Here is a 56,824-nt window from a genome sequence, read left to right as displayed (position 1 = left end):
GAACAGGCAGCCGTCCGGGAACCTGTCCCGGACCCGGTGCGCCCAGTGGACCGCGAGCGCGGACTTGCCGACCCCGGCCATCCCGTCGATCGCGCAGACCACCACCCGGTGCTCGGAGAGCAGCCCGTCGAGGCGGCTCACGATGGCCTCGCGCCCGTAGAAGTCGGGGACCGCCATCGGTAACTGCGCAGGTCGCAACCGTTCCAAGGGGTGGGCGTCGGGGTCCTGCTCGGCCACCAGGCCGCGCAGTGCGCCACCCGCGCCGAGGACGTCGTCGCACCTGCCCGCCAGCTCCGGGGTGGCCGGTCTGGCGCCGGTCTCCACCCTGCTGAGGTAGCCCTTGCTGTAGTGGGCCATTTCGCTCAGCGCCTTCAACGAGACACCCTGTTGTGTGCGAAGTCTTCGCAACTCGTGCCCGAATCTGTCGCTCAAAACTCCCCCCTCCTGCCCGTGTGGTTGCTGTCTCCCCCGATTGGGGCCCATCACAGGCGACTGAGAGCCGCCGCGCCACCGGGCTCCGGGCCGCGTTGCCGTCGTCGTGACTCCCCCCGGAGACGACGGCACCCGAGCGCGGGTGGCGGGGCCGATCCTACGGTAGATCACCGTCCGATGTTCGAATTCGATCAGAGTTATCTCACCGAGTTCCGGATCCCGGTCACGGACTCGCAGCGGTAGGGGAACGGATCAGGTCGCGACGCCGCGTCCCCGTGACATCCGCGCCGGCTTCGGCCTCCTGCACGGGAGTTGACCGACAGTCACCGATCATCTCAAGGGTTGGTAAACTGATGAGCCGTCAGCTTCGAGCGGCTGCCAGCCGCCCCGGCGGTCCAGTTCCAGCACCAGCGCGGCGATGTTCCAGGCGTCGTCCTCGCCGCGGTGGTGGCGCCCCTCCAGCGGCAGCCCGGCCAGCTGGAGCGCCTGGGCCATGCCGGGGCGCTTGCGCAGCCCGTACGCCTCGGTGAAGCGCAGCTTGGCGTTGGTGTGGTGGCGGCCGAACGGGTAGCGGGCGCCGGTGGCCCTGCACTGGCGGGTGAACTGGTTCCGGTCGTAGTCGCCCCAGCTCGCCCACGGCCGCCGGCCGGCCCCGTGCTCGGCGGCCAGCAGCCGGCAGGCCTCGGCGAAGGTGAGGCCGGTGTCCACCTCGGCCTGGGTCAGCCCGGTCAGGGTGGTGCAGAAGGCGCTCACGGTCGAGCGGGCGGGCCGGACCAGGATCCGGTGGCGCCCGATCCGTTCGCCGGCCGCCAGGTCGACCACCGTCAGCCCGATCTCGATGATCTCGCTGACCGCGCCGGGCGGCGGCTGCCCGTCCCAGCAGGTCGCCTCGACGTCGACCACGTTCAGCAGGTCCCCGGGGTGCTCCACGCCGGGCAGCGTAGTGCGGGGCGCCCGGCGGGCGCCCCGCATTTTCACGCGATCACGGTGACCAGCAGGTCGTCCTCGACCAGCCAGCGCCCGGCGAACCCGCGCAGCTCGCCGCCGTCCGCGGTGGTGCCGTCCACCAGCAGCCGGGCCGTCCAGGTGCCGTCCGGGGCGAGCGTGACGTCCGCCTCCTCGAACTCCAGGAACCGCCGGGTCAGCGGGAACCACGCCTTGTAGACGCTCTCCTTGGCGCTGAACAGCAGCCGGTCCCAGTGCACGTCCGGCCGCTCGGCGACCAGCTCGGCCGTGCGGGCCTGCTCCTGCGGCAGCGCGATCACCTCCAGGACGTCGTCGGGCAGCGGCGCGTGCGGCTCGGCATCGATCCCGACGGTCCGCAGGTCGGCCGTGCGGGCCACCACCGCGGCCCGGTAGCCGGCGCAGTGCGTCATGCTGCCGACCACCCCGGCCGGCCAGAGCGGTGCACCGCGCTCGCCGCGCAGGATCGGCACCGGCGGCAGGCCCAGCCCGCCGAGCGCCCGCCGGGCGCAGGCCCGTACGGTGGCGACCTCGTTGCGGCGGGCCGGCACGGCGTTGGCCACGATCACCTCCTCGCCGGGCAGCAGCGGGGCGTCGGCCAGGTCGTCGAAGGCCTCGGCCCACGCGGCGCCGGGGGGCAGCAGCCGTTCGATCACCGCTCCTCCGCCCGCAGCACCCGGCGCGGGCCGTGCGGGCCGCCGCGCGGCGTCCACTCCCGCGGGTAGCCGAGCGACACCTCCTCGAAGCGGACGCCGTCGGCCCAGGTCACCCGCGGGATGTGCAAGTGGCCGTAGATCATGGCGGCGGCGTTGTAGCGCAGGTGCCAGTCGGCGGTGCGCTCGGTGCCGCACCAGAGCGCGAACTCGGGGTAGCGCAGGATCCTGGTGGGCTCGCGCACCAGCGGGTAGTGGTTGACCAGCACGGTGGGCAGCGCCGGGTCCCGGCGGGCCAGCAGCCGTTCGGTCTCCGCGATCCGGACCTCGCACCAGGCCTCGCGGGAGGGGTACGGATCGTGGTGCAGCAGCACCTCGTCGGCGCACACCACCCCGGATTCGTAGGCGACGGCGAGCGCCTCGGTCTTGTCGGCGGTGCCGGCCGGGCGGAAGGTGTAGTCGTAGAGCAGGAAGAGCGGGGCCACGGTCACCGGGCCGCCGGGGCCCCCGTCCCAGACCGCGTACTCGTCCTCGGGGGTGAGCACGTCCAGGCCGCGGCAGAGGTCGACCAGGCCGCGGTAGCGCTCCTCGCCGCGCAGCTGCACCGGATCGTCCTTGGGGGTCCACAGCTCGTGGTTGCCGGGCGCCCAGATCACCTTGGCGTAGCGCTCGCGCAGGGTGGCGAGCACCCACTCGATGTCGGCGAAGCGCTCGCTCACGTCGCCCGCGACGATCAGCCAGTCGTCCGGCGACTCCGGCATCAGCTCCTCGACCACCGTGCGGTTGGCCGGGTAGCCGACGTGCAGGTCGCTGATCGCGAACAGGGTCCCGCTCATACCAGCGCCCCCAGCCGCCCGGCGATCACCGCGGCGATCTCTGCCTGCCGGCCGTTCAGGTAGAAGTGGCCGCCCGGGAAGACCTCCAGGTCGAAGCCGGCCGCGGTGTAGCGCTCCCAGGCGCCGGCGGCCGCCACCTCGGTGACCGGGTCGGCGTCGCCGACCAGCGCGGTGACCGGGCAGCGCAGCGGCTCGGCGGGGCTCGGCAGGTAACCCGACAGCGCGGTGTAGTCGGCGCGCACCGCGGGCAGCGCGAGGGCCCGGATCTCCGGGTCGGCCAGCAGGCCGGTGTCGGTGCCCTCCAGCGAGGTCAGGTGGGCCACCAGACCGTCGTCGTCGAGCAGGTGCGCGGCCTCGTCGCGCCGCAGGTGCGGGGCCCGCCGGCCGGAGACGAACAGCCGGACGCAGTCGCGGCCGACCGCCTCCAGGTGCCGGGCGGCCTCGTACGCCACGGTGGCGCCCATGCTGTGGCCGAGCAGCGCCAGCGGGCGGTCGTCCTGCTCGCCGAGGGCGGTGAGCGCCTCGACGGCCAGCTCGGTGAGGCTGGTCAGCGGGGTCTCGAAGAAGCGGTCCTGGCGGCCGGGGTACTGGACGGCAAGGACCTCGACGCCCGGGGAGAGCGCGGCCGACAGCGGGTGCCAGTAGCTCGCCGCGCCGCCGGCGTGCGGGAAGCACACCAGCCGGACGGGGGCGTCCGCGCCCGGGTGGAACCGCCGTATCCAGCGGTCGCTGCTCATCGCCACTCCCTGTCACGATCACGAACGGTCAACGGTGGACCGCTCCGACAATACTCTGACGGCCGTTCAGTTCTCCGGATCTTCCGATCTCCCGATCTTCGGATCGAAGGCCGGCCGATCCGGAACCCTTCCGTCCCATTGTCCGCCGGTCCGGCCCCCGCCCGGCACCAGGGCCCGGCCGGAGCGGACGACCGCTCCGCAGTCGTCGCCCGCCGGACGCCCCGCGGCCACCTGGCGGTCGGCGGCGGACCGGAGGATCGCACCCGGAGGGCGGCACCGAGGCCGCCCCGGTGCAGCCGCCGGAGGGCACGTGACCATCGTCCAGACGGCCCCCGCCCGACACCGGGCACCCGAGCGCCGCGCGGTGCCGCCGCTGATCCGGATCGCGACCGCGCGCGACGCCCCGGCGCTGTACGTGCTGTCCGCCCCCTTCATGCGCTCCGGCGAGCTGCGTCCCCGCACCCTCGCCGACTACCGCACCGGGGCCACCGAATTCCTGCTGGTCGCCGCCCCCGGCAAGCCGGCCGGCTGCGTGGCGCTGCGCCGGGCGGCGCCCGCCCCCGACCACCCCGCCGCGGGCATCGTCCACAACCTCTGCGTCGACCCCGCCCGGCAGGGCAGCGGCCTCGGCGCCCAACTGGTGGCCGCCGTCCTCGCCCGGGCCGAGGACCTCGGCCTGCGCACGCTGTACACCGCCAGCACCGGCAGCGCGGTGCTCTTCCTGCGGGCCGGCTTCCAGGAGGTCCCGGCCGCGCTCGCGCCACCGGCGTGGGCGGCCGCCCTCGACCCGGCCCGCAGCTCCCGGGTCTACCGCCACGAGCTGCCCGCCCCACCCGGCCCGCCGCTCCCCCGCGCCGGTATGACCATTGGGATTTGACCGCCCGTCACCCCTCGGGCAGCCGTAGGGTGGCGGCCATGGCCGCCCCTCTCTCCCCGCCGCCGGGCCCGACCCGCACCGCCCGGCTCGCCGCGTACGACACGCTCGCGGCCGCGCTCTCCCGGCCGGACGGCCGCGGTCTGGAGAAGCTGCTGGCGGGGGCGGCCGCGGTCGGCACCGGTGGGCGGGCCGCCCGGCTGGAGGTCGCCGGGCTGCCCGTCCTGGCCCGGCGGGTGCCGCTCACCGACCGGGAACTGCTGGCGGGGAACGTGCTCTCCACGGCCGACCTCTTCGGCCTCCCCGCCGCCTGCCACCACGGCGTCGACAGCCCCGGCACCGGCGCCTGGCGCACGCTCGCGGCGCACTCCGCCGCCACCGACCTGGTGCTGATGGGCCAGGCCCAGGGCTTCCCGCTGCTGTACCACTGGCGGGTGCTCCCCGACCCGGACGCGGCCGCCCTGCTGGACCAGGCCGAGGCGGAGCGGATGATCGACCGCTGGGACGGTGCGCCCGGCGTCCGGGCCCGGGTCGAGGAGCTCGGCCGGGCCTCGCACAGCGTGCTGCTGTTCCTGGAGCACGTCCCGTTCAGCCTGGCGCAGTGGCTGTCCGCGCGGACGGCCGAGGGCGGGGCCGGCGCCGAAGCCGCCTGGAGCGCGGCGCGGCAGGGCGTGGAGCACGCCGCGGCCTTCCTGCGCGCCCGCGGGACGGTGCGTTTCGACCTCGACCCGGACCGCCTGCGCACGGACGGCCGCCGGCTCTACCTCGCCGGCCCCGGGCCGGTGCTGGACCAGCGGTTCGAGCTCTCCGCCGAGGAGGCCGGCTTCCTGAGCGAGCAGTTGGACCACGGCCTGGCCCGGGCGGCCGCCGGCCTGGTGCGCTGCGCGGAGCCGATCGCACCCGAGGCCCGGCCGGCCGCGGCCGCCGCCGTGATCGCCCGGTACGCCCCGGTCGCGGCGGTGCTGGACGGCTTCCTCGGCCGGCTGCGGCAGGAGGGCGCCCGGGCGGTGTACCCGGCGCAGGAGATCGGCGACGCGCTGGCCGGGCCGGAAGGCGCCGCAGCGCCCTGACGGCCGGCGGACCGGTCCCGGCAGGGCGCTGCGGCGGGCGGGGGTCAGAAGGTCAGGGTGACCTGGTCGACCGTCCAGAACGCGCTGTTGGTGCCGGTGTAGCGGAACTGGAACTGGGCGGTTGTGGCGCCGGCCGGGACGGTGATCGGCAGCTTCTCGAAGGCGTTCAGGTCCGCGCGGTAGGACTTGACCAGCTGCGGGGTGCCGGAGTCGAAGGAGACGTACACGTCACCGGTCTGCGGGCCGTCGATCTTGTAGTCGGTGGCGAAGTTGAGCGTGGCCCGGGTGGCGCCGTTCAGCGGGTAGCGCGGGCCGATCAGGGTGGAGTCGAACTGGCCGGCGCCGTGCGACTTGTCGTCCCACTCGTCGGAGTCGGCGACCGCGAAGACGTTGCGGGCCCGGACGTTGGTCTCGCGGGACTGGCCGAGCTGCGCCGCGGTCCAGAACTCGTCGGTGGCGAACGCCCACCCGCGCCACTCGGTGACCCCGCCGCTGGGCATCCGGGAGTTGTCGATGCTCCAGCCGGCCGGCGGGGTGCGGGTCCAGCCCTTGGTGGCGGCCGGGATGCCGGTCTCGTCGGTACGGGCCTGCAGCGAGGGGCGCAGCGCGTCGAAGGCGTCGGGGGTGATCTCGTCGATCGGACGGCCGTCGAGCTGCCAGGCCGGGTCGATCGCGACGCCCTCGTGCTTGAGCACGGTCGGCGCGATGTCGACGAGCTTGACGTCCTGGCGGGTGGAGCCGGGGGTGAAGCCGGCACCGTCGGCGATCACGAAGGTCTGCCGCTCGTTGGCGCTGTTCCCGCCGTGGCCGCCGGCGTCGGTGTGGCCGTGGTCGGTGGTGACCACGATCAGCCAGTCCTCCAAGGCGTAGGTCGGCCGGCCGCGGACGGCGGAGACCACCTGGCCGACCAGGCCGTCCACCGAGTGGATCGCGGCCGCGTACTGGCTGCTGGCGCCGCCGTAGCTGTGACCGGCCTCGTCCACCTGGTCGAAGTGCAGGAAGGTGGTGTCGGGGTTGCCGTTGCGCAGGTAGTCGGCGGCGTCGGCGGCGGTCTTGGTGTCGTTGTCGGCCTCGGGGATGCGCAGGTCGGCGCGGCCGTTGAAGACCGTATCGGCCACCGGGCTCCAGGAGGCGACCACCAGGGTGGAGGCGGCGGGGGCGGCGGTCTCCAGGCGGGTGGCGAGGTCCGGGTAAAGGGCGAAGCGCGAGCCCGCGAAGGTGTTGTCCTTCACACCGTGCTTGTCCGGCCACACGCCGGTGGCGATGGTCGACCAGCCCGGACCGGAGAGGGTCGGGGCCAGCGGGTCGGCGTACAGGTTGCTGGTGGCAGTGGTGCCGCCGGCCATCAGCGCCTTGAGGTTGGGCGCGTCGCCCGCGACCAGCTTGTCGTAGCGGGTGCCGTCGACACCGATGACCAGCGTCTTGGCCTGCTTGGTGCCGGCCGGCAGACCCTTGTACGGCCCGGTGGCGGCGGCCGCCTGAACGGCCGTCAGCGTCACGGCGGTGGTGGCGACCGCGGTGACCGCCGCGGCGATCCGGAGGGTTCGGGACATGCGCACGGAGAGCTCCCTGGAGGAGGGGGGACGAGGCGCGGCGCGTCTTGCGCCGGTACGAGCGTGCGGGCGCCCGGCGATGCGCGAGCCTCCCCGAGCGCACCGCCGCATGAACAGCGCGGGAACTTCGGTCCAGACCCGTTACCGTTCCGTGATCCGAGCCCCGGGCTCCCGGCCACCCGCCGGTAGGGTGGCGAGATGAGTCCAGGCACCTCGCACGCGCCCGGCGCGCCCGTCCGATCCGGCGTCCCGGAGCACGGTCGGCTGCCCAAGTACTACGTCGTCAAGACCCGGCTGGGCGAGCTGCTGGACGAGCTGGGCCCGGGCGGCCTGCTGCCCACCGAGGTCGAGCTCGCCACCCGGTACGGAGTGGCGCGGGCGACCCTCCGTCAGGCCCTGCGCGAGCTGCTGCTGGAGGGCCGGCTGCGCCGCCAGGGCCGGGGCACGGTGGTGGCCGGCGCCAAGCTCGAACAGCCGCTCTCGCTGGCCAGTTACACCGAGGGCGTCAGCCGCCAGGGCATGCGGCCCGGCCGCACCCTGATCGGGCTCGACCGCTTCCCCGCCGACCGCGCCACGGCCGAGCAGCTGGAGCTGCCCGAGGGCGAACCGGTCTGGCACCTGGAGCGCGTGCTGCTGGCCGACGAGGAGCGGATCGGACTGGAGAGCACGTACGTGGCGGTGGCCCGGGTGCCCCGGCTGGACCTGGACTTCGACCCGGCCTCCTCCTTCTACGCCTACCTGCGCGCGCAGGGCGCCGAGCTCGGCACCGGCCGCGAGCGGATCGAGACGGTGCTGGCCACCCCGCGCGAGGCGCTGCTGATCGGCACCCCGCCGGCGCTGCCGATGCTGCTGCTGCACCGGCGCAGCCGGGACGCGGCCGGCGCCCCGCTGGAGCGGGTCCGCTCGCTCTACCGGGGCGACCGGTTCAGCTTCACCCTCGACCTCACGGCGCCCGGCGACGCCTGAGCCGGGCCCAGGCCGGGCCGCCCGCGTCGGCCGCCGCGGTCACCCGCCGGTCCCGGCCCGGCCGTGGGCCGCCCGGGTGACTTGGGGCCGGACGTCCCGGCCGCCCGGGCCGCCGCGGGGCGAGACTGGCCGGGACCGACGAGGAGGTGCACGATCATGACCGACCAGACCCCCGCACCGCAGGTGTGGCCCTCGCTGCGGGCGAACGACGCCCGGGCACTGATCCGGTTCCTGGTGGAGGCGTTCGGCTTCGAGGAGACCGTGGTCTACGGCGAGGGCGAGCAGGTGCACCACGCCCAGCTCTCCTGGCCGGAGGGCGGCGGGCTGATGCTCGGCTCGGCCCGCCCCGAGGACGAGGAGGACAGCTGGCCGCTGCGCCCGGGCCACTTCGGCGCGTACGTGGTGACGGCGGACCCGGACGCGGTGCACGCGCGGGCGGTCGCCGCCGGGGCGCAGATCATCACCGGGCTGCACGTGACGGACTACGGCTCGCGGGACTTCGCCGCCCGCGACCCGGAGGGCAACCACTGGTCCTTCGGCACCTACCGCGGGGAACCCCGCACGACGCCGCGCCCGGCGCCCTGACCGGCGGTGCCGACCACCCCGGCGGAGCGGCTGCGCGGGCTGTGCCTGGCGCTGCCCGGCTGCGAGGAGCGCCCCAGCCACGGCGAGGCGGCCTGGTTCGCCGGCGGCCGGCGGATGTTCGCCACCCTCGCCGACCGGCACCACGACGACCGCCTCGCCTGCTGGCTGGCCGCTCCGCCAGGCCTCCAGGAACACCTGGTGACCACCGATCCGGAGCGCTTCTTCCGGCCGCCGTACGTCGGCCACCGCGGCTGGCTGGGAGTCCACCTGGACGTCGAGGTGGACTGGCCGCACCTGGCGGATCTGGTGGCGGCGGCCTACCGCCTGGTCGCGCCGGCCGGGCTGCGGGCGGAGCTGGACCGGCGCTGACGGGCCGGCGCTGACCGGCCGACGCCGACCGGCCGCTCGTCGGCTCCGGCCCTCCGCTCAGCCGGAGAGCGCGAAGGCCAGCAGTGCCGAGGCCGTCATGTCGAGCGCCGGCTCGCTGCTCTGCCAGGAGCGGACGTCGTCCACGTACCGGCTGCCGTGCCCGGTGAACGCGGAGAAGGCGTCGGTGCCGCCGGGCGGGCAGGCCCGCATGCCGTCCAGGTGGTCGCCCAGGCCGCCGCTGAACTGTCCGGTCCCGTTGGGGCCGTTGACGATCGCGCCGAGCTGGACGGCCGACCCGCCGTTCAGGCCACCGGCCAGGTTGGGCAGCTGCCCGGCGGTGCAGTGCGGGTAGGTGGTGCCCGCGCCGACCATCATCGAGGTGCCCCAGGCGTTGGCGCCCAGGATCCAGTCGGTCTGCTGCACGCCGAAGCGGTTCAGCGCGGTGTCGCCGGTGAGGTCGCGGTAGAGCCGGGTGGTGGCGGCCAGGCCGAGCGCGTGCGAGTCGGCGTCGAAGTCGCTGTACACCGCGCCCATGTGGAACGGGTCCCGGTCCGCGCGGGCCTTCGCCCCGGTGATCTGCGCCTTGAGGTCGGCGACCAGGGCGTCGTAGCCGATCGCCAGGCCGCCCGGATTGCCGGCCGCCCGGATCGCCCGGGCCAGTTCGGCCTGGGCCAGCGCGCTCGTGTTGTACATGTTGAGGGTGTCGGTGTTGCCGGTGGCGTCGTACGCCGCGGCCCAGTCCGCCGCCCGGGCGAGCCAGCCGGAGGTCCGCGGATCGGCCAGCGCCTGCCCGGCCAGGGCGAGTTCGGCGCCGCCGAAGGCCAGGTCGTCCTTCCAGCTGTCCTCGGGGTAGTAGGCGTGCGGGACGGTGGTGACCAGGGTGCCGGGGGCGGTGTCGGCGAGCGCGTAGACCTGCCCGGCGGTGTCCAGGTACCGCTTCGCGCGCACCGGGTCGGCCGCCGCCCACAGCTGGGCGCCGAGGGCGAAGTCGGCGGCTATCCGGCCGGCCTGGTTGGGGCTGATCCGCGCACCGGGGGCGCCGGCCCGGAACACCGGGCGGTTCTTCAGGAACGGGTGCGCGGCGTCGGTGTCGTCCCGCTCGGGCAGCCGCCAGACGTCGTGGTCGCCGACCACACCGCCGTTGGCGGTGCCCGAGCCGAGGCCGACCTGGATGTAGAGGGTGGCGGTCTTCCCGTCCCACATCTTGTCCAGCCAGTCCAGGCCGTGCTGGGCCTCGGCCCGCAGCGCGGACCCCGGCGCCGCCCCGCTCTCCCGGGCGGCCAGTTGCAGGGCGGCGTCGGCGTACGAGGCGGTCTCGGTGAACTTGAGGTAGTCGCCGGCGTCGAACCAGCCGCCCTCGACGTCGACCGTGCCGCCGATCCTGGTCGGCGCGGCCTTGATCGTGTCGCCGTCCGAGGAGGTGAAGGCCGGCCAGTTGTAGACGGTGGCGGTGGCGTCGGTCAGGTGGGCCGGCTTGCGGTTCAACCGGCCGGGGACGGTGGCCCGCCCGTCGCGCTGGGACTGGAAGAAGGCGGTGGCGTCGTCGGTGAGGGCACCGAAGAGCGTCCCGGCGGCCCCGATGGTGAAGCTGGGCGAGGAGCCGGTGGCAGCTCCGGCCACCTCGATCCGGTACGTCCCGGCGGCCCGGACCCCGGTGAAGTCGATCAGGTAGACCGCGGGGTAGGCGCTGTTCCAACTGCCAAGACTGGTACCGGTGGTGCCGCTGGCCACGGTGGCACCGGCGGTGTCCAGCAGCTTCCAGCCGGCGCCGGTGACGGCCGCCTTGGAGAGCAGGAACGCCTCCTTGGCGCCGCTGTCGGCGTAGCCGACCTGGTTGACCCGGACCAGTCCGGTGGTGGCCGCCCCGGCCGGCGCTGCCAGCGGGGCCTGCAGGAGGGTGGCGCCGAGCGCGAGGGCGGCCAGCAACGCCGGCCGGCGGGACGTGCGGGGCCCGATCGGGGCGGTGCTGCCGAGCGAGGTCACGCTGCCGACTCCTGGGGGGAAGGGAGGGAGAGTATTGACAGGAAACTTTCCTAATGCTCGGCGAAGGTAGTGCCACCCGCATCCGCGGTCAATAGTCCGCACCAGGCCTTGACTCATCAAGTTAGGAAACTTAACTTATGGACCTCTCGTGCACCCCGCTTCTTCTCACCCCCACGGAGTTCCCATGTCCGGGACGCTCACCAGACGGATCGGCCTGTTCCAGGCCACTGCCATCAACATGAGCCAGATGTGCGGCATCGGCCCGTTCGTCACCATCCCCCTGATGGTCGCGGCCTTCGGCGGCCCGCAGGCCATGATCGGCTGGATCGCCGGGGCGGTGCTCGCCCTGGTCGACGGGCTGGTCTGGGCCGAACTCGGCGCCTCCCTCCCCGGCTCCGGCGGCTCCTACGTCTATCTCCGCGAGGCCTTCCAGTACCGCACCGGCCGGCTGATGCCGTTCCTGTTCGTCTGGACGGCGATGCTCTTCATCCCGCTGATCATGTCCACCGGCGTGGTCGGCTTCGTGCAGTACCTCGGCTACCTCTGGCCGTCGATGGGCCAGGGCCAGGGCGACCTGGTCGGCCTGGCCGTGGTGGGCCTGGTGGTGCTGCTGCTGTGGCGCAAGGTCGAGAACATCGCCCGGCTCACCACGGTGATGTGGGGCATCATGATCGTCGCGGTCGGCGCGGTGATCATCGCCTCGTACAGCGACTTCTCGCCCTCGATGGCCTTCACCTGGCCCGCGCACGCGATCGACCTGACCCACGGCCAGTTCTGGCTGGGCTTCGCCGCCGGTCTGACCATCGGCATCTACGACTACCTCGGCTACAACACCGCTGCCTACCTCGGCGCCGAGGTCAAGGAGCCGGGCCGGGTGATGCCGCGGGCGATCATCTTCTCGATCATCGGGATCATGGCGATCTACCTGCTGCTGCAGATCGGCGTGCTCGGCGTGGTCGACTGGCACGAGATGCTCGACCCGAACTCGGTGGCCTCCAAGTCGGTCGCCTCCGCCGTACTGGAGCGCGTCTGGGGCCACGCGGCGGCCGACGTGGTGACGGTACTGATCCTGATCACCGCCTTCGCCTCGGTCTTCGCCGGCCTGCTCGGCGGCTCCCGGGTGCCCTTCGACGCCGCCCGGGACCGGGTCTTCTTCCGCTCCTTCGGCAAGCTGCACAGCCGCCACCGGTTCCCGGTCCTCGGCCTGATCGCGATGGGTGCGATGACCGCCGTCGGCTTCCTGATCGGCCGGCACACCAACCTGGCCACCCTGATCGGGCTGCTCACCACGGTCATGGTGATCGTCCAGGCGCTGGCCCAGATCCTCGCCGTCACGGTGCTGCGGCGCCGCCAGCCCGACCTGCCGCGCCCGTACCGGATGTGGCTCTACCCCGCGCCGAGCATCCTGGCCGCGATCGGCTGGCTGGTCATCTACGGCTACGCGGACCGCAACGCGCCCGGCCTGCACCCGATCGAGTGGTCGCTGGTGTGGGTGCTCGCCGGTGGACTCGCCTTCCTGATCTGGTCCAAGGTCGAGAAGGTCTGGCCGTTCGCCCCGACCGAGATCCAGGAGGAGTACCTCCCCGCCAAGGCCTGACCCCGTCCGACCCGCCGTCACGGCCCGGCACCCGCACCGCGCGGGTGCCGGGCCGTGGCGCGACCGCGGCCCGGGCGCGGCCGGCCGGCCGGCCGGCCGGGTCAGGCCGTGCCGAGCGGGGCGTCCGCGGGCTCGGGCGCCACCCGGTCCGGCACCGCGTAGGCCGCGCCGACGGTGGTCCGGTCGAAGACCCGCCAGGTCGCGGCCGTCACCAGCACGGCGACCACGAAGCCCACCCAGTACGGCGCGGTCAGCCCGAACGCCCCGGCCAGCACGCCGCCGAGCAGCGCCCCGAGGCAGTTCCCGCCCGCCGCCACGAACAGGTTGCTGCTGCCCACCCGGCCGAGCATCTCCGGCGGGGTCAGCCGCTGGCGCAGCGAGTTCGCCACGATCCCCCACAGCGCGCCGTGCACGCCGAACGCGAACAGCGCGAACCCGATCAGGTACGGGCTGCGCGAGGTCGCCAGCACCAGGTGCATCCCGGCCTCGATCAGCAGGCCGACCCGGATCGTCCACACCGCGGAGACCGCGGCGATCAGCCGGTCGCCGACCACCGCGCCGAGCACCCCGCCGGCCGCCATGCAGGTGAACAGCAGGCCGTAGCCGACCGAGCCGAGGTGCAGCCGCTGGTCGGCGAGCAGCACCAGCACCGCGGTCGCCGCGGTGAGCGTGACGTTCAGCAGCCCGATCAGCACCGCCATGGTGCGCAGCAGCCGTTGGCGCAGCAGCCAGCGCAGCCCCTCGGCCATCTCCGCGAGCACCGAGCCGGCCGGCGTCGGCCCGGCCGCGTCCGCCGGCGCCCCGTCCTGGCCGGTGGCGGCCCCCGGCAGGGCCCGGTAGACCCCGCCGACCAGGCCGATCAGCACGGCGCTGGCCGCGTAGGTGGCGGCGTTGACGAGGAAGGGGAGCCCGGCGGCCAGCACGAACAGGAAGCCGCCGAGCGGGCCGGCGACCATCTGCTGCATCAGGGTGGTGCCGCCGAACAGCAGGCCGTTGGCCCGCTCCAGGCGCTCCCGAGGCACCACCGCGGGCAGCACCGCCTGGCTCGCCGCGCGGAAGACGATCTCACCGCAGTTGACCACGAACAGCACGGCGTACAGCAGCGGGAGGCCGGCGTGCCCGGTGGCGATCGCGCCGGCCAGCACGGCGAGCGCGGCGACCCGCGCCCAGTCGACCAGCACCATCAGCCGGCGCCGGTCGACCCGGTCGACCAGCACGCCGCCGGGCAGGGCGAACAGCAGCCACGGCAGCCAGCCGACGGCCGCCGCCGCGGAGACCAGCAGCGGGTCGTCGGTCCGGGCGGCGACCAGCAGCGGGGTCGCCACCATGGCCAGGCCGCTGCCGAGGGCCGAGGTCGTGCTCGCGGCCCACAGCTTGACGAACCGGGCGCCGAGCGGCTTGACCGCGTTGTCCACCATGAGGGGGGAACCTACCAGGGCGTACCCGGACGGTCGCCGGAATTCCCGGTGCCGGCGGCGCTCAGCCGAGGCCCGCCGTGCGGCGTTCGAAGACCTCGGGGCGGGCCGTGCGGAGGGCGGTGGCCAGGGCTCCCTGGAGCACCGCCTCGTCGCCGAGCAGGCTGGCGGCCAGCCGGGGGCGCAGCGGGGTGAGCCGGTGCATGGCCTGTTCGACCGGTTCGAGCAGCAGGTCGGCGCCGTGGCCGAGGCCGCCGCCGAGCACCACCAGGTCGGGGTCGAGGACGGCGGAGACGACCGCGAGGGACCAGGCGAGCTGTTCGGCCTCGCGCCGCACGGCCCGGACGGCCCGCCGGTCACCGGTGCGGGCGGCGGCGAAGACCTGCTTGGCCGTCAGCGGGCCGGTCAGGCCGAGCTCCTTGGCGGTGCGCACCACGGACTCCGCCGCGGCGGCCTCCTCCAGGGTGCCGCCGCCGGGCAGCGGGAGCAGGCCGATCTCGCCGGCCGCGCCGCGGGCGCCGCGCTGGAGCACACCGTCGGCGACCACGCCCATGCCGAGTCCGGTGCCGATCAGCAGGTAGACGAAGAGCCGGCTGCCGGCGCCGGCGCCGCGCGCGTACTCGCCGAGGGCGGCGAGGTTGGCGTCGTTGTGCACGCTGATCCGGGAGCCGAGGCCGGCCTCGATCCGTTCGAAGAGGCCGCGCCGGCCCCAGCCGGGCAGGTTGGGGGCGTACTGGACGCGCTGCTCGGTCTCGTCCCAGACGCCGGGGCTGCCGATGGCGGCGTGCACCACGTCGGTGGCGTCCAGGCCGGCCTCGGCGGTGGCGGTGCGGGCGGCGGCGACCACGGAGTCGGCGACGGCGTTGGCGGTGCGGCCCCGGTTGGGGACGTCCTGGCGGCTGACGATCCGTCCGGTCAGGTCGGCGAGGGCGACCCGCAGCCGGGCCCGGCCGATGTCGATGCCGAGCACGTGGCCGGCGTCCGGGTCGGGTTCGTAGAGCACCGCGATCCGGCCGCGCTCGGGAGCCAGCAGGCCGGCCTCGCGGGCGAGACCGGCCTGCTCGAGGGTGGCGAGCGCCGCCGAGACGGTGGGCTTGGACAGGCCCGTGTCGCGTGCCAGCTGGGCCCGGGAGGACGGGCCGTCGGTGCGCAGCCGTTCCAGCAGCAGCCATTCGTTGTTGCTGCGCAGGCGCTGCCGGCTCCACGGCTGCGCGGTGCGGGGCTGTGGCGCCGGACCCGGCTCGGCCTCCGGGCCGTCGGCCGGCACGGGGCGGGAACTCATCGATTCCTCCGGGCGGTTGCGGTTGTCGTCCGACCGCAACTCTATGCAATCGGTCCGCGTCCCCGGAGCGGGCCCGGGCGCCGCGACCGGCCCGGGGCCGCGCCGCCGGCGGCCCGGTCAACCCACGCCGACCGCGACCCGGTCGGCCAGCAGGGCGCGGGCCCGGGCGAGCGCCGCGCGGTGGTCGCGTTCGCCGGTGTAGACGCAGACGGTGTAGCGGGCGTCGTCCCGCCGCCGGCGGGCCGGTTCGTCGAGGGCGCCGAGGGCGGCGAGCCCGTCGAGTTCGCGGACCAGTTCGTCCAGGGCGGTGTAGTTGATCAGTTGCATGCGTCCACTCCGGTGCGAAGACGGTGGGTCGCCGACCCGGCTACCCGCGATCCCGGGCGGCAATCCCCCGCATGCCGCAGCCGCCCGGATCACATCCGAATTCGACCGCAAGCAGCACAATTCGTCCACATATCAGGGGCGGTGCGGTGACGGAACGCGGTGGACCGGCCCTGCGGCCCGCCCCGGGGGCGGGTTCCGGTCGCGGAGCGCCGTCCGCCATCGGGGTGAACCCAAGATTGTTTCGAATGGCGGGTTCGAGTCGATCGCCGGACACTCGGAGTCCGGGGGGCATCTCGACATTGAGAGGCGACCCGTGAAATCACGATCCACCGGGGTTGTCGTCGCTGCTGCGGCGGCATCCCTCGTTCTTGCACTCACCTCCTGCGGCAGCGCCAAGCAGTCGACCACCGCCTCGTCCTCCGGCTCCGGTTCGGGCTCCGGCACCGGAACGGTCAAGATCGGCCTGCTGCTCCCGGAGACCAAGACCACCCGGTACGAGCAGTTCGACAAGCCGCTGATCGAGCAGAAGATCAAGGAGATCGCGCCGAACGCGCAGATCGACTACTACAACGCCAACCAGGACGCCACGCTCCAGCAGACCCAGGTCGACACCGCCCTCACCAAGGGGAACCAGGTGCTGATCCTGGACGCGGTGGACGCCAAGGCCATCCAGTCCTCGGTCCAGAAGGCGCACGACGCCGGCGTCAAGGTGGTCGCCTACGACCGGCTGGCCCAGGGCCCGGTCGACTCGTACGTCTCCTTCGACAACCGCAAGGTCGGCCAGCTCCAGGGCGAGGCCCTGGTGGCCGCGGTCGGCGACAAGGCCGGCTCCGGCAAGATCATCATGATCAACGGCTCGCCCACCGACCCGAACGCGGCCGACTTCAAGGCCGGCGCGCACAGCGCCATCGACGGCAAGCTCACGGTCGGCAAGGAGTACGACACGCCGAACTGGGACCCGAACAACGCCAACCAGGAGGCCGCCGCGGGCATCACCGCGATCGGCGCCCCGAACGTGGTCGGCGTCTACTCGGCCAACGACGGCATGGCGGCGGGCATCGCGACTGCGCTCAAGGCCGCCAACCTGAGCGTCCCGCTGACCGGGCAGGACGCTCAGCTGGACGCCGTCCAGCGGATCCTGGCCGGCACCCAGACGATGTCGATCTACAAGCCGTACAAGCCGGAGGCCGACACCGCCGCGCAGATGGCCGTGGCCTTCGCCCAGGGCAAGTCGCTCGGCTCCGACCTGGCGTCCGCCAAGGCCACCAGCGGCAGCGGCCAGGCGGTCCAGTCCGACCTGATCACGCCGGTCGTGCTCACCAAGGACAACATCAAGTCCACCGTGGTCGCCGACGGGCTGTACACCGTGGCCCAGATCTGCACCCCGGACTACGCCGCCGCCTGCGCCGCAGCCGGTCTGCAGTAATCCCACCGTCCGGAGGAGTTGATAGCCATGGCGGGTCCTCCCGTGCTGGCTCTGCGCAGCGTCTCCAAGCGGTTCGGCGCGGTGCAGGCCCTGACCGACGTGGACCTGGAGGTCGTGGCCGGCGAGGTGGTCGCCCTGGTGGGTGACAACGGCGCCGGCAAGTCCACGCTGGTGAAGGCGATCGCCGGGGTCAACCAGCCCGACGGGGGCGCGATCGAGTGGGAGGGCCGGGCGGTCACCATCCACCGGCCGCAGGACGCCCAGCACCTGGGGATCGCCACGGTCTACCAGGACCTGGCGCTCTGCGACAACCTCGACGTCGTCGGCAACCTCTTCCTCGGACGCGAGCTGAAGCGCTTCGGGGTGCTGAACGAGGTCGCGATGGAGAAGCGGTCGCGGGAGCTGCTCAGCACGCTGTCGATCCGCATCCCCAGCGTCCGGATCCCGATCGCCTCGCTCTCCGGCGGGCAGCGGCAGACCGTGGCGATCGCCCGGGCGCTGATCGGCGAGCCCAAGATCGTCATTCTGGACGAACCCACCGCCGCCCTCGGCGTGGAGCAGACCGCCCAGGTCCTGGACCTGGTCGAACGGCTCCGCGACCGGGGGCTCGGCGTCATCCTGGTCAGCCACAACATGGCCGACGTGATGGCGGTCTCCGACCGGGTGGCGGTCCTGCGGCTGGGCCGCAACAACGGTGTCTTCGACGTCCGCTACACCAACCAGCAGGAGATCATCTCCGCCATCACCGGCGCGACCGACAACGCCGTGACCCGGCGGCAGGCCCGCGGGCAGGAGGGGATGGCATGACCGGGGACCAGAACGACCGGAGCCGCGGCGAGGAGCACGGGCGCGGACCGCTGCCCGAGGACGCGATGTCCAAGGACGGGGTGAACGCCGCCGTCCCGGTCGCCCACGACGCCACACCCGCGGTGGACCCGCGGCTGATCGTCCGCCAGGAGGGCATCGCCGGCTACTTCGGCGAGTTCAAGCGGCGGCTGAGCAGCGGCGAGCTGGGCTCGCTGCCGGTGGTGGTGGCCCTGATCGTGATCTGGGCCGTGTTCGGCAGCCTGAACAGCAGCTTCCTCTCGGCGCAGAACCTGTCCAACCTGTCGCAGCAGATCGTCGGCACCGGCATGATCGCGATCGGCGTGGTCTTCGTGCTGCTGCTCGGCGAGATCGACCTGTCGGTCGGCTCGGTCAGCGGCCTGTGCGCGGCGATCTTCGCGGTGCTGAACGTCACCCACGGGGTCAACGAGTGGGTGGCGGTGCTGTGCGCGCTGGCCGGCGGGGCCGTGGTCGGCCTGATCCAGGGCTTCTTCTTCGCCAAGGTGGGCGTGCCCGCCTTCGTGGTCACGCTGGCCGGCAACCTGGGCTGGAACGGCCTGATGCTCCAGATCCTCGGGGCGAGCGGCACCATCAACCTGTCCGGCAAGGACATCGACTCCCGGCTGTACAGCACCATCTACGGCCAGACCATCGCGGCGTACGGGGTGGCCGCCATCGGCGTGCTGCTCTTCCTGGCCGCCTCCCTGCTGGACGCGAAGCGGCGCCAGGCGGCCGGGGTGCCCTCGCGCCCACCGGCGGACATCGCGCTGCGCACGGTGGCGCTGGCGGTGGTCGCCTTCGCGGCCGCGTACACGCTGAACCAGTACAAGGGGCTGCCGCTGGCGCTGCTGATCTTCCTGATCTTCATCGTGGTGCTGGACTTCGTGCTCCGGCGGACCAGCTACGGCCGGCAGATTTTCGCCCTCGGCGGCAACATCGAGGGTGCCCGCCGGGCCGGTATCAACGTGGCGTGGATCCGGATCTCGGTGTTCATGATCTGCTCCACCATGGCGGCGGTCGGCGGCCTGTTCCTGGCCGCGCAGATCCAGTCCGCCAGCCAGACCTCCGGCGGCGGCAACCTGCTGATGAACTGCATCGCGGCGGCCGTCATCGGCGGCACCAGCCTGTTCGGCGGGCGCGGCTCCACCTGGTCGGCGCTGCTCGGTGCGCTGGTGATCGGTTCGATCCAGTCCGGGATGAACATCATGGGGCTGAGCAACGCCATCCAGTTCATGGTCACCGGCGCGGTGCTGCTGGCCGCGGTGGTGATCGACTCGCTGTCCCGCCGGACCCAGAAGGCGGCCGGGCGCGCCTGAGCCGACCGTCCCCGAGCCCCTCGCGCGGCGCGCCCCCTTTCCCGGTCACCCGGGCCGGGGGCGCGCCGCGTGCGCTGCGGCGATCGGTTGACCGCGCAGGCCGTCCGGCCTGTCGCGGCCGGTGCCCGGGTGGCCCGCGGTCAGGATGCGGCCATGATCCGCACACGACGAGCCACCGCCGCCGCGCTCGCGGCCGGTGCCGCCCTGCTCCTGTCCCTGCTCCCCGCCCCCGCGAGCGCCCACCCGGGCGGCGGCACCCCGGGAGGCGGCACCCCGGAGGACCGCGTCACCCGCTACCTGCACGCCGTCCGGGACCGCCCCGCCGAACTCCGCGCCTTCTTCGCCGCCCTGCCCAAGGGCGCCGACCTGCACAACCACCTGTCCGGCGCCGCCTCCACCGAACTGCTGCTGCAGATCGCCGTGGAGGAGGGCCTGTGCATCGACCGGGTGACCTCCACGGCCGACTTCGGCCCGTGCAAGGAGGGCAGCCGGCCGGCCGCCGACACCACGACCGACGAGGACTTCCGGCTCCAGGTGATCCGGGCCTGGTCGATGCAGGACTTCGTGCCCGGCGCCGAGTCCGGCCACGACCACTTCTTCGCCACCTTCGGCAAGTTCGGGCCGGCCTCCTGGACCCAGCCGGGCCGGCTGCTGGCCGAGGTCGCCGACACGGCCGCCACCCAGCACCAGTCCTACCTGGAGACCATGATCACCCCGGCCTCGGACGCGGCCGCCGCGCTCGCCGCCAAGGTCGGCTTCGACAGCGACCTGGAGCAGCTGCGGCAGAAGCTGCTCGCCGACGACGGGCTCGGCCAGGTGGTCCGCACCGCCGTCGCGGAGGCGGACGCCACCGAGGCGGAGTACCGGGCGACCGCGCACTGCGACGGCCCCGACCCGGCGCCGGGCTGCGCGCTGACCGTGCGGTTCATCTCGCAGGCCTCCCGCGCCTCCACCCCGGCCCGGGTCTTCACCCAGCTGCTGGTCGGCATGGAACTGGCCCGGCAGGACCCGCGGTTCGTCGCGGTCAACCTGGTCCAGCCGGAGGACGCGCCCGCCGCGCTGGAGAACTACCGGCTCCAGATGCAGATGCTGGACTACCTGCACGGCATCTACCCACAGGGCCACATCACCCTGCATGCCGGGGAGTTGACCCCCGGCCTGGTCAAGCCCGAGGACCTGCGCTTCCACATCCGGGAGGCGGTGCTCACCGGCCACGCCGAGCGGATCGGCCACGGCGTCGACCTGGCGTACGAGGACGACCCGCAGGGCCTGCTGCGGCTGCTGGCCGAGCGGCACGTGGCGATCGAGGTGCCCCTCACCAGCAACGCGCAGATCCTCGGCGTCAGCGGGCCCGACCATCCGTTCCCGCGGTACCGGGCGGCGGGCGTCCCGGTGGCCCTGGCCACCGACGACCCCGGGGTGTCCCGCAGCGACATCACCGCGGAGTACCAGCGGGCCGCGCTGACGTACGACCTGGACTACCCGGCGCTGCGCGACCTGGCCCGCGCCTCGCTGGAGTACGCCTTCCTGCCCGGGCGCAGCCTGTGGGCGGACCGGGACGGCTACCGCCCGGTCGCCGAGTGCGCGGGTGACGAGCCGGGCACCGAGCACCCGAGCGCGGGCTGCGCGGCGGTGCTGGCCGGGAGCCCGAAGGCGGAGCTGGAGTGGGCGCAGGAGTGCGGGTTCCGCTCCTTCGAGGCGGGGATCCTCGGCCGGCGCTCCTGATTCCGCGCGCCGGGGCCCCGATCGCGGGCCCCGGCGCCGGGTCGGGCGAGGGCTCGGGCGGGGGGCTCGGCTCCGGCGGGGGCGAGGGCCCCGCTCCGGCGGGCCGTGACCCGCGGTCAGGCGGGCGGGCGCCCGAACGAGCCGTGCCGGCCCTCGCCCGCCGCGAACCGGGCCGCGCCGGCCCGGGTGTCGGCGGCCAGCGAGACCTCACCGTGCGCCCACTCCCCCGCCATCGCCTCCGCCTCGGCCAGGCCCTCCTGTTCGAGCAGCGAGAGCCGGTCGTGGCGCAGGCAGGTCTGCGGGAAGGCGGCGAGTTCGGCGGCCAGCTCCCGGGCGGCGGCCAGTTCGGTACCGGTCGGCACCAGCCGGTCGGCGAGGCCGATCCGGTGGGCCTCCTCGGCATCCACCGGGCGGCCGGTGAGGATCAGGTCCATCGCCCGGCCGGCCCCGATCAGCCGGGGCAGCCGGACGGTGCCGCCGTCGATCAGCGGGACGCCCCAGCGGCGGCAGAAGACGCCGAAGACCGCGTCCGCCGCGACCACCCGCAGGTCGCACCAGAGGGCCAGTTCGAGGCCGCCGGCCACCGCGTGGCCCGCCACGGCGGCGATCACCGGCTTGGTCAGCCGCAGCCGGGTCGGGCCCATCGGGCCGGGGCCGTCGCCGGCCAGCCGGTTGCCGCGCTCCGAGCCGATGGCCTTGAGGTCCGCGCCGGCGCAGAAGGTGCCGCCCTCGCCCCAGAGCACCGCGACCGCGGCGGAGTCGTCCGCCTCGAAGTCCTCGAAGGCCGCCAGCAGGGCGGCGGCGGTCGGGCCGTCGACCGCGTTGCGGGCCCCGGGGCGGGTGAGGACCACCGTCCTGACCGGGCCGTGCTGTTCGACCCTGACCGTGTCCTCGCCCATGACGTGCTCCTTCGCACTCGAAGCGGGCTGCGCGGCGGGCCCGTCCGGCGGGCCCCGGGGCCATCATGCCGCGCCGGGGCCCGGTCCGCCCGTTTTCGTCCTGTTGACGATAACGATCCGGGCCAGTTATCGTCATACCGACGAGAAAGGGGCCCGTCCATGGCCGACATCACCCGGCGCTTCGGCTTCCGCCACCTGCGCGCCGCGCCCACCTCCCACATCCGCCACCTGCGCCGCGGCACCCTCGCGCACGAGGGCACCGGCCTCGCCTTCTGGTTCCGGCCGCTGACCGCCGCGATCTCCGAAGTGCCCGCCGACGACCGGGAACTGGCGATGATCTGCCACGCCAGGACCGCCGACTTCCAGGACCTCACCGTGCAGGCCACCGTCACCTACCGGATCACCGATCCGGCCGTCGCGGCCACCCGGGTGGACTTCGGCCTCGACCCCGACACCGGCACCTGGCAGGCCGAGCCGCTCGACCAGCTCGGCACCCTGCTCACCGAGAGCGCCCAGCAGCACGCCCTGGAGCTGATCGCCGGCCTGACCCTCGCCCAGGCGCTGGCCGCCGGCGTCACCCCGGTCCGGCAGAAGATCGGCGACGGCCTGGCCGCCGACCCGCGACTGGCCGAAACCGGACTGGCCGTGATCGCCGTCCGGGTCACCGCGCTGCGCCCCGAGGCCGAGTTGGAGCGCGCGCTGCGCACCCCGGCGCGCGAACTGGTCCAGCAGGAGGCCGACCGGGCGACGTACGAGCGGCGCGCGGTGGCCGTCGAGCGCGAGCGCGCGATCGCGGAGAACGAGCTGGCCAGCAAGATCGAGCTGGCCCGGCGGGAGGAGGAGCTGGTCGCCCAGCAGGGCGCCAACGCGCGCCGGCAGGCCGAACAGAACGCGGCCGCCGACCGGGTCCGGGCCGACTCCGAGGCGGCCCGCCGGACCAGGATCGCCACCGCCGAGGCCGAGGCCGCGCGGATCCTGGCGGACGCCCAGGCCGACTCCGAGCGGGTGCTCGGCGAGGCCCGGGCCGCCTCCGAGGAGGCCTGGCTGCTGGCGCACCAGCAGGCCGGCCCGGAGCTGCTGCGGGCCCTGGCGCTGACCAAGCTGGCCGAGCACATACCGAAGATCGACAGCATCACGCTCACCCCCGACGTGCTCACCGGCCTGCTCGCCCGGCTCGGCCAGGCACCCGCGGCGGGCGACGGCCGATGAGCCTGGCCCCGCGCGCCGTCCTGGTCCACCGGCGCACCGAGTACGAGGAGTTGGTCGACCGGCACGGCTCGCGCGGCCAGGCCGCCTTCTTCCTCGCCGGCCGGGGGCGGGAGCTGGACGAGGTGGAGCGGAGGCACCACCTCGCCCGGGCCGCGCTGGCCGAGGTCGCCGCCGCGGTGCCGCTGGAGTGGCGGCGCAGCCGGGTCGAGCGGGCCGACCTGGACCGCTTCCTGTTCGGGCCCGAGGACGTCCTGGTGGTGGTCGGCCAGGACGGGCTGGTGGCCAACGCCGCCAAGTACCTCGCCGGGCAGCCGGTGGTGGGCATCGACATCGAGCCGGGCCGGGGCCTGGGGGTGCTGGTCCGGCACCGCCCGGCGGACGCCGCCCGGGTGCTGCGCGCGGTCGCCGCCCCGGGCGGGGAACGGCACCTGGAGGAGCGCACCATGGTCGAGGCGGTGGCCGACGACACCCAGCGGCTGCTCGCCCTGAACGAGATCTACCTCGGCCAGCACAGCCACCAGACGGCCCGCTACCGCCTCACCGCGGGCGGCGGGCACCCCGAGGCGCAGGCCTCCTCCGGGGTGCTGGTCGGCACCGGGACGGGGGCCACCGGCTGGTGCCGCTCCACCTGGCTGGAGCGGCGCAGCACGCTCGACCTGCCCGGCCCCACCGCCCCCGCGGTGGCCTGGTTCGTCCGGGAGGCCTGGCCGTCGCCGGTCACCGGCACCGAGCAGGTGCAGGGGCTGCTGGCCGGCGGCGAACAGCTGGCGCTGACCGTCGAGTCGGACCAGCTGGTCGCGTTCGGGGACGGTGTCGAGTCGGACGCGCTACGGCTAACCTGGGGTCAGACGGTACGGGTGGGGGTGGCGGTGGAGCGGTTGCGGCTGTTCCACTGAGCCGTACGCCCGGGGCACCGGGCAGCGCGTGCCGTACCCGGCGGCATCCGGCGCGCGGAACGGAATGTTCCGCGTCCAGGGTGTGATGATTTCGTGACGGTCGGCAGGCGAACCAGCGGTCGGAGCCGGTCGTGGCCGGCCTCTCCGCGCCCGCCGGGCGCACCCGGGGCGGCCGGGCCACGCCGGGCGCCCGCACACCGGGCGCGCCCGACCGTCCGATTCCGGCCCACTGTGCGGACCGTGCTGCCGAGCGGCGCCGCACGCAGTACCTTAGCCAGGGCGCACCCAGCGAGCGGTCAGGATCCGCTCAGTTGATGCCCAGTCAGGAAAAGTTTTCCAAAGAGCTGTTAAAGACCCCACCGTGGCGGTAGAAACATCGTCAGAGCGTGCGGGATCCGCTGTCGCACCCGGCAGCGCGGCTCCAGCGGGGCCACCGCGACCACGGGTCGACCGAGCACGCGGCAGAGTTCGGAGGGGGTAAGCGTGTCGAAGCAGGACACGACCGCGCGTGCGACCGTCAGCGTGCGGACCAGGCAACTCGGCACCGGCGCACCGGCGGGCCCGGCACTGCCGCCCGTCGGGCCGGCGGCCGGCCCGTCCGCCGCACCGCCCACCGCGGCACCCGCCGCACCGCCCGCCGGTCCGGGCCCGGTGGGCGACGCCCGGCGGCGCAGGATCGACGGGCTGCTGCGCCGCTCGCCGCTCCAGCCCGTGTTCCGGGCGATGACCGCCCGCCGGCTGGCCGTCCTCGCCTACCACGGGATCGACGACCCGGCCGGGTTCACCGCCCAGATGGAGCGGCTGGTGCGTACCGCCACCCCGGTCTCGCTCGGCCGGCTCGAGCAGAGCGTGCGCGAGCGGCGCCCGCTGCCGCCGCGCAGCGTGCTGGTCACCTTCGACGACGGCGACCGGAGCGTGCTCACCCACGGGCTGCCGGTGCTCACCCGGCTGGGGATCCCCGCCGCGGCCTTCGTGGTGACCGAACTGATCGACACCGACCGGCCGTTCTGGTGGTCCGAGGCCGCCCACCTGGCCGCCCACGGCGGCACCGCCGGCGCCCTGGCGGGCTGCCCGCCGCAGGCCGTGGTGGGCCGGTTGAAGCAGCTGCCCGACGCCGAGCGCCGCCGCGGCCTGGCGGAGCTGCGCGACAGCGCCCGGCTCCAGGCGCCCCGGCGGCGCCAGCTGTCCGCGGCCGACCTGGCCACCCTGCGCTCGGCGGGGGTGGAGATCGGCAACCACACCCACACGCACCCCTGCCTGGACCGCTGCACCGACGCCACCGGGTACGAGGAGGTGGCCACCGCGCACCGGCTGCTGACCGGCTGGCTCGGCGAGGCGCCGACCGCCTTCGCCTACCCGAACGGCAACCGCGACCCGCGCACCGAGGCGCTGCTCGGCGAACTCGGCTACCGGCTGGGCTTCCTGTTCAACCACCGGCACGACGCGCTGCTCCCGCCGGACCCGCTGCGGGTCAACCGGCTGCGGGTCAACTCCGACACCACGCCGGACCGCTTCGACACCATCCTGTCCGGCCTGCACCCGGCCGTGCACCGGATCCGCGGCGGCTGCTGAGCCCGCCCGGCTCCGGCGCACCCCGGCTCACTGCTCGATGTAGGACTCCAGGCCGCGCAGGAAGACGTCCAGCTTGAAGGCGAAGCGGTCGTCCCCACCGCCCTCGACCATCGTGGTCGCCATGCTGCTGATCAGCGGGAAGCGGTCCGAGGGGAGCCGGGAGAAGTAGTCCGTGATGCTGGAGAAGTAGGCGTCGAGGTCGGCGCCGCGCTCCAGCTTGTCGACGTAGGTGCAGGCCTCGTAGGCGTCCGCGTCGATCAGCTGGCCGAGACCGTCCAGCGCCCAGGTGGCGACCTGCGGCGGCACGCCGGCCTGGAGCATCACGTCCAGCATGAACTCGGCCAGCCGGAGCTGGTTGGCGCCGGTCGGGATGGAGCCGAGGGACACCAGGGTGATGTCCCGGTGCCGGGTGAAGACCGACTGGGCCTCCGTGCAGATCTCCTTGATCTGCTCCTTCCAGCGGGCCGGCTCGGGCCGCTCGGGCAGCCGGATCTCGCCGGCGATCCGCTCCAGCATCAGGTCGCAGAGCTCGTCCTTGTTGGACACGTGGGCGTACAGCGACGCCGGGCCGGTGTCGAGCTCCTGGGCGATCCGCCGCATGGTGACGCCGCCGAGCCCCTCCGCGTCGAGGATCCGGATCCCGGCCTCGATGATCGCCTCCTGGCTGAGCGGCTGGCGGGCCTCCGCCTTCCGCGCCTTGTGCCAAGGGACCGGGGGCATCTGCGAGGTCATTCGCCACCTGCTTTCGCGTCATCGGATGATCGACAAACGTTCCCCCGGCGAACATCGTACTCGGAACGAACAGCGTTCCCCAGGTGAACGGGTGCGAAAGCTCGCGAACGCCGTTCGCCACGCCGAACACTGTATTGACAGAACAGTGGTCGATCGGTAGAACAGTGTTCGTCAGGTAAGCCTTCGACCTACCGGGAGTTCCAGATGACCGCGACCGAGTCCCCCTACAGATGGCGATGGGCGGCCCTGTTCGTCATCCTCGCCGCGGAGGTCATGGACCTCCTGGACTCCCTGGTCACCAATATCGCGGCCCCCTCGATCCGGGCCGACATCGGGGGCGGTGAGACCACCATCCAGTGGCTCGGCGCCGCCTACACCCTCGCGATGGCGCTCGGCCTGATCACCGGCGGGCGGCTCGGCGACATCTTCGGGCGCCGCCGGATGTACCTGATCGGCGCCGTCGGCTTCACCCTCGGCTCGGTCGCCTGCGGCCTGGCCCAGGAGCCCGGCCAGCTGGTCGCCGCGCGGGTCTTCCAGGGCCTGCTGGGCGCCGTGATGCTGCCGCAGGGCCTCGGCATCCTCAAGGAGATCTTCTCGGAGAAGGAGCAGGCCACTGCGTTCGGCCTGTTCGGCCCCGTGATGGGCCTGTCCACGGTCGGCGGCCCGATCCTGGCCGGCTGGCTGGTCGACGCCGACCTGTGGGGCACCGGCTGGCGCATGATCTTCCTGATCAACATCCCGCTCGGCCTGTTCGCGATCGCCGGTGGCCTGGCCTTCCTGCCCGAGTGGAAGAGCGCCCGGACGGTCCGGCTCGACCTGGCCGGAGCGCTGCTGGCCGCGCTCGGCTCCGCGCTGATCGTCTTCCCGCTGGTGCAGGGCCGCGAGCACGACTGGCCGGCCTGGGCGTTCGCCCTGATCGGCCTGTCGATCGCGGTGTTCGCCTTCTTCGCCTGGTTCGAGAACCGCAAGAGCAACCGCGGCGGCGACCCGCTGGTGGAGCCGAGCCTGTTCCGCAAGCGCGGCTTCAGCGGCGGCATGGTGCTCGGCCTCGCCTTCTTCTCGGCGATGACCGGCTTCTGGCTGACCTTCAGCCTCTACACCCAGATCGGCCTGCACTACTCGCCGTTCAAGGCGGGCCTCGCCGGCATCCCCTCCTCCGTCGGCATGGTGATCGCCTTCGTCAGCTCGCAGGCGCTGCTGAAGTTCGGCCGCAAGGTGATGCACGGCGGCCTGATCGTGATGGCGCTCGGCGTCGGCGCCGTGATCCTCACCCTCCAGCTGGCCGGCACCGACGTGACCCCCTGGCAGCTGGCCCCGGCGCTCGCCGTCACCGGCCTCGGCATGGGCTTCGTGATGGCGCCGTTCTTCGACACCGTGCTCGCCTCGGTCGAGCCGCACGAGACCGGCTCCGCCTCGGGCACCCTCACCTCGGTGCAGCAGCTGGGCGCCGCGCTCGGCACCGCGATCCTCGGCACGGTCTTCTTCGAGCAGATCAAGACCAGCAGCTTCGTGCACGCCGAGCAGATCACGCTCGGGGTCGAGATCGCCATGCTGGCCGTCGTGTTCGGCGCGATCTTCCTGCTGCCCAAGCACGCCCGGCCGCACCCCGAGGCGGGCCCGGACGCGCCGGCCGAGGACGGCACCGACCGCCCGGCCCCGGTCGCCGCCTGAGCCACTCGCGCACCGACCTGACCGATCCGGCCCGTGCGGCCCTCCCGACCCGGAGGGCCGCACGGGCCGTTTTCCGGCCTTCCCGCAGGTCGGCAGGGTAGGTAGGACGGTCCGTCAACTCCCTGCGTAGTCACGGCTATTGCCAGGTGGTCTAGGCCAATCGTACCCTCATGCCCAGGCTGCGCGCCGGGTCCGCGCCCCGCCTTGCCCCGGGGTCGCTCCCCGGGGCCCCGGGCAGACGTGCCCGTCCCCCACACCAGGCCCGCAGTACCGTCGAGGAGATCCCCCATGTCCGTAACCCGCCGCCTCCTGGCCCCGGGTGTGGTCGGCGCCGCCGTCCTTCTGACGGCCGCCGCCACCGCCGGCACCGCAAACGCACACGGTTCGCTCTACGGCCCGGTCAGCCGGGTGGCGTCCTGCTACGCCGAAGGCCCCGAGAGCCCGAAGTCCCAGGTGTGCAAGGACCTCGTCGCGATGAGCGGCACCCAGCCGCTGTACGACTGGAACGAGGTCAACATCGCCAACGCGAACGGCCAGAGCCAGCAGATCATCCCGGACGGGAAGCTCTGCTCGGCCAACCGCGACAAGTACAAGGCCCTCGACCTGGCCCGCACCGACTGGCCGGCCACCACCGTCGCCGCGGGCGCCTTCAACTTCAACTTCCGGGTGACCGCGCCGCACCAGGGCGTGATGACGCTGTACGTCACCAGGACCGGCTTCGACGCGACCAAGCCGCTGAAGTGGTCGGACCTCGACCTGGCCAACCCGGTCGCCACGTACGCCACCGGCCGCTCGGCCCCCTCCGGCTACTACACCTTCAGCGGCAACCTGCCCAGCCGCACCGGCCGCCAGCTGCTCTACCTGGTCTGGCAGCGCACCGACAGCCCCGAGGCCTTCTACGGCTGCTCGGACCTCCAGTACGGGCAGAGCGCCGCGCTCGCCGGCGCCCAGCCGCTCGCCCAGCCGCAGGCGCCGTCCGAGCAGCAGATCGCCGCCGGGTACACCCGCTCGACCGTCGACCACCAGGGCCACGGCGGCGACCACCAGGCGGCCGCCGGACCGCAGGGCGGCGCGGCCGAGGCGACCCTCACCGGCGGCTCGACCGGCTCGCTGGTGCTCGGCGGCTCCGCACTGCTGTCGGTGGCGGCCTCCGCGGTGTTCGTCTACCGCCGGCGCCCGGGCGCGGTCGCCCAGCGCGCCTGACCGCAGCACCTTGCGGCGGTGCGGCTGCCGGGGCTCTTCCCTGCCCCGGCGGCCGCGCCGCCGCGAGCCACCTCCGCCACCCCTGAGACACCGATCGCGAGCCGGCGGGAACTCCGGCACCGATCCGCACGACTACCTGATCCCCAGGGCCACCACGGCCCCGTCCTCCCCCGGAGATCAGGAGAGTCCCCATGCGTCCTCGCGTCCTGCGCGGCCTGGCGGCAGCCGCCGCGCTGCTCGCCACCACCGCCTGCTCGGCCGGTCCGGAAGGCGGCGCCGCCGCCCCCGCGCCGACCGGCCCCGGCGCGAGCGCCTTCCCCGTGCGGCTCGCGGACTGCACCGGCCGCGAGACCACCTTCACCGCACCGGCCGCCCGGATCGTCACCAGCAACTCCTCCGCCCTGGAGATGCTGCTGCGGCTCGGCGCCGGCGACCGGGTGATCGGCACCGGATTCCCGCCCGGTCCCGGCACCCTGCCGGCCGACCTCGCCGCCCGGGGCGCCCAGGTGCCGGTGCTCGGCCGGACGGGGATCGCCAAGGAGAAGCTGCTCGGCTCGGGCGCCGACACCTACCTCGACACCTTCGGCGCGATGGACCTGATGGGCGGCGCCGCCGACGCCCCCACCGAGGCGGAGTTCACGGCCGCCGGGATCCGGCACGTGTTCCTGCTCTCCACCGCCTGCGCCGCCACCGCGAAGGGACCGCGCACCGACCTCGCCGAGGTCGAGCAGGACATCCGCCGGCTCGGTGCCCTGACCGGCACCGGGCCGAAGGCCGCCGAGCTGGTGACGGCCATGGAGACCGGCACCCGCGCCGTCACCACGGCCCTCCGCGACCTGCCCGCCGAACGGCGGCCGGGCTACTTCTTCTTCGACTTCGACGCCGGCACCCAGCAGCCGATCGCCCTGTGCAACCGGCAGGTCGGCAACGCCGCGATCACGCTGGCCGGCGCACGCAACGTCTTCGCCGACTGCGACGCCGACTTCCGGCCGGTCGGCTGGGAGGACGTGGTGGCCAGGAACCCGGACTGGATCCAGCTCGCGGTCCGCGACCGCGGCAGCGAGGCGGCCAACGCCGAGGCGTACGGAGCCGCGGAGCGGTTCCTGCGCGAGTTCCCCGCCACCAAGGGCCTGGCCGCGGTCCAGCAGGGCCACCTGCTGCGGATCGGCTCCGAGGCCACCACCATCGCCGGCACCCGCAACGCCGACACCGTACGGCGGATCGCCGCGGCGATCCACCCCGACCTGGTCGCGGGCGGCAACTGAATGGCCGCCCCCAGCACCTCGTACCGGCCACCGGCGAGCGGCGCCGGGCGGCGCGCCCGCCGGATCCCGGCGGGCTGGGCGGCCGCCGTGCTCGCACTCGCCCTGCTGGCCGCGCTCACCGCGGCCGTCTCGCTCGGCCCGGTCGACCTGCCGCCCGGCGAGGTCTGGTCGGTGGTCGCCCGCCGGCTCACCGGGCGCGCGCCACTGCCGGGGACCAGGGACCTGATCGTCTGGCAGCTGCGCGTCCCGCGCGCGCTGCTGGCCGCGCTGGTCGGTGCCGGGCTCGGCCTGGTCGGCGCGGCCGTCCAGGCCCTGGTCCGCAACCCGCTCGCCGACCCGTACCTGCTGGGGATCTCCTCCGGCGCCTCGCTCGGCGCGGTCGCCGTCATCGTGCTCGGCACGGCGGGCGGCGCCCTGGCCGGGGTCGGGATCGGCGCCGCCGCCTTCCTCGGCGCGCTCGGCGCCTTCGCCCTGGTCTGGGCGGTGGCCCGGCGCGGCGGCGGATTCGCCCCGCTGCGGCTGGTGCTGGCGGGCGTCGGGATCGGCCAGTTCCTGGCCGGCTTCACCAGCTACCTGGTGCTCCGGGCCGGGGACGAGCGGCAGACCCGCGGCGTGCTGTTCTGGCTGATGGGCAGCCTCGGCGGCGCCACCTGGAGCACGCTCGTCGTACCCGCGGCCGCCGTGCCGGCCGCGCTCGCCGTCCTGCTGGCCCGCGCCCGGAGCCTGAACGCCCTGCTGATGGGCGACGAGACCGCCGCCGGCGTCGGCGTGCCGGTGACCCGGCTGCGGCGCGAACTCTTCGTGGTCACCAGCATGGTGACCGGCGTGCTGGTCGCGGTCTCCGGCGCGATCGGCTTCGTCGGGCTGATGGTCCCGCACGTGTGCCGGCTGCTGTGCGGCGCCGACCACCGCCGGCTGCTGCCGCTGTCCGCGCTCACCGGCGCCGTCCTGCTGGTGGTGGTCGACACCGTCGCCCGCACCGCCCTGGACACCCAGGAGCTGCCGATCGGCGTGGTCACCGCACTGATCGGCGCACCCGCCCTGCTCTACCTGCTGGACCGACGACTGGAGCACGGGTGAGGATCGCCCTGGAGGACGTGCACGTCGCGCTGGCCGGCCGGACCGTGGTCGCCGGCGTCCACCTGGTCGCCGACCACGGCGAGATCGCCGGACTGGTCGGCCCCAACGGCAGCGGCAAGTCCACCCTGCTGCGCACCGTCTACCGGCACCTCGCGCCGCGCGCGGGCCGGATCCTGCTGGACGGCCGCGAGCTGGCCCGCCTCTCCCCCGCCGAGTCCGCCCGGCACGTCGCGGCCCTGCCGCAGGAGCGCGGCGGGGACTTCGAGCTGACCGCCGGCGAGGTGGTGGAACTCGGCCGGCTCCCGTACCAGCGGGCGTTCGCCGCCCGCAGCGCCGCGGACCGGACGGCGGTGACGGAGGCGCTGGCCCGGGTCGGCCTGCGGGACCACGCGGACCGCCCGTTCGCCCAGCTCTCCGGCGGCGAGCGGCAGCGGGTGCTGCTGGCCAGGGCGCTCGCGCAGGAGCCCGACGTCCTGGTGCTGGACGAACCGACCAACCACCTCGACGTCCGGCACCAGGTGGAGCTGCTCGCGCTGCTGCGCGCCCAGCGCCGCACCACGCTGGTGGCCCTGCACGACCTGAACGCCGCAGCATCGCTCTGCGACCGCCTGCACGTGCTGCACCGGGGCACCCTGGTGGCGTCCGGGCCACCGCGCGAGGTGCTCACCCCCGAACTGCTCGCCGAGGTGTTCGGCGTCCGGGCCGCAGTCGTGGACCACCCGCTCACCGGCGACCCGCTGATCGCCTTCGACCACCGCACCCCCGCCGGCCAGGGCACTTCTTCCGATCGTCGGATCGGCGGTCGTGCCACGGACTGACGCGCGGTGGGCACGGAGAGGGCCTCCGCACCTGGTCACGGAACCGGGCGAGCGACGGGCCACCCGAGCACTGTCGGGGCTGTCAGCCGGGTGGCGTCCGGATGTCAGCCGGTTGCCGGTGCTGTGAGCACGGTGCCGGTGGGGTGTCAGCACGGCCCCGGAACCTTGGGTGCAGAGCCGGCCGGGCACCCTCCCGGCCGGCGGCGACCAGCCAAGGAGCCATCATGACCACCGACGTCACGATCATCGGCGCCGGACTCGGCGGCCTCACCCTCGCCCGGGTCCTGCACGTCCACGGCATCACTTCCACCGTCTACGAGGCCGACGCCTCCCCGATCGCGCGTCCGCAGGGCGGCCTCCTCGACATCCACGACCACAACGGCCGGATCGCCCTGCGCGCCGCCGGCCTCGACGACGAGTTCCGCGCCCTCGTCCTCCACGGCCGCCAGGCCATGCGCATCCTGGACCGGAACGCGAACGTGCGCTACGAGCAGGACGACGACGGCACCGGCGGACGTCCCGAGATCCAGCGCGGCGACCTGCGCCGGATGCTCCTCGACTCGCTCCCGCAGGGGACGGTCCACTGGGGTCACAAGGTCAGCGGCGTCCGCCCGCTGGGCGCGGGCCGCCACGAGGTGAGCTTCACCGACCATCCGCCCGTGACCACCGCCGTGCTCGTCGGCGCGGACGGCGCCTGGTCCCGGGTCCGGCCGCTGCTCTCCCCCGCCGTGCCCCGGTACAGCGGCATGTCCTTCGTCGAGACCTACCTGTACGACGCGGACAGCCGCCACCCCGCGGCCGCCGAACTGGTCGGCGGCGGAGGGATGTTCGCCATCGACCCCGGCGAGAGGCAACTCGGCGCGCACCGTGAGAAGGGCTCCACGCTGCACACCTACGTCGCGCTGCGCAAGCCGCGCGAATGGTTCGACGCCATCGATTTCGCCGACCCCGCCGCGGCCACCGCCGGCATCCTGCGCGAGTTCGACGGCTGGGCCCCGGACCTCACCGCGCTGATCAGCGCGAGCGACACCCCGCCGCTCTTCCGCCCCGTCCACACCCTGCCGATCCCCCACCGCTGGGAGCCCGTGTCCGGTGCCACCCTGGTCGGCGACGCCGCCCACCTCTCGCCGCCCGACGGCGAGGGCGCCAACCTCGCCATGCTCGACGGGGCCGAACTCGCCGAGGCCCTCGCCGCGCACCCTGACGAGCCGGACGTGGCGATCGCCGCCCACGAACGCGCCATGTTCCTCCGCTCGGCCACCCACGGCCCCACCACCGCGGGCGAAACCGTCGACAACCCCGCGCTCCAGGACGTCATCGACTTCTTCACCTACACCCCGCACGGCGGGTAGCGCCGGTCTCCTCGAAATGGCTGGGGCGGCCGTCGCGGTGGGCCAGGGTGCCGAGCTGCTCGGCGTGCGAGCTGTGCATCAACTCCCAGGCACCGTCGGCCCGGTGCAGGACGGCGGCGTGCCAGGGGGTGGCCCAGGCGTCGCGGTGGTCGAGCAGCCGGATGCCGAACTTGGCGGCGCCGACCGGCTGCGGGTGGATCGACAGCCGCACCGCCTCGGGATACCGCTCCGCGATCAGCGCCCCCCAGGCGCGGCTGCGCCGGATCACCCCGTACGCGCGGCGCCGGCACTCGCGCTGGAGTGCCGATGCGGTGCCGCCGAAGTCGGCGGTGTCGTCCACCAGGAAGCGGGTGATGCCCCGGTAGAGGCCGGTGGCCACCGGATCGGACCGCACCTCGGCGCGCACCTCGTCCAGGGTGGGCGCGTACCGGGCGTGCACCAGCGCGCGCTTGTCCGGGTGCGGCAGGTCGCCGAGCACCTGGCGCAGGTCGAAGGTGGTGAGGTGGTGCAGTCGGGCGCGGCGGATCATCGCGGTGAGCTCGTCGGCGTAGGCGTCGATGTGCTCGTCGGGCACCCGGACCAGGTCGCCGAAGACGTGGCCGTCCGAGCAGATCACCAGCCGGGCGCCGGGCGGGTGCACCTCGGCGATCCGCTCGCACAGCCGGTTCAGGAAGCCGAGCGCCAACCGCTCGCCCTCGTCGGGCAGATGACCGAGCACCTTGCGGGGGTTGGGCGATTTGCAGGGGAATCCGGGCAGGGTGAGCAGCACCGGCCGTCCGGCGGCGACGAAGGCGGCGGTCCGCCGCAGCTGGACCGGGAAGGCCGCGGCCGGGGCGGGGGTGCCGGGGTCCGCGGCGCGGCGGTACGGGAGCAGCAGTTCGAGGATCTCGCCGCTGATCCGCTCGGCCGCGGGGCGGCGGGCGGTCGGGCGTGGGGTCACGGCGGCACGGGACGGCATGCGGTCCTCCACGGGGGCAGGTCGGGACGGCGCCCGGGCGCGGGGGCACCTGGCGCAGCGAATGGGCGGGGCGGGCGGAGGGTCGGGCGGGCGGGTGGCGGTCAGCTCCGGCGGTCGTAGTGGACCGGGAGGCGGTCGACGCCGCGGGCCAGCACGGCCGGGATCCACCGGAGTTCGGTGTCCGCGACGGCGGCGCGCAGCCCGCCGAGGCGCCCGAGCAGGGTGGTGAGGGCGATCTGCAGTTCGGCGCGGGCCAGGGCGGCGCCGGGGCAGAAGTGGATCCCGTGGCCGAAGGCCAGGTGGGGGTTGGGCGTGCGGTCGAGGTCCAGCAGGTCGGCCGCCGGGAACCGCTCCGGGTCCCGGTTGGCCGCGCAGAGCGAGACGATCACCGAGTCGCCGGCCGGGATCCGGGTGCCGTGCAGGTCGCTGTCGGTGGCGAAGAACCGCCAGGTGGTGAGCTCGAACGCGCTGTCGTGGCGCAGGAGTTCCTCGACCGCCCAGGGCAGCAGTGCGGGTTCGGCGCGCAATCGGGCGAGCTGCTCGGGGTGGCGCAGCAGGGTGACCAGCATGGTGCCGAGCTGGTTGGTGACGGGCTCCTGGCCGGCGACCAGCAACTGGAAGACCATGGAGTCCAGTTCGGCGGCGCTCAGCGTGCCGTCGTCCCGGGCCGCGACCAGCCGGCCGAGCAGGTCGTCGGCGGGCTCGGCCCGCTTCCGGGCGACCACCTGCGCGATGTACGCCTGGAGTGCGCGCAGCCGGCCCTCGTACGCGGGCCGGCCCGGGTCGCGGGGGCCGACGGGCTGGACCACCTTGCCCCAGTCGCGGTCGAACCGGGACGCCGACTCCGGTGGCAGGCCGATGACTTCGGCGAGCACCTGGAAGGGGAAGCGGGCCGCGAAGTCCCGGACCAGGTCGGCCCCGCCGGTGGCCGGCAGCGCGTCCACCAGCGCGTCGGCGATCTCCTGGATGCGCGGGCGGAGCTGCTCGATCCGGCGCGGCGCGAAGGCGTCCAGCAGCAGCCGGCGCATGGTGGTGTGCCGGGGCGGGTCCTGGTGCAGCAGGTGCACCTGGAGCCGGGAGTGCTGCGGCTCGGGCATGATCGACGCGAGCCGGCGCCAACTGGCGTTGCCCAGGCGGTGGTTCTTGCCGAGCCGGGGGTCGTTGAGGGTCTCGTACGCGGCCCGGTATCCGGTGACCAGCCAGGCGGCGACCCCGCTGGGGAAGCGCACCCGGTGCACCGGCCCGGCCGCGCGCAGCTCGCGGTAGAGCGGGTAGGGGTCGCGCTTGTACGCCTGGCCGAACAGCGGCACGGGCTCGGCCGGTTCGAGGCGCGACGGGGCGCCGTGCCCGAGCGGGCAGCCGGTCGCGGCGGGGGTGGTGGGTTCGGTCATGGCGGGCTCCGGTGGGGTCAGAGGGTCAGCTGGGGGCGGTGGTGGTCGAGCCACAGGGCCAGGTCGACCACGCGCTCCAGGCGGAGCCGGTGGCCCCAGGTGAGCTGCTCCGGCGGGGTGTCCAGGGTGGCCTTGACCGCGTTCGCGTCGACGATCCCGCGGACCTGGCCGTGGTGGGCGTCCAGTGCGTCGCGGGCCATCGCCTGCAGACCGCTGTTGTAAGCGGGGTGGTGGGTGGCGGGGTAGTGGTTCTTGGGCCGGTGCAGCACCGAGTCGGGTGCCAGTCCGGTGGCGGCGGCCCGTAGCAGGCTCTTCTCCCGGCCGTCGAAGCTCTTCAGCGCCCACGGGGTGCCGAAGGCGTACTCGACCAGCCGGTGGTCGCAGAACGGCACCCGCACCTCCAGGCCCTGCGCCATGCTCAACCGGTCCTTGCGGTGCAGCAGTTGGCGCAGCCAGCGGGTCAGCGCGAGATGTTGGAGCTCGCGTTGGCGGTGCTCGGTCGGGCTCTCGTCCGGCAGGTGCGGGACGGCGGCCAGCGCGTCGCGGTAGGTGTCCGCGCGGAACTCGGGGATCCGCAGCGTGGCGGCGAGCCCCGGTTCGAGCGGCACCGCCGCCTCGTCGCCGGTCACCAGCAGCCAGGGGAAGGTCCGCGCGCGCACGGCCGCCGGGGTGTGGAACCACGGATAACCGGCGAATATTTCGTCCGCCGCCTCGCCGGAGAGCGCCACCGTGGAGTGCTCCCGGATCCGGCCGAACAGCAGGAAGAGCGAGGTGTCCATGTCGCCGACCCCGATCGGCGAATCCCGGCACTCCACCACGGCGCGGCGGTGGGCCGGATCCAGCAGGCTGCGCGGGTCGAGCACGACGGTGGCGTGGTCGGTGCCGATGTGGGCGCCGGCCTCGGCCGCGAACGGGGCGTCGTGGCCGGTGCGCAGCTCGTCCTGGGTGAACCGCTCGGCCTGGTCGCTGTAGTCGACGGCGTACGAGCGCAGCCGGGCCCCGGGGCCCTCGGCGAGGCGGAGCTCGTCGGCGGCGAGGGCGGTGAGCACGGTGGAGTCGATGCCGCCGGAGAGCAGGCTGCAGAGCGGGACGTCGGCCTCGAGCTGCGCCCTGGCGGTGCGGTTGACCAGCGAGCGGACCCGTTCGACGGTGTCGTCGCGGTCGTCGGTGTGCGGCCGGGCGGTCAGCTGCCAGTACTGCTGCTCGCGCCGCCCGGTGCGGTCGAGGGTGAGCAGGGCGCCGGGCGGGAGTTCACGGACTCCGGCCCACAGCGTGGGGCCGGTGCCGAACACCAGGCCGAAGGCCTCGCGCAGCCCGTCGGCGTCGACCCGCGGGGTGATCTCCGGGTGGGCGAACAGGGCCTTGGGTTCGGAGCCGAAGACCAGCCCGCCGTCGACCTCGGCCCAGTACAGCGGCTTGACGCCGAGCCGGTCGCGGACCAGCAGCAGCCGCTCGCGGCGGGTGTCCCAGATCGCGAACGCGTACATCCCCTCCAGCCGGTCGACCACCGAGTCACCCCATTCGAGATAGCCGCGCAGGACCGTCTCGGTGTCGCTACGGGTGCGGAACTCGTGGCCTGCGCGGCGGAGTTCGGCGCGCAGCCGGTGGTGGTTGTAGACCTCGCCGCTGTAGCTGAGCACCGCGGCCGGCTGCTGCGGGCGGTCGGCCATCGGCTGGGCGCCGCCCGCCAGGTCGATCACGGACAGCCGGCGGTGGCCGAGCGCGGCGTGCGGGCCGAGCCAGCAGCCGGCGCCGTCGGGGCCGCGGCGGGCGAGGGTGGCGGTCATCGCCTCGACGACGGCGGCCTGGCGGGTCGGGTCCTGGTGGAAGGAGACCCACCCGGTGATTCCGCACATGCGGAGGTTCCCTTCTGGGGCGGAGAGCGGGGGTGTGCGCGGGAGACGGACGGCGAACGGGGCGCGGGCTCAGGGGCCGGTGGGTCTGCTGCCGATGGACGCCGGTGGCGCGGCCGCGCGCAGGCCGGGCAGGCCGAGCGTGGTGGGCACACTCGTCGCACGGGCCCGCCGTACGGCGGTGGCGACCGGCACCGGCACCGGCAGCAGGACGAACAGCACCGCGGCGACGCAGCGTTGGACACTCCGCGCGCCGATCGGCCGGGACGCGCCGGAGGCGGTGGCATCGGCCGCCGGGCAGAGCGCGAAGCCGTCCGCAGCGATCGTCGGTCGACCCGGTCGACCCGCAGGTACGGGCCGCCCGGTGGTGATGACTCCTGGCCGCATGCCGGCACCGACAGCCCTCCCGAGGTGACGGGCGCCGCCGGTCCGCGGCACCCGTCACACCAGTCGCGCGCCGGGGCGGGAGAGTTCCGGACGGATCGCGGATTTCTTCCGGGGCACCCCGGCCGGAGGGTCAGCCGGCAGCGAGCAGCCCGGAGAGCCGCTGCGCGGTGACCGCGACGGCCGTCACCCGCACGTCCCCGCCGCGCCGGAAGTGGAGCACGAACTCCACCCGCTGCCCCTCGGTGAGGCGTTGCGGCCGGATCAGCACCAGGTCGGCGCCCATCAGGTCCATCGCCAGTGCCCCGCGGCCCGGCACGGTCAGCGCCCCGGCCTCGGCCGGGCGGGCGCCGCCGTCCCGGTGGACGTGCCGGCTCAGCACCACCCGCTCGGCCGCCGCCGTGCTGGCGCCGGTCAGCCGGTCCGGCACGTCGCCGGGGTTGCGCACGGTGAAGAAGGCGGCGGTCGCCGCCGGGTCCGCGCCGGTGCCGATCAGCACCCAGCCGGGCCCGACCCGCAGCGGCCGGTCCCGGCCGGCCCCGCCGAGGCCCACCCAGCCGCCGAGGATCGCCAGGGTGACGGCGGCCGCGCCGACCGGGGCCAGCCGTTGCGCGGGTATCCGGAGCCGGCGTCCGCCGGCCGTCCTCATCGGCGGGCCCCCGTCCCGGCGGGTCGGCGGGCGGGCGCGGGCCGCCAGGTGCGCAGCCGCAGGCTGTTGCCGACCACCAGCACCGAGCTGGCCGACATCGCCAGGCCCGCCAGCATCGGGTTGAGCAGCCCGAGCGCGGCGAGGGGGATGAGCACCACGTTGTAGCCGAACGCCCAGCAGAGGTTGGTCCGGACGGTCGCCAGCGTCCGGCGGGCCAGCAGCACGGCGTCCACCACGGACTCGATCCCGCCACCGGCCACGGTCAGCCCGGCGGCGCCGATCGCGGCATCGGTGCCCGAGCCGAGCGCCACCCCCAGGTCGGCCGCGGCGAGTGCCACGGCGTCGTTCACCCCGTCCCCGACCACCGCCACCGTCCGGCCGGCCGCCCGCAGTTCGGCGACCAGCTCGGCCTTGCGCTCGGGGCCGGCCCCGGCGTGCACCTCGGCGATGCCCAGGTGCTCGGCGGCCGCGCGGGCCGCGCCGGGCCCGTCGCCGGTGGCCAGCACCGGGGTCAGGCCGATGCCGCGCAGCCGGTGCACGGTGCGGTAGCTGCCCGGCCGCAGGCTGTCGCCGACCACCAGCAGCGCGGCGGGCGCCCCGGCCAGCTCCACCACGACCGCGGTACGGCCGGCGGCCTCGGCCCGGTCCAGTGCGGCGGCCGGGCCGGCCGGCAGTCCGGCGGCCGCACCCGCCCGCACCACCCGCACCGCGACGCCGTCCACCTCGCCGCGTACGCCGGTGCCGGTCTCGGCGGCGAAGCCGTGCACCGGGGGCAGTTGCTCGCCGAAGCGGTGCCGGGCCGCCGCCGTGACGGCCCGGCCGATCGGGTGCTCGGAGTGGCTCTCCAGCGCGCCCGCCAGCCGGAGCACCTGGTCCGGGTCGGCACCGGGCACGGTCACCGTCTCCAGCAGTTCCATCCGGCCGGTGGTGAGCGTCCCGGTCTTGTCCAGCACGACGGTGTCGATCCGCCGCAGGCTCTCCAGCACCTCCGGGCCCCGGACCAGGACGCCCAGCTCGGCGCCGCGGCCGGTGGCCGCCAGCAGCGCGGTGGGGGTGGCCAGGCCGAGCGCGCACGGGCAGGCCACCACGAGCACGGCGACGGCCGCGGTGGTCGCCGCGGCCGGGTCGGCGCCGGCGCCGAGCCAGAAGCCCAGCACGGTGACGGCGATCGCCAGCGCACACGGCACGAACACGCCTGCCACCGTGTCGGCCAGCCGCTGGGCCTTGGCCTTGCCGGTCTGGGCCTCGGTCACCAGCTCGGTGATCCGGGCCAGCCGGGTGTCCCGGCCGACCGCGGTGGCCCGGACCAGCAGCCGGCCGCCCACGTTCAGGGTGGCGCCGGCCACCCGGTCGCCGGGGCCGACCTCGACCGGCATGCTCTCCCCGGTCAGCAGCGACAGGTCGAGCGCGGAGCCGCCCTCGACCACCACCCCGTCGGTGGCCACCTTCTCGCCCGGCCGGACCACGAACCGCTGCCCGGGCAGCAGCCGGTCCACCGGGATCCGGCGCTCGACGCCGTCCTCCAGCACGCCGACGTCCTTGGCGCCGAGTTCGGCCAGGGCCCGCAGCGCGGCCCCGGTACGGTCCCGGACCCTGCCCTCCAGCCAGCGCCCGCACAGCACGAACAGCGGCACCCCGACCGCCGCCTCCAGGTAGATGTGCGCCTCCCCGGCCCGGGCGGTCAGCGAGAACGGCATCCGCATCCCCCACGCACCCGCGCCGCCGGCCAGCAGCGCGTACGCGGACCAGCCGGCCGAGGCCAGCACGCCGAGGCTGACCAGGCTGTCCATCGTGCCGGTGGCGTGCCGCAGGCCCTGCCAGGCCCGCCGGTGGAAGCCCGCCGAACCCCAGGTCACCACCGGGAGGGCGAGCGCCGCGCTGACCCACTGCCAGCCGGCGAACTGCAGGCCCGGCACCATCGCCAGCACGATCACGGGCACGGCCAGCGCCGCGACCACCGCGAGCTGCCGGGCGGGCACCAGATCCTCGCGCGGCGCCGCCGCCGGCGCCGGGCCGACCGGCAGCTCGGCCCGGTACCCGGCGGCCTCGACCGCCGCCACCAGCTGATCCGGCCCGACCGACCCGGGGTGCAGCACCCGGGCCCGGCCGGTCGCCAGGTTGACGCCGGCGCTCACCCCGGGCAGCCGGGCCAGCCGCTTCTCCACCCGGGCCACGCAGGCGCCGCAGGTCATCCCGCCCACCACCAGGTCGGTGGTCACCACCTCGTCCGCCGGCGCCGCCTGCGGGACCGCGGCACCCGCCGCACCGCCGCTCACCGGGCCACCACCGGCGCGGCGCCGGACGGGGCCGGCGCGCCCATCGTCATGCCGTCACCCGGCCCGCCGTCGCCGTCGCCGTGGCCGTCCCGGTCAGGCCCGGCGGGGGCCAGGCCGGGGGCGACCGGTCCCACCGCCGCCCCCAGGCCGTACCCGGCGCCGAACACCAGGGCCAGCACCAGCGCGAACCCGGCCAGCACCCCGGCGGGGCCGAACCGTTCGATCCTCGTACCGCTCATCTCAACGCTCTCCAGCAGGAGTCGGCCGCCCGCGGGCGGCCGGAAGGGACCCGTGCCGGGGCAGCCGCGGGCAGCGCCCGGCGCCGTCCGGCACGGGGAGGAGGGAGATCCGGGCCGGCGGTCTCAGACCGCCGGGGCGACGGGCGGCGGTGCCCGGCCGGCCAGCGAGTGCCGCAGCAGCGGCGGGCGGTACGGCGCCCAGGCCCGCTGCACCACCCGCCCCGGGCGCGGCGGCACCGGGGCACGGCCGGCCGCGGCCAGCAGGAGCGCGGGCAGCCGCAGCCGGCGGGCCGTGCGCAGGTCCGGGAGGGTGCGGAAGAGGGCGGCCTCGCCCTGCCGGAGCCACCAGGCGCAGGCCAGCGCGGCCAACAGGTGGGCGGCGGCCATCCGCCAGTCCGTCATCGGGTGGCCGGTCGCGGGCGGCGCGAACCGGCCGGGGTCGAGGCCGGCCGCGCGCAGCAGTTCGGGCACCTGCTCGGCGGGGACGCTCAGGTGCGATCCGGCCGGGCAGAGCAGCCGGTCCAACAGCAGCCTGGCCGGATCGGGCGGCGCGGCCGCGGGCGGCCAGGCGGCGAACCACAGGTGCAGTCCGAGCTGCGAGCCCAGGACGGCGGCCGTGACGGCCTGCGGCCCGCGCTCGCGCCCGGCGGCCGCCAGGGCGGCGCCGAAGGCCAGCACCCCGCCGGTCAGGACGGCCGCCCACGGTGCCCGACCGCCGCCGGCCGGCGCATGCCCGAGGGCGCCGAGGGTCGTGCAGACCCCGGCGAACAGGAGGGCGCGCAGCAGGCGCAACCGCGTCGACGGGCACATGGCGGGCCCATCATGACACGGCCGAACGGCCGCGCCCGGCAGCGGCCTGACGGGCCGTGAGCGCCCGGACCCGCACGCCAGGGGTCCGGCGCGGCCGGTGCCGGGGGCCGGCGCCGGGGCGCGCTGTGCCACCATGGCGTCCGTGCATGAACCGGCCGGCTTCCCCGCGTCCGAGGTGCTCCGCCGGGTCGGAGCCGTCGGGCCGTACTTCCAGGTCGAGGTCTCCGACCGGCCGCCGGACGGGTTCCGGCCGCTGCGCGAACTCCACCGGCCCGGGCCGGACACCGACCTGGCCCGCCGGATCCGGCACGCCGCGACGCAGCTGCGCACCGCCGAGCCCAGGGTGGCGGCGTCCGTGGTCCACCTCGGGCTGGCGGCCCGGATCTGGTCGGTGGCCCTCGGGGTGGCGGCCTTCGGCGGCGTGGCGGACCTCGATCCGGACCGCGCGCACGTGCGCCTGCCGCCCGGCGGCCCGCTGGACCTGTGGCTGCCCTCCCCGGGCGCGGCCGCCGTCACCGGCGACCCGGTGGACGCCCTGCACCGGCACACCGTGCTGGGCGTGCTGGAGCCGCTCGGCGCGGCCGTACGGTCGGTGGCCCCGGTCGCCGAACAGCTGCTGCGGGGCAACGCCGCCTCCGCACTGGTCGGCTCGCACCGGATCCTGCTCGGTCATCTGACGGATCGTCAAGCGATGCAACGGGCAACCGATCTGATGACCCATCTGCTCCACCGATCACCCCTGGAGGACACCTGGTCGGCCGCCCCGGGCTTCCGCCGGACCAGTTGCTGCCTCTACTACCGGGTGCCGGGCGGCGGCCTGTGCGGGGACTGCGCACTGGACCGCCCACCGACCCGCCCGCCCACCACCCGCTGAACCACTTCGGGGATCAGCCCCCAGGGGCGCGGGGAACTGCGCGAACCGGACGTGCCAGGACCGCAGCCTGCCGCTCCGCGCAGTTCCCCCCGATGGGTTGCCCCGAGCAGCCGAGCAGTGCTGCACCCGGGGCCGGGGCGGCCGGCCGCACACGACCGGAGCCGCAACCAGGCCTGTCGCCGCGGCTCCTCGGTGCCTCGTTCGGAAGCTGTCCGCCCGAGCCCCTACGATGACCGCCATGACTACAGGGGGGCCAGGCGCCCAGCTCATCGACGGCCGCTTCGAGTTGCTGGAGCGGCTCGGCGGCGGCGGCATGGGTCTGGTCTGGCGGGCCCGGGACACCGTGCTGCAGCGCGAGGTGGCGCTCAAGGAGGTCCGCCCGCCGGACCCGGCGATGCTCGCCGCCGACCCCGCCGCGGCCTTCGAGCTGCGCGAGCGGGTGCTGCGCGAGGCCCAGGCGCTGGCCCGGCTCCAGCACCCCAACGTGGTGATCATCTACCACATCGTGGACAACGCCCAACTTCCCCACCCCTGGCTGGTGATGGAGCTGGTGACCGGCGGCTCGCTGCACGACCGGATCAACCAGGGCCCGCTCTCCCCGCAGGAGGCCGCCCGGATCGGCCGCGGCGTGCTCTCGGCGCTGCGCGCGGCCCACGCCGCGGGCATCCAGCACCGCGACGTGAAACCGGCCAACGTGCTGCTGCGCCCCGACGGCACCCCCGTGCTGACCGACTTCGGCATCGCCGCGCTGAGCGAGTCGACCAGCCTGACCGCGACCGGCTCGCTGATCGGCTCGCCCGAGTTCATCGCCCCCGAGCGGATCCGCGGCCAGGAGGGCAACCCGTCCTCCGACCTCTGGTCGCTCGGCATGATGCTGTACGTCGCCGTCGAGGGCCACCACCCGCTGCGCCGCGCCACCAGCATCGCGACGCTGGCCGCGGTGCTGGACGAGCCGCTGCCGCCGCCGGTGCGCTCCGGTCCGCTCGGCGCCACGCTGGCCGCGCTGCTGGCCCGCGACCCGGCCGTCCGCCCGGATGCCGCCCAGCTCGACCGGCTGTTCGCGGCGGCCGAGCAGGGCATCGACGGCACCCATGGCGGTGGCGGGTCGACGTTCTCGCCCACCCAGCTGAACGGCGCAGCCCCGTACGCGTCCACCCAGCTCAACGGCGGCGTGCCCTACCCCACCGGCCCGACCGACCAGGTGCCCGGCTACGGCACGTCCGGCTACGGCATGCCCGGGTACGGCACCCCGCCCGGCCACCCCTCCGGTGGCCACCAGGTGTGGGGCGCGCCGGTACGACCCGCGCGCCGGCGCACCGGCCCGGTGGTGGCCGCGGCGGTGGCCGGAGTGGCGGCGGTCGGCCTGCTGGGCTGGTCGCTCAGCCACGGGCTGCTGAAGTCCGGCACGCACGACGACGCCGGGTCGACGCCGCAGGTCAGCAGCAGCTCCCCGCGCACGAGCGGTACCGGTAGCACCACCGCCGACCCCGGCGGCGGCGCCTCCCCCGCCGCGGGCAGCACCGCGAAGGCCACGCCCGCCGCCGCCAAGGACCTGCTCACCCCGGACGGGGCGCGCAGCCTGGTCGAGGCGATCCGTTCGGCCACCGGCAACGCCACGATCATCGACATGACGATCTACCCGGAGTACGCCAGTGCCAAGGTGGTGACCAAGGACAACCCCAAGCACTACGACGACGTCGACTACCGGGGCGGCAAGGTCACCAGCAAGCCCGGCGGGGTCGTGGACAGCGACGACAAGTCGGTCGACCTCAGCAAGATCGACTGGAACCAGCTCCCGACCGTGATGGCCACCGCCCGGACCGAGCTGGGCGTCTCCGACCCCAAGTCGCGGTACGTGATCGTGGACTACGGCTGGTTCGCCGACGAGATCACCCTGCGGTACTACCTGTCGAACGAGTACAACGGCGGCGGCTACCTCACCGCAGGTGCCACCGGCAAGGTGCTCAAGGTGTACAAGTCCGACTGACCGCGACGCGGGTCCGGGGCGCCGCGGCGCCCCGGACCACCGCTCAGGCCGCGGCTCCCGGTGCCACCGGGAGCATCGGCAGCGCCGTCTCGTGCAGCCAGGCCTCCAGCAGCCCGTCCACCGGGCGGGCGGCGTAGCGGCGCACGTGGGCGGTGAAGTCCGCGGTGCCGACCACGCCGTGCCGGTTCTGGCCGACCCAGTCCTTGACCATCGGGAAGAAAGCCGCGTCGCCCAGCGCGCAGCGCAGCGCGTGCACGGTCAGCCCGCCGCGCTCGTACAGCCGGTCGTCGAACATCCGGGCCCGGCCCGGGTCGGCGAGCCGCAGGTCCTGCGGGAGGGCGGACAGCAGCGCGTGCGCGACCGCCGCGTGGGTGGCGGCGGGCCGCCCGCCGGAGCGCTCGGACCAGAGCCACTCCGCGTACTTGGCGAAGCCCTCGTTGAGCCATATGTGCCGCCAGTCGGCGATCGTGACGCTGTTGCCGAACCACTGGTGGGCCAGCTCGTGGGCGACCAGCCGCTCGGAGCCGCGGACGCCGTCGACGTGGTTGGTGCCGAAGGTGGCGACCCCCTGCGCCTCGACCGGGACGTCCAGCTCCTCGTCCGCCACCACGACGCTGTACGCGGTGAACGGGTACGGCCCGAACAGCTCCTCGAACAGCCGCATCATGTCCGCCTGCCGCCCGAAGTCGTGGGCGGCCTGCGGCACCAGCCGGGCGGGCACGTGGATCTGCTGGGGCACGCCGCCGCCCGGGGGCGGGCCGGCGGGCCGCAGCGGCACGTACTGGCCGATCGAGACCGAGACCAGGTAGCTGGAGGTGGGCGCGGGCTGCTCGTACACCCAGGTCGTGCTGCCGGCCCGGGTGGTCCGGGTGAGCAGCCGGCCGCCGACCAGCACCGTGTAGGCGGACGGCGTGGTGATCGAGACCTGGTACGAGGCCTTGTCGGCGGGCCGGTCGTTGCACGGGTACCAGGAGGGCGCGCCGATCGGCTGGCTGGCCACCAGCGCGCCGTCGGTGAGCTCCTCCCAGCCCAGGCCGCCCCACGGGCTGCGGACCGGCTTGGGGTTGCCGGTGTAGGCCACGTCCACGGTGAACGCCGCGCCGGCGGCCAGTGCCTTCGCCGGCCGGACCCGCAGCTTGCCCGCCCGGTGCGTGTAGTGCGCGGCGCGCCCGTCGACCAGCACCCGGCCGATCCGGAATTCGGCCAGGTCGAGCGCGAACTCGCGCAGCGGCTCGGCCCCCGCCACCGCGCTCAGCCGGGCGGTGCCGCCCAGCCGGTTGGGGCCCGGCTTGTAGTCCAGGGCGAGTTCGTACCGGTGGACCCGGTAACGGATGTCACCGTGCGTGGGGAAGTACGGGTCGACACCGAGGTGCGACGCCTGCTTGGGGCTCAACGGTGCGAACTCTCCCTGCCGTCTTACGAACTGCGCTGTGCGGTGTGCGTCAAGCCGTCACGCCTGCCAGGCCTCGATCGGATTGCCCAGCCACCGGGTGTCGGCGGGGACGGACTCCGCGCGCATCACCAGCGAGGCCGGCCCGAGCGTACTGCGGGCCCCGACGGTGCTGCCGGGCAGCACGATTCCGCCAGGGCCCAGCGTGGCGCCCTCGCGGAGGACCACAGTATCCATCCGCATGATCCGGTCGTGGAAGAGGTGGGTCTGCAGCACGCAGCCGCGGTTGATGCTGACCCCGTCACCCAGGGTGACCAGGTCGGCCTCGGGCAGCCAGTAGCTCTCGCACCACACGCCGCGGCCGACCCGGGCGCCGAGCCCGCGCAGCCAGAGGTTGAGCACCGGGGTGCCGGGCACGGCGCCGATCAGCCACGGCACGGCGAGCACCTCGACGAAGGTGTCGGCCAGCTCGTTGCGCCACACGAAGCCGCTCCACAGCGGGTGCTCCACCGCGCGGAAGCGTCCGACCAGCAGCCACTTCGCAGCGATCGACACCAGGCAGGCGAGCGCACCGGCGCCCAGCAGCACCACGCCGGACAGCAGGGCGGCCAGCAGCACGGAGCCGGCCGCGGCGAGCCAGGCCAGCGCGGCCACGGTCAGCACGCCGAGCGCGGCGGAGGCCAGCACCGGCACGATCCGGCAGACCTCGGTGAGCCCGCGCGCCCAGAGCAGCCGGGCCGGCGGGTCGTAGGTGCGGCTCTGGTCGCCGGCGTCGGCCGAACGGGGCAGCCGCATCGGCGGCATGCCCAGGTACGAGCTGCCCTTCTTGGCCTTCTTCGGGGTGGCGGACAGCACGCCCACCAGGCCCCGGTCGGGCACCGCGCGGCCGGGCGCGGTCATCCCGGAGTTGCCGAGGAAGGCGCGCTCGCCGATCTCCGCCTCGCCGAGCCGCAGCCAGCCGCCGCCCAGCTCGTACGGGGCGATCAGGGTGTCGTCGGCGAGGAAGGCGCCGTCGCCGACGGTGGTCAGGCTGGGCAGCGCCAGCACGGTCGACACCTCGGCCCGGCTGCCGACCTTCATGCCGAGGGCGCGCAGCCAGACCGGGGTGATCAGACCCGCGTACAGCGGGAAGAGCGTCCCGCGGGCCAGGTCCATCAGCTGGCTGACCGTCCAGGCCTGCCAGCCGATCCGGCCGTGCAGCGGGTGGTAGCCGGGGCGCAGACCGATGCTGAGCAGCCGCACGGCGGCCACCAGCAGCACGGCGTAGGTCAGGCCGAACGCGAGCGTGGCGGGCACCACGGCGGCCAGAGCGCCGGCGAGCGCGGCGCCGAGCCCGTCACCGGGCCGGACGAAGGCGCTCAGCACGGCCAGCGCGGCCAGGCCGGAGACCACCGGCAGCAGGCTCAGGCCCAGCCCGCTCGCGCCGTACAGCGCCGCCCAGCGGGCCCGGCGCACCGGACGGCGGGCGGGGCGGTCGCGGTGCGCCTTGCCGAGTTTGACGGCGGGCGCGCCGGCCCAGCGCTGGCCGGTCGGGACCTGGCCGGTGACGCCGGAGCCGGGCGCGACCTGGGCACGCTTGCCGATCCGGGAGCCGGGGAACAGGGTGCTGCGGGTACCGACCACGGCACCGGAGCCGACCCGGATCTGGCCGATCTCCAGGCGGTCGCCGTCCAGCCAGTAGCCGGACAGGTCGACCTCGGCCTCGATCGCGCAGCCGCGGCCGAGCCGGAGCATGCCGGTGACCGGCGGCAGCGAGTGCAGGTCGACCTCGGGGGCGATCCGGGCACCGAGCGCGCGGCCGTAGCGGACCAACCAGGCGCCGGACAGCTCGGTCGCGCCACTCAGCTCGGCGAGCCGCTCGGCGGTCCACAGCCGCAGATGGACCGAGCCGCCGCGCGGGTAGCTGCCGGGCTTCAGGCCGCGCAGCAGCAGCCGGGCGCCGCCGGCCGCGACGGCCAGCCGGCCGGGCGGGCTGAACAGCAGCGCCACGGCGGGCAGCACCGCCCACCAGGAGGCGGTCGGCGCCCACGGGTAGTCGCCGAACCAGGACAGCGCGTTGCCGAGGGCCAGCAGGCCGACCGTCCAGCGCAGCCCGACCAGGGTGAACAGCGGCAGCAGCAGGAGCAGCTGGAGCGCCTTGGCGCGGGTCGGCACCGGGTCGACCGTGCGGGCCGGTCCGTCGCTCTGGGCCGAGCGCTCCAGGTGGCGGGCGAGCTTGCGCAGCACCGGCTGCTGGTAGATGTCCAGCACCGCGGCGGCCGGGTAGCGGGTGCGCAGCAGCGTGGTGAGCTGGGCGGCGGCCAGGCTGCCGCCGCCGATCGCGAAGAAGTCGTCCTGGGCGCCGATCGCCTGCACGCCGAGGATCTCGCCCCACTGCTCGGCGAGCCAGGCCTCGGTGCCGTACAGCTGCTCGGTCGGGCCACCGGTCTCCAGCTCCGGCAGCGGCCAGGGCAGGGCGGCCCGGTCGACCTTGCCGGAGGTCCGGGTGGGCAGCGACTCGACGGGGGCGAGCAGCGGCACCAGGGCGGCCGGCAGCTCGGCGCGCAGCCGCTCGACGGCCGCGGCCTGGTCCCAGCCCTCCTGGGTGACCAGGTAGCCGACCAGCAGCTGGTTGCCGCCGCGGGCGGTGCGGACGGCCGCGGCGGCGCCCTGCACGCCCGGCAGGGCCTGGAGGGCCGCGTCGACCTCGCCGAGCTCGATCCGGCGGCCGCCGAGCTTGATCTGCTCGTCGGCGCGGCCGAGGAACAGCAGACCCTCGCGCTCGGCCTTGACCAGGTCACCGCTGCGGTAGGCGCGGTCCCAGCCGAGCGACTTCAGCGGCGCGTACTTCTCGGCGTCCTTCTCGGGGTCGAGGTAGCGGGCCAGGCCGACGCCGCCGATCACCAGCTCGCCGCTGCCGCCCATCGGCACCGGGTCGCCGGCCTCGTCGACCACGGCCAGCTCCCAGCCGTCCAGCGGCAGGCCGATCCGGACCGGGCCGTCGCCGGTCAGCAGCGAGCCGCAGGCGACCACGGTGGCCTCGGTCGGGCCGTAGGTGTTCCACACCTCGCGACCCTCGGTGACCAGGCGCTGCACCAGCTCGGGCGGGCAGGCCTCGCCGCCGAAGATCAGCAGCCGGACCTCGATCAGCGCCTCGGCCGGCCAGAGCGCGGCCAGCGTGGGCACGGTGGAGACCACGGTGATCTCCTGCTCGGCGAGCCAGGGGCCGAGGTCGGCGCCGCTGCGCACCTGGGAACGCGGGACGGGCACCAGGCAGGCGCCGTAGCGCCAGGCCAGCCACATCTCCTCGCAGGAGGCGTCGAAGGCGACCGAGAGGCCGGCCATCACGCGGTCACCGGGGCCGATCGGCTCCTCCTGGAGGAAGAGCGCGGCCTCGGCGTCGACGAAGGCGGCGGCGTTGCGGTGGGTGACGGCGACGCCCTTGGGCTTGCCGGTGGAGCCGGAGGTGAAGATGATCCAGGCGTCGTCCGCGGGCGTGGGGTGGCCGGTCGCGCGGGCGGGGCGCTCCTCGCCGATCACGGTCAGCGACCGCTCGGCGCCGAGCACGGCGGCCACGGCGGCCTCGCCGAAGACCAGCTCGGCGCGCTCGTCCGGGTCCTCGGCGTCGACCGGGACGTAGGCGGCGCCGGCGGCCAGCACGGCCAGGATGCAGACGTACAGGTCGTTGGTGCCGGAGGGCACCCGGATGCCGACCCGGTCGCCGGGGCCGATGCCGGCCGCGGCCAACCGGCGGCGCTCGGTCTCGACCTCGGCGGCCAGCGCGGCGTAGCTGAGCACGCACTGCCCGTCGTCGAGCGCGGGCTCCTGGGCGTGGTCGCGGACGGTGGCCGCGAGCAGCTCGACGAGGGTGCGCGACGCGGGCGCCGGGCGGCCCGGGAAGACGGCGGGCGGCGCTACGACCGGCCCCGTCCCCCCGGGCTGCCGATCCTGCAACGTGCTGCTCAGCATGGTCACGGTCGTACGCTCCTCGTTCTCGTCCCCGTCCACTCGCTCCGGGCCGAAAGCGGACAACCCGTCGATGGTAACCAAGTCCCGATCGGAACGGCTGATCGCGGCTCAGCCCAACTGGCCCTGAAATGAGATTTACTGACACTCAGTCAGCTTCCACACCTGCTCCCTGGCAACGGATATGACGATACGTCAGGCAATCTGACGGACCGTCAGTGCGATTCGGGAAATGTGAGCCACGCCACATCCGATCATGGTCAGGCCACCGTCCCCAGCTCGTGCGGGGTGTTGTTCAGCCGCCGGCCACCGGTCGCGGTGACCGTGACGATGTCCTCGATCCGCACCCCGAACCGGCCCGGCAGGTAGATCCCGGGCTCGATCGAGAAGCACATCCCGGGCACCAGCCGGGCCTGCTCGCCCTCCACCAGGTACGGCGGCTCGTGGGTGGTCAGGCCGATCCCGTGCCCGGTGCGGTGGATGAAGTACTCCCCGTAACCGGCCTCGGTGATCACCCGGCGGGCCACCCGGTCGATCTCCTGGCACTCCACCCCCGGCCGGACCGCCTCGAAGGCGGCCTGCTGGGCCAGCCGCACCACCTCGTGGACGGCCCGCACCTCGGCCGGCGGATCGGCGCCGACGAAGACCGTCCGGGTGGTGTCGGAGCCGTAGCCGTCCCGCAACCCGCCGAAGTCCAGCACCACCGTGTCGCCGGGCTCGATCACCCGCTCGCCCGCCTCGTGGTGCGGATCGGCGCCGTTCGGCCCGGAGCCCACCACCGTGAAGTCCACCTGGCTGTGCCCGTAGTGCAGCAGCAGCTCGGCCAGGTCCGCGGCGACCTCGCTCTCCCGCCGCCCGGCGAACCGGACCTCCAGGATCGAGCGGTACGCGGCGTCGGCCGCACCCCCCGCCGCGCCGAGCCGCTCCAGCTCGTCGGCGTCCTTCACCGCCCGCAGCATCGGCAGCGACCCCGTGAGCGAACGGTACGAGCTGCCCGGCAACGCCTCCTGGAGACCGAGCAGGTGCATCGCCCAGGCCGCGTCCGAGATCCCGTAGCGCCCGTGCGGCTCCAGCAGCGGCGCGACGGCCGCGTACGGGTCGGAGCCGTCCGCCCAGTCGGCGAGCCGCAGCGCCGGGGCCGCGGGGCAGGCCGCCGCCCCCGGCCGCTCCAGCTTCGGCACCACCAGGGTCGGCTCCCGCCCCTGCGCCAGCAGCAGCGCGGTCAGCCGCTCGGTGATCGCCACCGGCTGGTAGCCGGTGAGGTGGAGCAGGTCCGGCCCCGGCGTCACCACCAGCCCGGCCAGCCCCGCGGCGGCCGCGGCGTCGGCGGCCCGGCTCATCCGCGCGGCGAAGTGCTGCGGCTGCGACGGCCGGGTGCTGCTCCGGTTCGACATGGTGTTCCTGCTCTCTGGGGCTGCCGTTCGCGGGCGGTGCCGTTCTCGGGGATCCGGTTCTCGGGGGGTCCGGTTCTCGGGGGGCTGGCGGGGCCGGCTCAGCGCCGGGCCGCGGTCTCGGCGTAGTGGCGCAGGAAGAGCGCCTCGACCTGGGCCATGTGCTCGATCTCGGCCGGATCCACGCTCTCGTTCGGCGCGTGGATCAGGCAGCGCGGTTCCTCGACGCCCATCAGGATGATCTCCGCCTCGGGATAGACCCCGGCGAGGACGTTGCAGAGCGGGATCGAGCCGCCCTGCCCCAGGTAGGAGATCTCCCGGCCGTACACCTCCCGCACGGCCCGGTCCAGGGCGGCGTACGCCCTGCCGTCGGTGGCCGCGCGGAACGGGGCGCCGGTGCCCTCCGGTTCGACCTCCACCTTTGCACCCCAGGGCGCCGCCGCCAAAAGGTGCCCGGTCAGCGCGTCCAGCGCGGCCTCCGGGTCGGTACCGGGCGGCACCCGCAGGCTGACCCTGGCCCGGGCGGTCGCCGGGACGGCGGCGGCCGACCCGACCACCCGGGCGCAGTCGATGCCCAGGACGGTGACCGCGGGCCGGGCCCAGAGCCGGTCCGCCACCGCGCCGCCCCCGGTGAGGTCCACCCCGTCCAGCACCCCGGCGTCGGCCCGGAACTGCTGCTCCGGGTAGCCGACCCCGTCCCACACCCCGTCGGCGTCCAGCCCGGTGATCCGGGTACTGCCGTCCTCCGCCCGCAGCGAGTCCAGGATCCGGATCAGCGCGGCGAGCGCGTCCGGCGCGGGCCCGCCGAACATCCCGGAGTGCAGGTCGCCGCGGAGCGTGGAGACGGTCACCACCAGATTGGCCAGCCCGCGCAGGGTGGTGGTGGCGGTCGGCACCCCGACGGCGGCGTTACCGGTGTCGCAGACCAGCAGCGCGTCGGCGTGCAGCTCGTCGACGTGTGCCTTGACGTACTCCTCCAGACCCCCGGTGCCCTGCTCCTCCGACCCCTCGGCGACGAACTTCACCCCGACCGGCAGGTCGTCGCCGAGCGCCCGCAGCGCGGTGAGGTGCATGACGATGTTGCCCTTGCAGTCGGCACTGCCGCGCCCGTACCAGCGTCCGTCCCGCTCGGTCAGCTCGAACGGCGGCGAGGTCCAGGCGTCCTCGTCCAGCGGCGGCTGCACGTCGTAGTGGCAGTACAGCAACACGGTCGGGGCGCCCGGCGGCGGCGGGCGGTGGCCCAGCACCGCGTGGCTGCCGTCCGGCGTCTCCACCAGGTGCACGTCGCGCAGCCCGGCCTCGGCGAACGCGCCCACCAGCCACTCGGCCGCCTCCCGGCACCGCTCGGGCGGGTAGAGCCGCGGGTCGGCGACCGACGGGATGGCCACCAGCTCGGCCAGGTCGGCCTTGGCCCGGGGCATCAACCCGGCGATCCGACGGGCGAGGCCGTCCTGCGCTGCTGCGTCCTCGTTCATGGCGGTGCTGCTCCTCCCGGCCTCGGGCCCGACGGCTCCGTGCCTGACTCGCTCAGTGCTTGACGGCTCCGTGCTTGACGGCTCAGTGCTTGACGGTCTGCGCGGTCTTGATGTCCTCGAAGCGGTCCTGGTACTTGGCCAGCTGGTCCGGGCAGTAGACGCCCAGCACCAGCGCCTCCACCTCGATCGCCCGGCCGTCCCCGATCACCGGACGCTGGCCCGGGCCGGTGGCGCCGTTGGAGATGTTCTGCAGCCAGAGCGCGTTCTTCAGCGCGCTGGCCGGCTGCTTGCAGACCGCGCCGCCGTCGTTGCCGAGGGTCGAGACGATCTGGTCCTGGTCGGGCACCGGGTAGCCCTGGGCGGCCAGCTTCCCGGAGAGCTCCTGGGCCTTGTTGTTGGCCTGCACGTCCTGGTGGTGCTGCTGGTAGACGAGGATGCCGGTGATCAGCATGCCGACCAGCACCACGATCGCGCCGACGTAGATCCAGCGGTGCTGCGAGGCGAACCTGGTCGGGCTCATGCCGCACCCCCGGTGGCCGGCCGGGCGTCCTCCCCGGCGTTCCGCCAGCTGGGCTTGCGGAACTTCAGGAAGCAGAGCGGGATGATCACCCCGAGCAGCAGCAGCCCGCCGCCGATCAGCAGCACGTACGACCAGACGCTGCTGCCGCCGAACTGCGAGGACGGCACGAACCCGATCACCATCGCCGCCGCCGAGGCCAGCAGCCCGGTCACGCACAGGGTCACCAGGGCCGGGGCCCGGTAGCCGCGCGGGTGGTCCGGCTGGAGGCGGCGCAGCCGGATCGCCGCGACGAACATCAGCAGGTAGACGATCAGGTAGACCTGGGTGGTGATCACCGAGAAGATCCAGTAGGCGCTGGAGACGTTCGGGATGAACGCGTACATCAGCGCGATGGCGGTGGTCACCACGCCCTGGGTGACGAGGATGTTCTGCTGGATCCCGTGCCGGTTGAGGCGCTGCAGGAACGGCGGCAGGTAACCCTCCTCGCGGGAGATCAGCAGCAGGCCCTTGGACGGGCCGGCCAGCCAGGTCAGCATCCCGCCGAGCGAGGCCGCCACCAGCCCGACCGCGATCACCGGGGTGAGCCAGCCGATGTGGAAGTACTGGAAGAAGGCGTCGAAGGCCTGCATCACCCCGGCGGTCAGGCTGAGCTGGTTGGACGGCACCACCCAGCTGATCGCCAGCGCCGGGAGGATGAAGATCAACAGGACCAGGCCCATCGCCAGGAACATCGACTTCGGGAACTCCTTGGGCGGGTTTCGCAGCGAGGAGACGTGCACCGCGTTCATCTCCATGCCCGAGTAGCTGAGGAAGTTGTTGACGATCAGCACCAGGCTGGCCAGACCGGTCCAGGCCGGCAGCAGGTGCGCGGCGTTCATCGGCGCGGCCGAGGCGTTGCCCTGGCCCAGGAAGACGCCGCCCAGCACGACCAGCAGCGTCCCCGGGATCAGGGTGCCGATCACCAGGCCCCAGGAGGCCAGCCCGGCCACCGCGCCGGTGCCGCGCGAGGAGATCCAGACGCCGGTCCAGTACAGCACCATGATCACGATCGCGGTGTAGAGCCCGTTGCTGGCCAGCGACGGATCGACCACGTACGCGATGGTGCTGGCCACGTATGCCAGCAGGCTCGGGTAGTAGAAGATCGTCATCGCGAACTGGCACCACACCGCCAGGAAGCCCATCGGCTTGGACAGCCCCTGGGACACCCAGTTGTAGACCCCGCCCTCCCAGCCGGACGCCAGCTCGGCCGAGACCAGGGCGGTCGGCAGCAGGAACACGATGGCCGGGACGAGGTAGAGGAACACGCAGGCGAGTCCGTAGACCGCCATGGTGGGTGCGGCGCGCAGGCTGGCGACCGAGCTGGTGGTCATCAGCGCGAGCGTGAGCCAGGTCAGCCGGGGCGCGGAGACGGCTTGGACCGCCCGCTCCTTGGTCCGTGCCCCGGCACCGGAACCGTCGGCCGGCATGTCCATCGCACTCACGGGCGCTCCTCGGGGCCGATGATTCGGACGATCCGCAGGGATCCCGACCCACGCCATCACGGCGGCCCAGGGCGCGCGCCCGTTGCGGGGCTGTCCGGGTGATCACCGACGGTGAGGCCGGGCGGGGCCTGCCGATCAGCTCGGACAGCGCATATGTCCGGGGCCGCACTGCTCCGGGGCCGGACAGCTCTGTCGCCGAACAGATCCGGTACCGCGAACCTCTGCAACCGACCACGTCCGGCACGGGGCAGCTCCGTACCGGATCAGCTCCGCACCGGGTCAGCTCCGCACCGGATCAGCTCCGGACGGCGGTATCTCCGGCCCCGGGAAGGTCCGCGTCCGGACAGCTCCGTGCCCGCTCCCGCGCTACCCCCGGCGACGGAGCCAGTGGCGGATGCCCTGCACCGTCGCGATCACCAGCGAGGCCAGCGCCACCGCGACCAGGGCTGCCCAGACCCTGCTGCCGACCAGGCGGAAGTCGGTCACCAGCACCGCCAGCAGTGCGAAGGTCGGCACCAGGGTCGCCACCACGGTCCGGGCGAGCACCATCACCCCGGCGGGCCGCCAGCGGCCACCCCCCGGCGGCTGCACCAGCGCACCGCCGCCCGAGCCGTAGAACTTCGCCGCCCGCAGGCCCAGCCGGCTGGTCCCGCGCTGGTAGGCCACCCACATCACCGGGACCCACAGCAGCGGGAAGAAGAAGCAGACCACCACCAAGGCCGCCGTTAGGACCCAGCCGGCCACCTGCCGGACCCGGCCCGGCTGCCGCGCCCCGGGGTCGATCAGCCCGAGCAGGTAGGCCATCTCCCGCAGCATCCGTACCCGGGTGCCGCGCGGGAGCCGGCCCTCCGCCGGCCTGGCCGGCCGGTCGGGCACCGCCGCGAGCGCCAGCTCGGCCTCCGGCACCGTCGGGTACGCGCCCTGCACCATCAGCAGCTCGGCGGCCCGTCGCCGCTCCATGGGGTCGTGCCCGGCCAGCGCGGCCAGTTCCAGCACCATCCGGAGCTGCGCCAGCAGCGCGGCGCAGAACGCCACCGGCACGAGCAGCATGAACGGCCCGCCGACCGCACCGCCCTCCAGCACGGTCAGCCGGGTGCCGCGCTCGATCACCACGTGGCGCAGCACGGCCGGCCCGGCCTCCGACCTGGTCCGCCGCAGCTTGGCCACGGCCGTGCGGGCCCTGCGCCCTTCCAACTGCACGGCCAGCAGGGCGAGCTGCTCCGGCAGGTGCTGCGGATCGAGCAGTCCGGCCCGCAACAAGGTCCGGGCGGATCTGGTCGACACCTCGGCCGAGGAATCCGACGTGCTCACCCTTCGGAGGCTACCGCCGGGCGGCCGGTGTGACCCGGGTCATTCGCGGGGGTGGTGGGGGTGGGGTCGGTGGGTGCCGGGTGTCGGGGCGGGTTCACGCTGTGTCGACAATGTGGGCGGGCTCACCCGGTACGTTCGGTGACCGCGGCCACATCCGGCGCCCCGGGTCGGTGCTCGCCCGCTCAACCACGGGGCCCCGTTCCCTCCGGTACTGCCGGTAACGGGCGGTTGAGCTGGGAGTTCGCCGGATTCCTTGTGG

General features: G+C 74.6%; 48 protein-coding genes (1 of these 48 cut by a window edge). 21 read left to right on the top strand and 27 right to left on the bottom strand.

Annotated features, from left to right (window positions below; all coding sequences use genetic code 11):
• From ABT014_RS28445 to ABT014_RS28425, 5 genes are all read right to left on the bottom strand, one after another.
• A protein-coding gene (locus tag ABT014_RS28445; RefSeq protein ID WP_350642068.1) for a helix-turn-helix domain-containing protein crosses the window boundary here: on the bottom strand, positions 1-483 show its 5' end (the start). Its footprint begins 849 nt before the window's first position; only the first 483 of its 1,332 coding nucleotides appear in the window; the start codon lies at positions 481-483; the stop codon falls past the left edge of the window.
• Positions 484-762: 279 nt separating this feature from the next.
• The gene (locus ABT014_RS28440) at positions 763-1,404 is read right to left on the bottom strand and encodes a 3'-5' exonuclease (protein WP_502895121.1); all 642 of its coding nucleotides are present in this window, start codon (positions 1,402-1,404) and stop codon (positions 763-765) included.
• A 2-nt stretch (positions 1,405-1,406) separates the two neighbouring features.
• Positions 1,407-2,051 (bottom strand): 4'-phosphopantetheinyl transferase family protein, encoded by a 645-nt coding sequence (locus ABT014_RS28435; protein WP_350642066.1) that lies wholly within the window; start codon positions 2,049-2,051, stop codon positions 1,407-1,409.
• Entirely contained in the window at positions 2,048-2,884 is an 837-nt protein-coding gene (locus ABT014_RS28430; protein WP_350642065.1) for a metallophosphoesterase family protein, read from the bottom strand. Before ABT014_RS28430 ends, ABT014_RS28435 begins: the two co-directional genes overlap by 4 nt.
• The gene (locus tag ABT014_RS28425; RefSeq protein WP_350642064.1) at positions 2,881-3,621 is read right to left on the bottom strand and encodes a thioesterase II family protein; all 741 of its coding nucleotides are present in this window, start codon (positions 3,619-3,621) and stop codon (positions 2,881-2,883) included. Before ABT014_RS28425 ends, ABT014_RS28430 begins: the two co-directional genes overlap by 4 nt.
• Positions 3,622-3,931: 310 nt before the next feature.
• On the opposite strand from ABT014_RS28425, the gene ABT014_RS28420 reads away from it, so the two are divergent.
• Together ABT014_RS28420 and ABT014_RS28415 are read left to right on the top strand one after the other, a co-directional pair.
• Positions 3,932-4,498, top strand: a complete 567-nt coding sequence (locus ABT014_RS28420; protein WP_350642063.1) for a GNAT family N-acetyltransferase — start codon at positions 3,932-3,934, stop codon at positions 4,496-4,498.
• A gap of 38 nt (positions 4,499-4,536) precedes the next feature.
• Positions 4,537-5,565 (top strand): protein kinase family protein, encoded by a 1,029-nt coding sequence (locus ABT014_RS28415; RefSeq protein WP_350642062.1) that lies wholly within the window; start codon positions 4,537-4,539, stop codon positions 5,563-5,565.
• Between the two features lie 44 nt (positions 5,566-5,609).
• Here the strand turns inward: ABT014_RS28415 and ABT014_RS28410 are convergent, their stop codons facing one another.
• Positions 5,610-7,118 (bottom strand): alkaline phosphatase family protein, encoded by a 1,509-nt coding sequence (locus tag ABT014_RS28410; protein ID WP_350642061.1) that lies wholly within the window; start codon positions 7,116-7,118, stop codon positions 5,610-5,612.
• Positions 7,119-7,316: 198 nt separating this feature from the next.
• On the opposite strand from ABT014_RS28410, the gene ABT014_RS28405 reads away from it, so the two are divergent.
• The 3 genes from ABT014_RS28405 to ABT014_RS28395 all read left to right on the top strand — a co-directional run bounded on the left by ABT014_RS28405 (position 7,317) and on the right by ABT014_RS28395 (position 9,038).
• The gene (locus tag ABT014_RS28405; protein ID WP_350642060.1) at positions 7,317-8,084 is read left to right on the top strand and encodes a GntR family transcriptional regulator; all 768 of its coding nucleotides are present in this window, start codon (positions 7,317-7,319) and stop codon (positions 8,082-8,084) included.
• A gap of 156 nt (positions 8,085-8,240) precedes the next feature.
• Positions 8,241-8,669, top strand: coding sequence for a VOC family protein (locus ABT014_RS28400; RefSeq protein ID WP_350642059.1), 429 nt, complete (start codon positions 8,241-8,243; stop codon positions 8,667-8,669).
• A 6-nt stretch (positions 8,670-8,675) separates the two neighbouring features.
• Entirely contained in the window at positions 8,676-9,038 is a 363-nt protein-coding gene (locus ABT014_RS28395) for an MmcQ/YjbR family DNA-binding protein (RefSeq protein ID WP_350642058.1), read from the top strand.
• A gap of 57 nt (positions 9,039-9,095) precedes the next feature.
• Here the strand turns inward: ABT014_RS28395 and ABT014_RS28390 are convergent, their stop codons facing one another.
• Positions 9,096-11,021: a glycoside hydrolase family 9 protein gene (locus tag ABT014_RS28390; protein ID WP_350642057.1), complete on the bottom strand. Its 1,926-nt coding sequence runs from the start codon at positions 11,019-11,021 to the stop codon at positions 9,096-9,098.
• Between the two features lie 184 nt (positions 11,022-11,205).
• Here ABT014_RS28390 and ABT014_RS28385 point away from each other — a divergent pair, with 184 nt between their 5' ends.
• Positions 11,206-12,618, top strand: a complete 1,413-nt coding sequence (locus ABT014_RS28385) for an APC family permease (RefSeq protein WP_350642056.1) — start codon at positions 11,206-11,208, stop codon at positions 12,616-12,618.
• A 101-nt stretch (positions 12,619-12,719) separates the two neighbouring features.
• Here the strand turns inward: ABT014_RS28385 and ABT014_RS28380 are convergent, their stop codons facing one another.
• The 3 genes from ABT014_RS28380 to ABT014_RS28370 form a co-directional block, all read right to left on the bottom strand.
• Positions 12,720-14,036: an MFS transporter gene (locus ABT014_RS28380; protein WP_350642055.1), complete on the bottom strand. Its 1,317-nt coding sequence runs from the start codon at positions 14,034-14,036 to the stop codon at positions 12,720-12,722.
• A gap of 61 nt (positions 14,037-14,097) precedes the next feature.
• On the bottom strand, positions 14,098-15,315 hold the full coding sequence (locus ABT014_RS28375) for an ROK family transcriptional regulator (protein WP_350642054.1): 1,218 nt from the start codon (positions 15,313-15,315) through the stop codon (positions 14,098-14,100).
• A 117-nt stretch (positions 15,316-15,432) separates the two neighbouring features.
• Positions 15,433-15,642, bottom strand: a complete 210-nt coding sequence (locus ABT014_RS28370; RefSeq protein WP_350642053.1) for a DUF5133 domain-containing protein — start codon at positions 15,640-15,642, stop codon at positions 15,433-15,435.
• 313 nt (positions 15,643-15,955) lie between these two features.
• Here ABT014_RS28370 and ABT014_RS28365 point away from each other — a divergent pair, with 313 nt between their 5' ends.
• The 4 genes from ABT014_RS28365 to ABT014_RS28350 all read left to right on the top strand — a co-directional run bounded on the left by ABT014_RS28365 (position 15,956) and on the right by ABT014_RS28350 (position 20,934).
• Positions 15,956-17,068, top strand: coding sequence for a sugar ABC transporter substrate-binding protein (locus tag ABT014_RS28365; RefSeq protein ID WP_350642052.1), 1,113 nt, complete (start codon positions 15,956-15,958; stop codon positions 17,066-17,068).
• 27 nt (positions 17,069-17,095) lie between these two features.
• A complete protein-coding gene (locus ABT014_RS28360) occupies positions 17,096-17,875 on the top strand; it encodes an ATP-binding cassette domain-containing protein (RefSeq protein WP_350642051.1) in 780 nt (259 codons plus the stop codon).
• A gap of 65 nt (positions 17,876-17,940) precedes the next feature.
• Positions 17,941-19,209 carry a sugar ABC transporter permease gene (locus ABT014_RS28355; RefSeq protein ID WP_350642076.1) on the top strand — a complete coding sequence of 423 codons (1,269 nt, stop codon included), beginning with the start codon at positions 17,941-17,943 and terminating at the stop codon, positions 19,207-19,209.
• Positions 19,210-19,362: 153 nt separating this feature from the next.
• A complete protein-coding gene (locus ABT014_RS28350) occupies positions 19,363-20,934 on the top strand; it encodes an adenosine deaminase family protein (RefSeq protein WP_350642050.1) in 1,572 nt (523 codons plus the stop codon).
• A gap of 116 nt (positions 20,935-21,050) precedes the next feature.
• Here ABT014_RS28350 and ABT014_RS28345 read toward each other — a convergent pair whose 3' ends face one another.
• Positions 21,051-21,833: a crotonase/enoyl-CoA hydratase family protein gene (locus tag ABT014_RS28345; RefSeq protein WP_350642049.1), complete on the bottom strand. Its 783-nt coding sequence runs from the start codon at positions 21,831-21,833 to the stop codon at positions 21,051-21,053.
• A 159-nt stretch (positions 21,834-21,992) separates the two neighbouring features.
• On the opposite strand from ABT014_RS28345, the gene ABT014_RS28340 reads away from it, so the two are divergent.
• From ABT014_RS28340 to ABT014_RS28330, 3 genes are all read left to right on the top strand, one after another.
• Positions 21,993-23,042, top strand: coding sequence for an SPFH domain-containing protein (locus ABT014_RS28340; RefSeq protein WP_350642048.1), 1,050 nt, complete (start codon positions 21,993-21,995; stop codon positions 23,040-23,042).
• Complete coding sequence (locus ABT014_RS28335) at positions 23,039-23,938, top strand: NAD(+)/NADH kinase (RefSeq protein ID WP_350642047.1); 900 nt, start codon at positions 23,039-23,041, stop codon at positions 23,936-23,938. Before ABT014_RS28340 ends, ABT014_RS28335 begins: the two co-directional genes overlap by 4 nt.
• 483 nt (positions 23,939-24,421) lie before the next feature.
• A complete protein-coding gene (locus tag ABT014_RS28330) occupies positions 24,422-25,510 on the top strand; it encodes a polysaccharide deacetylase family protein (protein WP_350642046.1) in 1,089 nt (362 codons plus the stop codon).
• 27 nt (positions 25,511-25,537) lie between these two features.
• On the opposite strand, the gene ABT014_RS28325 is transcribed toward ABT014_RS28330, so the two are convergent.
• Complete coding sequence (locus ABT014_RS28325) at positions 25,538-26,242, bottom strand: TetR/AcrR family transcriptional regulator (RefSeq protein ID WP_350642045.1); 705 nt, start codon at positions 26,240-26,242, stop codon at positions 25,538-25,540.
• A 204-nt stretch (positions 26,243-26,446) separates the two neighbouring features.
• Here ABT014_RS28325 and ABT014_RS28320 point away from each other — a divergent pair, with 204 nt between their 5' ends.
• From ABT014_RS28320 to ABT014_RS28295, 6 genes are all read left to right on the top strand, one after another.
• Complete coding sequence (locus ABT014_RS28320) at positions 26,447-27,913, top strand: MFS transporter (RefSeq protein WP_350642044.1); 1,467 nt, start codon at positions 26,447-26,449, stop codon at positions 27,911-27,913.
• A gap of 288 nt (positions 27,914-28,201) precedes the next feature.
• Positions 28,202-29,116 (top strand): lytic polysaccharide monooxygenase auxiliary activity family 9 protein, encoded by a 915-nt coding sequence (locus ABT014_RS28315; RefSeq protein WP_350642043.1) that lies wholly within the window; start codon positions 28,202-28,204, stop codon positions 29,114-29,116.
• Positions 29,117-29,307: 191 nt separating this feature from the next.
• Positions 29,308-30,381, top strand: coding sequence for an ABC transporter substrate-binding protein (locus ABT014_RS28310; RefSeq protein WP_350642042.1), 1,074 nt, complete (start codon positions 29,308-29,310; stop codon positions 30,379-30,381).
• On the top strand, positions 30,382-31,461 hold the full coding sequence (locus tag ABT014_RS28305) for a FecCD family ABC transporter permease (protein WP_350642041.1): 1,080 nt from the start codon (positions 30,382-30,384) through the stop codon (positions 31,459-31,461).
• Positions 31,458-32,279: an ABC transporter ATP-binding protein gene (locus tag ABT014_RS28300; RefSeq protein WP_350642040.1), complete on the top strand. Its 822-nt coding sequence runs from the start codon at positions 31,458-31,460 to the stop codon at positions 32,277-32,279. The genes ABT014_RS28305 and ABT014_RS28300 overlap by 4 nt, the downstream gene beginning before the upstream one ends.
• Before the next feature lie 224 nt (positions 32,280-32,503).
• Positions 32,504-33,631, top strand: coding sequence for an FAD-dependent oxidoreductase (locus ABT014_RS28295; protein WP_350642039.1), 1,128 nt, complete (start codon positions 32,504-32,506; stop codon positions 33,629-33,631).
• On the opposite strand, the gene ABT014_RS28290 is transcribed toward ABT014_RS28295, so the two are convergent.
• The 8 genes from ABT014_RS28290 to ABT014_RS28255 form a co-directional block, all read right to left on the bottom strand.
• Positions 33,606-34,589, bottom strand: a complete 984-nt coding sequence (locus tag ABT014_RS28290; RefSeq protein ID WP_502895119.1) for an L-tyrosine/L-tryptophan isonitrile synthase family protein — start codon at positions 34,587-34,589, stop codon at positions 33,606-33,608. The two genes, ABT014_RS28295 and ABT014_RS28290, sit on opposite strands and share 26 nt — an antisense overlap.
• A 101-nt stretch (positions 34,590-34,690) precedes the next feature.
• A complete protein-coding gene (locus tag ABT014_RS28285) occupies positions 34,691-35,980 on the bottom strand; it encodes a cytochrome P450 family protein (protein ID WP_350642037.1) in 1,290 nt (429 codons plus the stop codon).
• Between the two features lie 17 nt (positions 35,981-35,997).
• Positions 35,998-37,836, bottom strand: a complete 1,839-nt coding sequence (gene asnB, locus ABT014_RS28280) for an asparagine synthase (glutamine-hydrolyzing) (protein ID WP_350642036.1) — start codon at positions 37,834-37,836, stop codon at positions 35,998-36,000.
• 69 nt (positions 37,837-37,905) lie between these two features.
• Positions 37,906-38,055: a hypothetical protein gene (locus ABT014_RS28275; protein WP_350642035.1), complete on the bottom strand. Its 150-nt coding sequence runs from the start codon at positions 38,053-38,055 to the stop codon at positions 37,906-37,908.
• Between the two features lie 295 nt (positions 38,056-38,350).
• Complete coding sequence (locus tag ABT014_RS28270) at positions 38,351-38,866, bottom strand: copper chaperone PCu(A)C (protein WP_350642034.1); 516 nt, start codon at positions 38,864-38,866, stop codon at positions 38,351-38,353.
• Complete coding sequence (locus ABT014_RS28265; protein WP_350642075.1) at positions 38,863-41,058, bottom strand: heavy metal translocating P-type ATPase; 2,196 nt, start codon at positions 41,056-41,058, stop codon at positions 38,863-38,865. The genes ABT014_RS28270 and ABT014_RS28265 overlap by 4 nt, the downstream gene beginning before the upstream one ends.
• 80 nt (positions 41,059-41,138) lie before the next feature.
• Positions 41,139-41,381: a hypothetical protein gene (locus ABT014_RS28260; protein WP_350642033.1), complete on the bottom strand. Its 243-nt coding sequence runs from the start codon at positions 41,379-41,381 to the stop codon at positions 41,139-41,141.
• A 123-nt stretch (positions 41,382-41,504) separates the two neighbouring features.
• Positions 41,505-42,191 carry a hypothetical protein gene (locus ABT014_RS28255; RefSeq protein ID WP_350642032.1) on the bottom strand — a complete coding sequence of 229 codons (687 nt, stop codon included), beginning with the start codon at positions 42,189-42,191 and terminating at the stop codon, positions 41,505-41,507.
• A gap of 142 nt (positions 42,192-42,333) precedes the next feature.
• Between ABT014_RS28255 and ABT014_RS28250 the strand changes: the two genes are divergently transcribed.
• Positions 42,334-43,065, top strand: coding sequence for a (2Fe-2S)-binding protein (locus tag ABT014_RS28250; RefSeq protein ID WP_350642031.1), 732 nt, complete (start codon positions 42,334-42,336; stop codon positions 43,063-43,065).
• A 238-nt stretch (positions 43,066-43,303) separates the two neighbouring features.
• On the top strand, positions 43,304-45,052 hold the full coding sequence (locus ABT014_RS28245) for a serine/threonine-protein kinase (RefSeq protein WP_350642030.1): 1,749 nt from the start codon (positions 43,304-43,306) through the stop codon (positions 45,050-45,052).
• 43 nt (positions 45,053-45,095) lie between these two features.
• Here the strand turns inward: ABT014_RS28245 and ABT014_RS28240 are convergent, their stop codons facing one another.
• The 7 genes from ABT014_RS28240 to ABT014_RS28210 all read right to left on the bottom strand — a co-directional run bounded on the left by ABT014_RS28240 (position 45,096) and on the right by ABT014_RS28210 (position 56,565).
• Positions 45,096-46,445: a M1 family metallopeptidase gene (locus ABT014_RS28240; RefSeq protein ID WP_350642029.1), complete on the bottom strand. Its 1,350-nt coding sequence runs from the start codon at positions 46,443-46,445 to the stop codon at positions 45,096-45,098.
• Positions 46,446-46,502: 57 nt separating this feature from the next.
• A complete protein-coding gene (locus ABT014_RS28235; protein ID WP_350642074.1) occupies positions 46,503-50,390 on the bottom strand; it encodes a Pls/PosA family non-ribosomal peptide synthetase in 3,888 nt (1,295 codons plus the stop codon).
• Between the two features lie 257 nt (positions 50,391-50,647).
• Positions 50,648-51,781, bottom strand: coding sequence for a M24 family metallopeptidase (locus tag ABT014_RS28230; protein ID WP_350642028.1), 1,134 nt, complete (start codon positions 51,779-51,781; stop codon positions 50,648-50,650).
• A 98-nt stretch (positions 51,782-51,879) separates the two neighbouring features.
• The gene (locus tag ABT014_RS28225) at positions 51,880-53,253 is read right to left on the bottom strand and encodes a dipeptidase (RefSeq protein WP_350642027.1); all 1,374 of its coding nucleotides are present in this window, start codon (positions 53,251-53,253) and stop codon (positions 51,880-51,882) included.
• A gap of 82 nt (positions 53,254-53,335) precedes the next feature.
• Complete coding sequence (locus ABT014_RS28220) at positions 53,336-53,773, bottom strand: hypothetical protein (RefSeq protein ID WP_350642026.1); 438 nt, start codon at positions 53,771-53,773, stop codon at positions 53,336-53,338.
• A complete protein-coding gene (gene gadC, locus ABT014_RS28215) occupies positions 53,770-55,254 on the bottom strand; it encodes a glutamate/gamma-aminobutyrate antiporter GadC (protein ID WP_350642025.1) in 1,485 nt (494 codons plus the stop codon). The genes ABT014_RS28220 and gadC overlap by 4 nt, the downstream gene beginning before the upstream one ends.
• A gap of 366 nt (positions 55,255-55,620) precedes the next feature.
• A complete protein-coding gene (locus ABT014_RS28210) occupies positions 55,621-56,565 on the bottom strand; it encodes a hypothetical protein (protein ID WP_350642024.1) in 945 nt (314 codons plus the stop codon).
• Positions 56,566-56,824 lie beyond the last annotated feature (259 nt).

It is taken from the genome of Kitasatospora sp. NPDC094015 (assembly GCF_040304075.1).
Lineage (GTDB): Bacteria > Actinomycetota > Actinomycetes > Streptomycetales > Streptomycetaceae > Kitasatospora.
Note: the sequence above shows the minus strand (reverse complement) of the source record. Positions and strands in the feature narration are given on the sequence as shown.

What these genes read in the sequence shown, in the direction of transcription:
- ABT014_RS28385 (WP_350642056.1), top strand. Translation starts at nt 11,206, where the DNA reads ATGTCCGGGACGCTCACCAGACGGATCGGCCTGTTCCAGGCCACTGCC.
- ABT014_RS28340 (WP_350642048.1), top strand. Translation starts at nt 21,993, where the DNA reads ATGGCCGACATCACCCGGCGCTTCGGCTTCCGCCACCTGCGCGCCGCG.
- ABT014_RS28345 (WP_350642049.1), bottom strand. Translation starts at nt 21,833, where the DNA reads ATGGGCGAGGACACGGTCAGGGTCGAACAGCACGGCCCGGTCAGGACG.
- ABT014_RS28325 (WP_350642045.1), bottom strand. Translation starts at nt 26,242, where the DNA reads ATGACCTCGCAGATGCCCCCGGTCCCTTGGCACAAGGCGCGGAAGGCG.
- ABT014_RS28425 (WP_350642064.1), bottom strand. Translation starts at nt 3,621, where the DNA reads ATGAGCAGCGACCGCTGGATACGGCGGTTCCACCCGGGCGCGGACGCC.
- ABT014_RS28355 (WP_350642076.1), top strand. Translation starts at nt 17,941, where the DNA reads ATGTCCAAGGACGGGGTGAACGCCGCCGTCCCGGTCGCCCACGACGCC.
- ABT014_RS28335 (WP_350642047.1), top strand. Translation starts at nt 23,039, where the DNA reads ATGAGCCTGGCCCCGCGCGCCGTCCTGGTCCACCGGCGCACCGAGTAC.
- ABT014_RS28255 (WP_350642032.1), bottom strand. Translation starts at nt 42,191, where the DNA reads ATGTGCCCGTCGACGCGGTTGCGCCTGCTGCGCGCCCTCCTGTTCGCC.
- ABT014_RS28225 (WP_350642027.1), bottom strand. Translation starts at nt 53,253, where the DNA reads ATGAACGAGGACGCAGCAGCGCAGGACGGCCTCGCCCGTCGGATCGCC.
- ABT014_RS28410 (WP_350642061.1), bottom strand. Translation starts at nt 7,118, where the DNA reads ATGTCCCGAACCCTCCGGATCGCCGCGGCGGTCACCGCGGTCGCCACC.
- ABT014_RS28320 (WP_350642044.1), top strand. Translation starts at nt 26,447, where the DNA reads ATGACCGCGACCGAGTCCCCCTACAGATGGCGATGGGCGGCCCTGTTC.
- ABT014_RS28400 (WP_350642059.1), top strand. Translation starts at nt 8,241, where the DNA reads ATGACCGACCAGACCCCCGCACCGCAGGTGTGGCCCTCGCTGCGGGCG.
- ABT014_RS28220 (WP_350642026.1), bottom strand. Translation starts at nt 53,773, where the DNA reads ATGAGCCCGACCAGGTTCGCCTCGCAGCACCGCTGGATCTACGTCGGC.
- ABT014_RS28270 (WP_350642034.1), bottom strand. Translation starts at nt 38,866, where the DNA reads ATGAGGACGGCCGGCGGACGCCGGCTCCGGATACCCGCGCAACGGCTG.
- ABT014_RS28405 (WP_350642060.1), top strand. Translation starts at nt 7,317, where the DNA reads ATGAGTCCAGGCACCTCGCACGCGCCCGGCGCGCCCGTCCGATCCGGC.
- ABT014_RS28290 (WP_502895119.1), bottom strand. Translation starts at nt 34,589, where the DNA reads ATGCCGTCCCGTGCCGCCGTGACCCCACGCCCGACCGCCCGCCGCCCC.
- ABT014_RS28315 (WP_350642043.1), top strand. Translation starts at nt 28,202, where the DNA reads ATGTCCGTAACCCGCCGCCTCCTGGCCCCGGGTGTGGTCGGCGCCGCC.
- ABT014_RS28430 (WP_350642065.1), bottom strand. Translation starts at nt 2,884, where the DNA reads ATGAGCGGGACCCTGTTCGCGATCAGCGACCTGCACGTCGGCTACCCG.
- ABT014_RS28440 (WP_502895121.1), bottom strand. Translation starts at nt 1,404, where the DNA reads ATGCGGGGCGCCCGCCGGGCGCCCCGCACTACGCTGCCCGGCGTGGAG.
- ABT014_RS28370 (WP_350642053.1), bottom strand. Translation starts at nt 15,642, where the DNA reads ATGCAACTGATCAACTACACCGCCCTGGACGAACTGGTCCGCGAACTC.
- ABT014_RS28230 (WP_350642028.1), bottom strand. Translation starts at nt 51,781, where the DNA reads ATGTCGAACCGGAGCAGCACCCGGCCGTCGCAGCCGCAGCACTTCGCC.
- ABT014_RS28360 (WP_350642051.1), top strand. Translation starts at nt 17,096, where the DNA reads ATGGCGGGTCCTCCCGTGCTGGCTCTGCGCAGCGTCTCCAAGCGGTTC.
- ABT014_RS28305 (WP_350642041.1), top strand. Translation starts at nt 30,382, where the DNA reads ATGGCCGCCCCCAGCACCTCGTACCGGCCACCGGCGAGCGGCGCCGGG.
- ABT014_RS28295 (WP_350642039.1), top strand. Translation starts at nt 32,504, where the DNA reads ATGACCACCGACGTCACGATCATCGGCGCCGGACTCGGCGGCCTCACC.
- asnB (WP_350642036.1), bottom strand. Translation starts at nt 37,836, where the DNA reads ATGTGCGGAATCACCGGGTGGGTCTCCTTCCACCAGGACCCGACCCGC.
- ABT014_RS28245 (WP_350642030.1), top strand. Translation starts at nt 43,304, where the DNA reads ATGACTACAGGGGGGCCAGGCGCCCAGCTCATCGACGGCCGCTTCGAG.
- ABT014_RS28260 (WP_350642033.1), bottom strand. Translation starts at nt 41,381, where the DNA reads ATGAGCGGTACGAGGATCGAACGGTTCGGCCCCGCCGGGGTGCTGGCC.
- ABT014_RS28350 (WP_350642050.1), top strand. Translation starts at nt 19,363, where the DNA reads ATGATCCGCACACGACGAGCCACCGCCGCCGCGCTCGCGGCCGGTGCC.
- ABT014_RS28285 (WP_350642037.1), bottom strand. Translation starts at nt 35,980, where the DNA reads ATGACCGAACCCACCACCCCCGCCGCGACCGGCTGCCCGCTCGGGCAC.
- ABT014_RS28375 (WP_350642054.1), bottom strand. Translation starts at nt 15,315, where the DNA reads ATGAGTTCCCGCCCCGTGCCGGCCGACGGCCCGGAGGCCGAGCCGGGT.
- ABT014_RS28265 (WP_350642075.1), bottom strand. Translation starts at nt 41,058, where the DNA reads ATGACCTGCGGCGCCTGCGTGGCCCGGGTGGAGAAGCGGCTGGCCCGG.
- ABT014_RS28235 (WP_350642074.1), bottom strand. Translation starts at nt 50,390, where the DNA reads ATGCTGAGCAGCACGTTGCAGGATCGGCAGCCCGGGGGGACGGGGCCG.
- ABT014_RS28380 (WP_350642055.1), bottom strand. Translation starts at nt 14,036, where the DNA reads ATGGTGGACAACGCGGTCAAGCCGCTCGGCGCCCGGTTCGTCAAGCTG.
- ABT014_RS28415 (WP_350642062.1), top strand. Translation starts at nt 4,537, where the DNA reads ATGGCCGCCCCTCTCTCCCCGCCGCCGGGCCCGACCCGCACCGCCCGG.
- ABT014_RS28310 (WP_350642042.1), top strand. Translation starts at nt 29,308, where the DNA reads ATGCGTCCTCGCGTCCTGCGCGGCCTGGCGGCAGCCGCCGCGCTGCTC.